54 protein-coding genes (2 of these 54 cut by a window edge) are annotated in these 54,174 nt (G+C 72.6%); 25 read left to right on the top strand and 29 right to left on the bottom strand.

From position 1 onward, the window contains the following. Positions 1 to 1,028, top strand: the 3' end of a protein-coding gene (gene pheT, locus DPQ23_RS04440) for a phenylalanine--tRNA ligase subunit beta (RefSeq protein WP_112873481.1). 1,378 nt of this gene lie to the left of the window's left edge; only the last 1,028 of its 2,406 coding nucleotides appear in the window; its start codon lies off the left edge, out of view; it ends in the stop codon at positions 1,026 to 1,028. A gap of 43 nt (positions 1,029 to 1,071) precedes the next feature. After that, on the top strand, positions 1,072 to 2,667 hold the full coding sequence (locus tag DPQ23_RS04435; RefSeq protein WP_112873480.1) for a GMC family oxidoreductase: 1,596 nt from the start codon (positions 1,072 to 1,074) through the stop codon (positions 2,665 to 2,667). Here DPQ23_RS04435 and DPQ23_RS04430 read toward each other — a convergent pair. Then, positions 2,664 to 3,377 (bottom strand): glutathione S-transferase C-terminal domain-containing protein, encoded by a 714-nt coding sequence (locus DPQ23_RS04430; protein ID WP_112873479.1) that lies wholly within the window; start codon positions 3,375 to 3,377, stop codon positions 2,664 to 2,666. The genes DPQ23_RS04435 and DPQ23_RS04430 overlap by 4 nt on opposite strands. 89 nt (positions 3,378 to 3,466) lie before the next feature. Here DPQ23_RS04430 and DPQ23_RS04425 point away from each other — a divergent pair, with 89 nt between their 5' ends. After that, entirely contained in the window at positions 3,467 to 3,580 is a 114-nt protein-coding gene (locus tag DPQ23_RS04425) for an MscL family protein (RefSeq protein WP_112873478.1), read from the top strand. Between the two features lie 200 nt (positions 3,581 to 3,780). On the opposite strand, the gene ald is transcribed toward DPQ23_RS04425, so the two are convergent. Beyond that, entirely contained in the window at positions 3,781 to 4,893 is a 1,113-nt protein-coding gene (gene ald / locus DPQ23_RS04420; protein WP_112873477.1) for an alanine dehydrogenase, read from the bottom strand. A gap of 135 nt (positions 4,894 to 5,028) precedes the next feature. Between ald and DPQ23_RS04415 the strand changes: the two genes are divergently transcribed. Beyond that, entirely contained in the window at positions 5,029 to 5,490 is a 462-nt protein-coding gene (locus tag DPQ23_RS04415) for an Lrp/AsnC family transcriptional regulator (RefSeq protein WP_112873476.1), read from the top strand. Between the two features lie 122 nt (positions 5,491 to 5,612). On the opposite strand, the gene mog is transcribed toward DPQ23_RS04415, so the two are convergent. Beyond that, entirely contained in the window at positions 5,613 to 6,155 is a 543-nt protein-coding gene (gene mog / locus DPQ23_RS04410) for a molybdopterin adenylyltransferase (RefSeq protein ID WP_112873475.1), read from the bottom strand. A 224-nt stretch (positions 6,156 to 6,379) separates the two neighbouring features. On the opposite strand from mog, the gene DPQ23_RS04405 reads away from it, so the two are divergent. Genes DPQ23_RS04405 through DPQ23_RS04395 form a run of 3 tightly spaced genes read left to right on the top strand, consistent with a single transcriptional unit; the run spans position 6,380 to position 9,564 of the window. Further along, positions 6,380 to 7,033: a protein-L-isoaspartate O-methyltransferase family protein gene (locus DPQ23_RS04405; protein ID WP_112873474.1), complete on the top strand. Its 654-nt coding sequence runs from the start codon at positions 6,380 to 6,382 to the stop codon at positions 7,031 to 7,033. A gap of 35 nt (positions 7,034 to 7,068) precedes the next feature. Continuing rightward, on the top strand, positions 7,069 to 8,430 hold the full coding sequence (locus tag DPQ23_RS04400; protein WP_112873575.1) for a TolC family outer membrane protein: 1,362 nt from the start codon (positions 7,069 to 7,071) through the stop codon (positions 8,428 to 8,430). A gap of 48 nt (positions 8,431 to 8,478) precedes the next feature. Beyond that, positions 8,479 to 9,564 (top strand): hypothetical protein, encoded by a 1,086-nt coding sequence (locus tag DPQ23_RS04395; RefSeq protein ID WP_112873473.1) that lies wholly within the window; start codon positions 8,479 to 8,481, stop codon positions 9,562 to 9,564. Positions 9,565 to 9,998: 434 nt separating this feature from the next. Here DPQ23_RS04395 and DPQ23_RS04390 read toward each other — a convergent pair whose 3' ends face one another. From DPQ23_RS04390 to surE, 3 genes are read right to left on the bottom strand one after another with little or no spacing between them, the layout of a single operon-like run. Beyond that, positions 9,999 to 11,147, bottom strand: a complete 1,149-nt coding sequence (locus tag DPQ23_RS04390; RefSeq protein WP_112873472.1) for a M23 family metallopeptidase — start codon at positions 11,145 to 11,147, stop codon at positions 9,999 to 10,001. 30 nt (positions 11,148 to 11,177) lie between these two features. After that, complete coding sequence (locus DPQ23_RS04385) at positions 11,178 to 11,864, bottom strand: protein-L-isoaspartate(D-aspartate) O-methyltransferase (protein ID WP_112873574.1); 687 nt, start codon at positions 11,862 to 11,864, stop codon at positions 11,178 to 11,180. Beyond that, entirely contained in the window at positions 11,864 to 12,658 is a 795-nt protein-coding gene (surE, locus tag DPQ23_RS04380; RefSeq protein WP_112873471.1) for a 5'/3'-nucleotidase SurE, read from the bottom strand. The genes DPQ23_RS04385 and surE overlap by 1 nt, the downstream gene beginning before the upstream one ends. 314 nt (positions 12,659 to 12,972) lie before the next feature. Here surE and DPQ23_RS04375 point away from each other — a divergent pair, with 314 nt between their 5' ends. From DPQ23_RS04375 to copM, 3 genes are all read left to right on the top strand, one after another. Further along, positions 12,973 to 13,890, top strand: coding sequence for a sulfite exporter TauE/SafE family protein (locus DPQ23_RS04375; RefSeq protein WP_112873470.1), 918 nt, complete (start codon positions 12,973 to 12,975; stop codon positions 13,888 to 13,890). Beyond that, entirely contained in the window at positions 13,887 to 14,789 is a 903-nt protein-coding gene (locus tag DPQ23_RS04370) for a TIGR02186 family protein (protein WP_240602407.1), read from the top strand. The genes DPQ23_RS04375 and DPQ23_RS04370 overlap by 4 nt, the downstream gene beginning before the upstream one ends. Positions 14,790 to 14,916: 127 nt before the next feature. Further along, on the top strand, positions 14,917 to 15,600 hold the full coding sequence (gene copM, locus DPQ23_RS16100; RefSeq protein ID WP_112873469.1) for a CopM family metallochaperone: 684 nt from the start codon (positions 14,917 to 14,919) through the stop codon (positions 15,598 to 15,600). Between the two features lie 133 nt (positions 15,601 to 15,733). Here copM and DPQ23_RS04360 read toward each other — a convergent pair whose 3' ends face one another. Beyond that, the gene (locus DPQ23_RS04360; RefSeq protein WP_112873468.1) at positions 15,734 to 16,915 is read right to left on the bottom strand and encodes a pyridoxal-phosphate-dependent aminotransferase family protein; all 1,182 of its coding nucleotides are present in this window, start codon (positions 16,913 to 16,915) and stop codon (positions 15,734 to 15,736) included. 267 nt (positions 16,916 to 17,182) lie between these two features. Here DPQ23_RS04360 and DPQ23_RS04355 point away from each other — a divergent pair, with 267 nt between their 5' ends. The 3 genes from DPQ23_RS04355 (at position 17,183) to dinB (ending at position 20,963) form a co-directional block, all read left to right on the top strand. Beyond that, complete coding sequence (locus DPQ23_RS04355; protein ID WP_112873467.1) at positions 17,183 to 18,922, top strand: ABC transporter ATP-binding protein; 1,740 nt, start codon at positions 17,183 to 17,185, stop codon at positions 18,920 to 18,922. Then, positions 18,922 to 19,644, top strand: a complete 723-nt coding sequence (gene ygfZ / locus DPQ23_RS04350; protein WP_112873466.1) for a CAF17-like 4Fe-4S cluster assembly/insertion protein YgfZ — start codon at positions 18,922 to 18,924, stop codon at positions 19,642 to 19,644. Before DPQ23_RS04355 ends, ygfZ begins: the two co-directional genes overlap by 1 nt. Before the next feature lie 227 nt (positions 19,645 to 19,871). Continuing rightward, on the top strand, positions 19,872 to 20,963 hold the full coding sequence (gene dinB / locus DPQ23_RS04345) for a DNA polymerase IV (protein ID WP_112873465.1): 1,092 nt from the start codon (positions 19,872 to 19,874) through the stop codon (positions 20,961 to 20,963). On the opposite strand, the gene DPQ23_RS04340 is transcribed toward dinB, so the two are convergent. Beyond that, positions 20,960 to 22,249 carry an Nramp family divalent metal transporter gene (locus DPQ23_RS04340; RefSeq protein ID WP_112873464.1) on the bottom strand — a complete coding sequence of 430 codons (1,290 nt, stop codon included), beginning with the start codon at positions 22,247 to 22,249 and terminating at the stop codon, positions 20,960 to 20,962. The two genes, dinB and DPQ23_RS04340, sit on opposite strands and share 4 nt — an antisense overlap. Before the next feature lie 163 nt (positions 22,250 to 22,412). Here DPQ23_RS04340 and mntR point away from each other — a divergent pair, with 163 nt between their 5' ends. Then, positions 22,413 to 22,889, top strand: a complete 477-nt coding sequence (gene mntR / locus DPQ23_RS04335; protein ID WP_112873463.1) for a manganese-binding transcriptional regulator MntR — start codon at positions 22,413 to 22,415, stop codon at positions 22,887 to 22,889. A 23-nt stretch (positions 22,890 to 22,912) separates the two neighbouring features. Here mntR and efp read toward each other — a convergent pair whose 3' ends face one another. After that, positions 22,913 to 23,476, bottom strand: coding sequence for an elongation factor P (gene efp / locus DPQ23_RS04330; protein ID WP_112873462.1), 564 nt, complete (start codon positions 23,474 to 23,476; stop codon positions 22,913 to 22,915). Positions 23,477 to 23,787: 311 nt separating this feature from the next. Here efp and DPQ23_RS04325 point away from each other — a divergent pair, with 311 nt between their 5' ends. Continuing rightward, on the top strand, positions 23,788 to 24,108 hold the full coding sequence (locus tag DPQ23_RS04325) for a DUF6280 family protein (protein WP_112873572.1): 321 nt from the start codon (positions 23,788 to 23,790) through the stop codon (positions 24,106 to 24,108). Between the two features lie 149 nt (positions 24,109 to 24,257). Here the strand turns inward: DPQ23_RS04325 and DPQ23_RS04320 are convergent, their stop codons facing one another. Together DPQ23_RS04320 and DPQ23_RS04315 are read right to left on the bottom strand one after the other, a co-directional pair. Continuing rightward, positions 24,258 to 24,977, bottom strand: a complete 720-nt coding sequence (locus DPQ23_RS04320) for an LrgB family protein (RefSeq protein ID WP_112873461.1) — start codon at positions 24,975 to 24,977, stop codon at positions 24,258 to 24,260. Further along, complete coding sequence (locus tag DPQ23_RS04315; protein WP_112873460.1) at positions 24,974 to 25,327, bottom strand: CidA/LrgA family protein; 354 nt, start codon at positions 25,325 to 25,327, stop codon at positions 24,974 to 24,976. The genes DPQ23_RS04320 and DPQ23_RS04315 overlap by 4 nt, the downstream gene beginning before the upstream one ends. A gap of 151 nt (positions 25,328 to 25,478) precedes the next feature. On the opposite strand from DPQ23_RS04315, the gene DPQ23_RS04310 reads away from it, so the two are divergent. The 3 genes from DPQ23_RS04310 (at position 25,479) to DPQ23_RS04300 (ending at position 30,343) form a co-directional block, all read left to right on the top strand. Continuing rightward, on the top strand, positions 25,479 to 28,931 hold the full coding sequence (locus DPQ23_RS04310; RefSeq protein WP_112873459.1) for a chromosome segregation SMC family protein: 3,453 nt from the start codon (positions 25,479 to 25,481) through the stop codon (positions 28,929 to 28,931). 118 nt (positions 28,932 to 29,049) lie between these two features. Further along, complete coding sequence (locus DPQ23_RS04305) at positions 29,050 to 29,511, top strand: RidA family protein (protein ID WP_112873458.1); 462 nt, start codon at positions 29,050 to 29,052, stop codon at positions 29,509 to 29,511. Positions 29,512 to 29,599: 88 nt separating this feature from the next. Then, entirely contained in the window at positions 29,600 to 30,343 is a 744-nt protein-coding gene (locus tag DPQ23_RS04300) for a glycerophosphodiester phosphodiesterase family protein (protein ID WP_112873457.1), read from the top strand. Between the two features lie 37 nt (positions 30,344 to 30,380). On the opposite strand, the gene DPQ23_RS04295 is transcribed toward DPQ23_RS04300, so the two are convergent. From DPQ23_RS04295 to ruvC, 7 genes are all read right to left on the bottom strand, one after another. Further along, the gene (locus DPQ23_RS04295) at positions 30,381 to 32,576 is read right to left on the bottom strand and encodes a primosomal protein N' (RefSeq protein ID WP_112873456.1); all 2,196 of its coding nucleotides are present in this window, start codon (positions 32,574 to 32,576) and stop codon (positions 30,381 to 30,383) included. A 58-nt stretch (positions 32,577 to 32,634) separates the two neighbouring features. Further along, complete coding sequence (locus DPQ23_RS15325; RefSeq protein WP_162630637.1) at positions 32,635 to 32,784, bottom strand: hypothetical protein; 150 nt, start codon at positions 32,782 to 32,784, stop codon at positions 32,635 to 32,637. Positions 32,785 to 32,937: 153 nt separating this feature from the next. After that, a complete protein-coding gene (locus tag DPQ23_RS04290; protein WP_112873455.1) occupies positions 32,938 to 33,354 on the bottom strand; it encodes a PaaI family thioesterase in 417 nt (138 codons plus the stop codon). After that, complete coding sequence (gene ruvB / locus DPQ23_RS04285; RefSeq protein ID WP_112873454.1) at positions 33,347 to 34,381, bottom strand: Holliday junction branch migration DNA helicase RuvB; 1,035 nt, start codon at positions 34,379 to 34,381, stop codon at positions 33,347 to 33,349. The genes DPQ23_RS04290 and ruvB overlap by 8 nt, the downstream gene beginning before the upstream one ends. Then, on the bottom strand, positions 34,378 to 35,214 hold the full coding sequence (locus tag DPQ23_RS04280; protein WP_112873453.1) for a M48 family metalloprotease: 837 nt from the start codon (positions 35,212 to 35,214) through the stop codon (positions 34,378 to 34,380). The genes ruvB and DPQ23_RS04280 overlap by 4 nt, the downstream gene beginning before the upstream one ends. A 13-nt stretch (positions 35,215 to 35,227) precedes the next feature. Continuing rightward, positions 35,228 to 35,905 (bottom strand): Holliday junction branch migration protein RuvA, encoded by a 678-nt coding sequence (gene ruvA / locus DPQ23_RS04275; protein WP_112873452.1) that lies wholly within the window; start codon positions 35,903 to 35,905, stop codon positions 35,228 to 35,230. Then, positions 35,902 to 36,396: a crossover junction endodeoxyribonuclease RuvC gene (gene ruvC, locus DPQ23_RS04270; RefSeq protein ID WP_112873451.1), complete on the bottom strand. Its 495-nt coding sequence runs from the start codon at positions 36,394 to 36,396 to the stop codon at positions 35,902 to 35,904. Before ruvC ends, ruvA begins: the two co-directional genes overlap by 4 nt. 124 nt (positions 36,397 to 36,520) lie before the next feature. Here ruvC and DPQ23_RS04265 point away from each other — a divergent pair, with 124 nt between their 5' ends. The 6 genes from DPQ23_RS04265 to DPQ23_RS04240 all read left to right on the top strand — a co-directional run bounded on the left by DPQ23_RS04265 (position 36,521) and on the right by DPQ23_RS04240 (position 42,623). Continuing rightward, positions 36,521 to 39,361 carry a monovalent cation/H+ antiporter subunit A gene (locus DPQ23_RS04265; RefSeq protein WP_112873450.1) on the top strand — a complete coding sequence of 947 codons (2,841 nt, stop codon included), beginning with the start codon at positions 36,521 to 36,523 and terminating at the stop codon, positions 39,359 to 39,361. After that, positions 39,361 to 39,768 (top strand): Na+/H+ antiporter subunit C, encoded by a 408-nt coding sequence (locus DPQ23_RS04260; protein ID WP_112873449.1) that lies wholly within the window; start codon positions 39,361 to 39,363, stop codon positions 39,766 to 39,768. The genes DPQ23_RS04265 and DPQ23_RS04260 overlap by 1 nt, the downstream gene beginning before the upstream one ends. Continuing rightward, on the top strand, positions 39,765 to 41,360 hold the full coding sequence (locus DPQ23_RS04255) for a monovalent cation/H+ antiporter subunit D (RefSeq protein WP_112873448.1): 1,596 nt from the start codon (positions 39,765 to 39,767) through the stop codon (positions 41,358 to 41,360). The genes DPQ23_RS04260 and DPQ23_RS04255 overlap by 4 nt, the downstream gene beginning before the upstream one ends. A gap of 92 nt (positions 41,361 to 41,452) precedes the next feature. After that, positions 41,453 to 41,944, top strand: coding sequence for a Na+/H+ antiporter subunit E (locus DPQ23_RS04250; protein ID WP_112873571.1), 492 nt, complete (start codon positions 41,453 to 41,455; stop codon positions 41,942 to 41,944). Next, positions 41,941 to 42,222: a K+/H+ antiporter subunit F gene (locus DPQ23_RS04245; protein WP_112873447.1), complete on the top strand. Its 282-nt coding sequence runs from the start codon at positions 41,941 to 41,943 to the stop codon at positions 42,220 to 42,222. The genes DPQ23_RS04250 and DPQ23_RS04245 overlap by 4 nt, the downstream gene beginning before the upstream one ends. Continuing rightward, on the top strand, positions 42,219 to 42,623 hold the full coding sequence (locus DPQ23_RS04240) for a Na+/H+ antiporter subunit G (protein WP_112873446.1): 405 nt from the start codon (positions 42,219 to 42,221) through the stop codon (positions 42,621 to 42,623). Before DPQ23_RS04245 ends, DPQ23_RS04240 begins: the two co-directional genes overlap by 4 nt. Before the next feature lie 5 nt (positions 42,624 to 42,628). Here the strand turns inward: DPQ23_RS04240 and DPQ23_RS04235 are convergent, their stop codons facing one another. Genes DPQ23_RS04235 through fsa form a run of 3 tightly spaced genes read right to left on the bottom strand, consistent with a single transcriptional unit; the run spans position 42,629 to position 44,921 of the window. Further along, positions 42,629 to 43,564, bottom strand: a complete 936-nt coding sequence (locus DPQ23_RS04235; protein WP_112873445.1) for a tyrosine recombinase XerC — start codon at positions 43,562 to 43,564, stop codon at positions 42,629 to 42,631. Next, the gene (locus tag DPQ23_RS04230; protein ID WP_112873444.1) at positions 43,561 to 44,268 is read right to left on the bottom strand and encodes a DUF484 family protein; all 708 of its coding nucleotides are present in this window, start codon (positions 44,266 to 44,268) and stop codon (positions 43,561 to 43,563) included. The genes DPQ23_RS04235 and DPQ23_RS04230 overlap by 4 nt, the downstream gene beginning before the upstream one ends. Beyond that, complete coding sequence (gene fsa / locus DPQ23_RS04225; protein WP_112873443.1) at positions 44,265 to 44,921, bottom strand: fructose-6-phosphate aldolase; 657 nt, start codon at positions 44,919 to 44,921, stop codon at positions 44,265 to 44,267. Before fsa ends, DPQ23_RS04230 begins: the two co-directional genes overlap by 4 nt. A 132-nt stretch (positions 44,922 to 45,053) precedes the next feature. Here fsa and DPQ23_RS04220 point away from each other — a divergent pair, with 132 nt between their 5' ends. Continuing rightward, complete coding sequence (locus DPQ23_RS04220; RefSeq protein ID WP_112873442.1) at positions 45,054 to 45,581, top strand: TIGR00645 family protein; 528 nt, start codon at positions 45,054 to 45,056, stop codon at positions 45,579 to 45,581. 80 nt (positions 45,582 to 45,661) lie between these two features. On the opposite strand, the gene DPQ23_RS04215 is transcribed toward DPQ23_RS04220, so the two are convergent. From DPQ23_RS04215 to DPQ23_RS04180, 8 genes are all read right to left on the bottom strand, one after another. Then, on the bottom strand, positions 45,662 to 46,540 hold the full coding sequence (locus DPQ23_RS04215) for a bifunctional methylenetetrahydrofolate dehydrogenase/methenyltetrahydrofolate cyclohydrolase (RefSeq protein WP_112873441.1): 879 nt from the start codon (positions 46,538 to 46,540) through the stop codon (positions 45,662 to 45,664). Then, entirely contained in the window at positions 46,530 to 46,853 is a 324-nt protein-coding gene (locus tag DPQ23_RS04210; protein WP_112873440.1) for a chorismate mutase, read from the bottom strand. The genes DPQ23_RS04215 and DPQ23_RS04210 overlap by 11 nt, the downstream gene beginning before the upstream one ends. Before the next feature lie 359 nt (positions 46,854 to 47,212). Beyond that, positions 47,213 to 49,099 (bottom strand): ATP-dependent zinc metalloprotease FtsH, encoded by a 1,887-nt coding sequence (gene ftsH / locus DPQ23_RS04205; protein ID WP_112873439.1) that lies wholly within the window; start codon positions 49,097 to 49,099, stop codon positions 47,213 to 47,215. Between the two features lie 58 nt (positions 49,100 to 49,157). Beyond that, complete coding sequence (tilS, locus tag DPQ23_RS04200; RefSeq protein ID WP_112873570.1) at positions 49,158 to 50,396, bottom strand: tRNA lysidine(34) synthetase TilS; 1,239 nt, start codon at positions 50,394 to 50,396, stop codon at positions 49,158 to 49,160. Beyond that, positions 50,386 to 51,336 (bottom strand): tol-pal system YbgF family protein, encoded by a 951-nt coding sequence (locus DPQ23_RS04195; protein WP_112873438.1) that lies wholly within the window; start codon positions 51,334 to 51,336, stop codon positions 50,386 to 50,388. Before DPQ23_RS04195 ends, tilS begins: the two co-directional genes overlap by 11 nt. Further along, positions 51,333 to 51,845 carry an OmpA family protein gene (locus tag DPQ23_RS04190; protein ID WP_112873569.1) on the bottom strand — a complete coding sequence of 171 codons (513 nt, stop codon included), beginning with the start codon at positions 51,843 to 51,845 and terminating at the stop codon, positions 51,333 to 51,335. Before DPQ23_RS04190 ends, DPQ23_RS04195 begins: the two co-directional genes overlap by 4 nt. Positions 51,846 to 51,859: 14 nt before the next feature. Further along, positions 51,860 to 53,299: a Tol-Pal system beta propeller repeat protein TolB gene (gene tolB / locus DPQ23_RS04185; RefSeq protein WP_112873437.1), complete on the bottom strand. Its 1,440-nt coding sequence runs from the start codon at positions 53,297 to 53,299 to the stop codon at positions 51,860 to 51,862. Positions 53,300 to 53,357: 58 nt separating this feature from the next. Continuing rightward, a protein-coding gene (locus DPQ23_RS04180) for a protein TolA (protein ID WP_112873436.1) crosses the window boundary here: on the bottom strand, positions 53,358 to 54,174 show its 3' portion. The gene runs 764 nt beyond the window's last position; the window shows 817 of its 1,581 coding nt (coding positions 765–1,581); its start codon lies off the right edge, out of view; it ends in the stop codon at positions 53,358 to 53,360.

Below are 54,174 nucleotides of genomic sequence, written 5' to 3'. Positions count from 1 at the left end.
TGGTCGAGGAAATCGCCCGCATCGCCAGCCTGTCGCGCCTGCAGGGCCAGCCCCTGCCGCGCCCGCGCGCGGGCGTGCCGCAGCCGGTCCTGACCCCCCTGCAGCGCCGCGAATCCGCCGCGCGGCGGACGGCGGCCGCCCTGGGCTACAACGAGTGCGTGACCTACAGCTTCATCGACCAGTCCTCGGCCGCGCTGTTCGGCGGCGGCTCGGACGCGGTGCGGATCGAGAACCCGATCTCGTCCGAGATGACCCATCTGCGCCCCGACCTGCTGCCCGGCCTGCTGGCGGCGGCGGCCCGCAACCAGGCGCGCGGCTTTGCCGATCTGGCGCTGTTCGAGGTGGGCCCGGTCTTTGCCGGCGGCGAGCCGGGCGAACAGGCGGTGCAACTGTCCGGCCTGCTGGTCGGGGCCTTTGCCGCGCGCGATCCGCATGGCTCTCGCCGCACCGTGGACATCTTTGACGCCCGCGCGGACGCCGAGGCGATCCTGTCGGCCGCGGGCGCCCCCGCCCGCGCCCAGATCGACCGCAAGCTGGACGGCTGGTGGCATCCGGGGCGCGCAGGCAACATCGCGCTGGGCCCGAACCGGCTGGCCACCTTCGGCGAGGTGCATCCGCGCGTCCTGCGGGCGCTGGACGTCAAGGGGCCGGCGGTGGCCTTCACCGTACATCTGGCCAAGGTGCCGCTGCCCAAGGTCCGGACGCCCACCCGCCCGGCGCTGGCGATCAGCGACCTGCAGGCGGTGGACCGCGACTTTGCCTTCGTGGTGGACGAGCGGGTCGAGGCGCTGGCGATCGTCAACGCGGCGCAGGGGGCCGACAAGGCGTTGATCGAAAGCGTCCGCGTCTTCGACCAGTTCACGGGCGAGAAGGCGCAGGCGCAGATGGGACCGGGCAAGAAATCGGTGGCGATCACCGCGCGCCTGCAACCGCGCGACAAGACCCTGACCGACAAGGACATCGAGGCGGTCGCCGCGAAGATCGTGGACAAGGTCGCCAAGGCCACGGGCGGCACCCTGCGGACCTGACGTCAGGCTGGCGTCGTGACGGCGCGGTGCTAGCCTGCCGGGCATGAGGTTCGATCATGTCATCGTCGGCGGCGGCTCGGCCGGCTGCGTCCTGGCCGCCCGACTGTCCGAGGACGCGGGCACCTCCGTCTGCCTGATCGAGGCGGGCGGCGGCGGCGACGGCCCGCTGGTCCGCATCCCCGGCGGGACGGCGGGGATGGTGTCGGGACTGCCGCGGATCAACAACTGGGCGTTCCACACGACCCCGCAGCCGGGCCTGGGCGGTCGGCGCGGGTTCCAGCCGCGCGGGCGGTGCCTGGGCGGGTCATCGGCGATCAATGCCATGCTGTATGTGCGGGGGGTGCCCCGCGACTATGACGAATGGGCGGATCTGGGGGCCGAGGGCTGGGACTGGCATTCGGTCCTGCCGTATTTCCTGCGGGCCGAATCGAACGGGCGCGGGGCCAGTGCCCTGCATGGCGCGGACGGGCCGTTGCACGTGTCCGACCAGCGCGCGCCCGCCGCGATCTCGCTGGCCTTCGTCGAGGCCTGCGCGGCCGCGGGCCACCCCCGCAACGACGACATCAACGGACCCGTGCAGGAGGGCGCGGGCCTGTATCAGGTCACGCAGTTTCATTCCGGCCCGCGCCGGGGCGAACGTTGCTCGGCCGCGGCGGCCTATCTGTTCCCGGTCCGCCACCGTCCGAACCTGACCGTGCTGACGCGCACCCCGGTGGACCGGATCATCGTGGAAGACGGCCGCGCCGCCGCGGTCGTCACCCGGTGCGGCCGCCGGATCGAGGCCACGCGCGAGGTCATCCTGTCGGCAGGCGCCTTCGGCTCGCCGCATCTGCTGATGCTGTCGGGGATCGGCCCGGCCGATCACCTGCGCGCCCACGGCATCGCGGTCCGGTGCGACCTGCCGGGCGTGGGGGCCAACCTGCAGGACCACCTGGACCATGTGCTGGGCTTCCGGTCGCCGCGCCGCGACGTGATCGGGCTGAACCCGCGGGCGCTGCTGCGGCTGGCGCTGGCCGGGCGCGGCTGGCGGCGGGACCGGGGCGGGCTGTGGTCCACCCCCTATGCCGAGGGCGCGGCCTTCCTGAGGTCCCGCCCGGACCTGACCGTCCCCGACCTGCAAATCCATTTCGTCATCGGCATCGTCGATCGGCACATGCGCCGGATGCATCTGGCGGATGGCTGGTCGGCCCATGTCTGCCTGCTGCGGCCGGACAGCCGGGGGACGGTGCGGCTGGCCTCGGTGGACCCTGCACGCGCGCCGCTGATCGACCCCGGTTTCCTGTCCGATCCGCGCGATGCCGCGGCGATGGTCCGGGCGGTGCGGGTGCTGGCGGACATCCTGGCCCAGCCGCCGCTGGACCCGTGGCGGGGCAGGCCCCTGTGGCCCCATGACGGCAGCGACGCGGCCATCCTGGCCGACATCCGGGCGCGGGCGGACACGATCTATCACCCGGTCGGCACCTGCCGGATGGGACAGGACGATCTGGCCGTCACCGACCCGCAGCTGCGGGTGCGCGGGGTGGGCGGGCTGCGGGTGGTGGACGCCTCGGTGATGCCGCGGCTGATCGGCGGCAACACCAATGCGCCCACGATCATGATCGCCGAACGCGCCGCCGACCTGATCCGCGGCCGGGCCTAGGCGTCGGGCGCGGCCGGGATCGTCAGCCCCCGTGCGACCGCGGGCCGCGCCATGAAGGCATCGAGCCATCGGGCGATGTTGCGGAAATCGTCCAGGCCCACCATGTCGTGGGCCTCGTACCCGGTCCGCAGGTTGCGCACCCAGGGTCCGATGGCGATGTCGGCGATGGAATACTCGCCCGCGATCCAGTCCTGCCCGTCCAGCTGGCGGTCGATCACGCCCAGCAGGCGCCTCGCCTCGTTGACGTAACGGGTCAGCGGGCGCTTGTCCTCGATCTCGCGGCCCTTGTAGCGGTGAAAAAAGCCGATCTGGCCGAACATCGGCCCGACGCCGCCCATCTGGAACATCAGCCACTGGATCGTGCGATAGCGCGCGGCCCCGTCGGGCGGCAGGAAGCGGCCGGTCTTGTCGGCCAGATAGATCAGGATCGCGCCGGATTCCCACAGCCCCATCGGCTGCCCGTCCGGCCCGTTCGGGTCGATGATCGCGGGGATCTTGTGGTTGGGGTTCAGCGACAGGAACTCGGGCGTCATCTGATCCTCGGGGTCGCCGATGCTGATGCGGTGGACGTCATAGTCGAGGCCGCATTCCTCGAGCATGATCGACGCCTTGACCCCGTTCGGCGTGGGCAGGCTGTAAAGCTGGATCACGTCCGGGCGCTGCGGGGGCCAGCGGCGGGTGATCGGGAACGAGGACAGATCGGCGGGCATGGGCTTTCCTTCGGCTGCCGCAAGGGCGGAAAAACTGTCGCCCTCCAACGGGCCGGACCGAACCGGCGCGGCAGAGGAGGGCAGGAGACATGATCGGAGAGTTTCGCGATTTCATCGCCAAGGGCAATGTCATGGACACGGCCGTGGGCCTCATTGTCGGCGCGGCCTCCACGGCGATCGTCACTCGATGGGGAACGACCTGATGCAGCCGGCGCCGGAACCAGCGACCGGCGGCACCGATGTGTCCACCCCTTGCCGGCCGATGAACGGCGACGACCATCCCGCCGTTCAGGCCGCGCGCGATGCCCCGGTCCTTGCCTAGGGCAGCGTTCTGACGGCGGTCATCCCCTTCCTCATCATCGCCTTTGCGGTGGTCCTGCCGGTCAGGGGCGTGAACCGCAGGTCACGCCAGCACGTCCTCGGGCCTGACGGCCGCAATCCCCAGCGCCTCGCCCACCGGGGGCGAGGTCAGCGTGCCCGCGTGGACCGCCAGCCCCGCACGCAGATGCGGGTCCGTGGCCATCGCCTCGCGCCAGCCGCCCGCCAGCGCCAGCACGAAGGGCAGCGTGGCGTTCCCCAGCGCCTGCGTCGCGGTCCGCGCCACCGCGCCGGGCATGTTGGCCACGCAATAGTGCATGACGCCGTCCACCTCGTAGATGGGGTCCTGGTGGGTGGTCGGGCGCGAGGTTTCGAAGCAGCCGCCCTGGTCGATCGCCACATCGACCAGCGCCGCGCCCGGCAGCATCGTCGAAAGCTGCGCGCGCGACACCAGCCGGGGCGCGGCCGCACCCGGGATCAGCACCGCCCCGATCACCATGTCGGCGGTGGGCAGCAGGTCGGCGATGGCGCCCGCGCTGGAATACTGGGTCGTCAGCTTGCCCATGAAGATGTCGTCGAGATAGCTCAGCCGCGCCACGTTGCGGTCCAGCACGGTGACGTTCGCCCCCATGCCGACCGCGACGCGGGCCGCCGCCGTGCCCACCACGCCACCGCCGATGATGACCACGCGCGCGGGCCGCACGCCCGGCACGCCGCCCAGCAGCACGCCGCGCCCGCCGTTGGCCTTTTGCAGGGTCCATGCGCCCACCTGCGGGGCCAGCCGTCCCGCGACCTCGGACATCGGCGCCAGCAGCGGCAGCCCGCCGCGCGCGTCCGTCACCGTCTCATAGGCGATGGCGGTCGCGCCCGAGGCCAGCAACTCGCGCGTCTGGTCGGGATCGGGGGCAAGGTGCAGATAGGTGAACAGCACCTGCCCCTTGCGCAGCATCGCACGCTCGGCTGCCTGGGGTTCCTTGACCTTGACGATCATGTCCGCCTGCGCGAACACCCCGTCCGCATCCGGCACGATCCGCGCCCCTGCCGCGGCATAGGCGTCGTCGGCGAATCCCGACCCCAGCCCCGCCCCGGACTGGACCAGCACGCCATGGCCCCTGCCGACCAGTTCGCGCGCGGCATCGGGGGCAAGGCCCACGCGGAATTCCTGCGGCTTGATCTCTGTGGGACAACCGATCTGCACGGCACGCTCCTGTCGTTGGGGATGGTGGATGCTGTCACGGGGCGGACGCAAGTTTCTGCTTATCTTGCCCGGCTTGTGGGTCTAGCATCGCAGGGTCTCGCGGCGCTGGCCGCGCCCGTCGAAGGATCTGCGAGGATGGAGCATCTGGACGCAACCGACCGCCGCATCCTGTCGGTGCTGCAAAAGGACGGGCGGATCAGCAACGCGGACCTTGCCGCACGGGTGAACCTGTCGGCCAGCGCCTGCCACCGCCGCGTGCAGCGGCTGGAGGAGGCGGGCTTCATCGCCGGCTATGTCGCCCTGCTGAACCCCCGCAGCCTGGGCCGCACGACCACCGTCTTTGTCGAGATCACGCTGTCGGGACAGGCCGACGAGCTGCTGGACGCGTTCGAAAAAGCCGTCCGCGCGATCCCCGACGTGCTGGAATGCCACCTGATGGCGGGGACGGCCGATTACCTGGTCAAGGTCCTGGCCGAGGACACCGACGACTTTGCCCGCATCCACCGCCAGCACCTGTCGCGGCTGCCGGGCGTGGCGCAGATGCATTCGTCGTTCTCGCTGAGGACGGTGATGCAGACGACCGCGGTGCCGGTCTAGGCGTCCCCGGCAGCGCGGCGCTTGCCGCCCGCGCGCAGTCGTGCCGCCCTGATCGCAGGGCAGCCTTGTGCCGGTCCGGGGGGTGGGGGGCGGCGCGACGGCGGCGGATGCGGCCTGCCCGCTCAGCCCTTGGGCCGGAACGCCACGATCCGCGCGGGGTCCGTCTCGATCCGCGCGGCGCCGATCAGGTCCAGGCAATAGGGTACGGCGGCAAACACCGCGTCCAGGCAGGTGGCGATGGCCGCGGGCTTGCCCGGCAGGGTGATCATCAGGCAGGCGTCGCGGATGCCGGCGGTCTGGCGCGACAGGATCGCGGTCGGCACGCCCTCGTCCAGCGAGGCGCGGCGCATCGCCTCGCCAAAGCCGGGCAGCTCCTTTTCGATCACGTCGGCCAGCGCCTCGGGGGTTTCGTCGCGGGGCGCGGGGCCGGTGCCGCCGGTGATCAGGATCAGGTCGGCGCCGTCGCCGTCGGCCAGTTGCCGCAGGGTCGCGGCCACCCCCTCGCGCCCGTCGGGCACGATCCGGCGGGCGATCTCGGCCGGAGAGGTCAGGGTGGCGCGCAGCCACGCCTCGGCGGCGGGGCCGCCCTTGTCCTCGTACTCGCCGCGGCTTGCGCGGTCGGACACGGTGACGATGGCGATGCGGGCGGTGTGGCGTTGGGTCATGCGGACCTTGGGGCTGAGGGAATGGCAGGGACGATGGCGCGGCGCGGCCCGGCCCATCCTGCCCCGCCGTTTCGGCAAAGGGAACCGTCCCGGCAGCCGTGCGGGCCTATCACGGTTGCGCGAACCGCCGCCCCGCCGCGCCCTGCGGCGGTCCAGCGCAACGTTGCCCGCGGCGAAAAACCGTGCGAAGAACGGCCCAGATGCCTCAACCAGGTTCACCCTCGATGATCGATTTCCAGCAGCGCCGCACGATGATGGTGGACACCCAGGTCCGCCCCAACGACGTCACCAAGTATCCCGTGATCGCCGCCATGCTCGAGGTCCCGCGAGAGGAGTTCGTCCCCGATGCCCGCCGCGACATCGCCTATTCGGGCGAGAACGTGGACCTCGGCCATGGCCGGGTCCTGTTGGAGCCGCGGACCCTGGCCAAGATGATCGACGCGCTGGACGTGCAGCCGACCGACCTGGTCCTGGATGTGGGCTGCGGCCTGGGCTATTCGGCCGCGGTGCTGGGGCGGTTGGCGCAGGCGGTGGTCGCCGTCGAGCAGGACGCCGAGATGGCCGCCGCGGCGCAGGCGCGCCTGGCCGCCTGCGGCAGCGACAACGTGGCCGTGGTCCACGGCAAGCTGGTCGCCGGCGCGCCCGAGCAGGCGCCCTATGACGCCATCCTGATCGGCGCGGGGATCGAGCAGCTGCCCGACACCATCGCCGACCAGCTGGCCGACGGCGGCCGCATCATCGCCCTGTGGGTCGAGGGCGCGCTGGGCGTCGTGCGGCTGGGCACCCGCCTGGACGGGCGGCTGATGTGGCGCTTTGCCTTTCACGCCCATGCGCCCGTTCTGCCGGGCTTTGCCCATCCGCGCGGGTTCACGTTGTGAGCGCGCTGCGCCGGGGGCTTCTGGCCTGCGCCGTCATGCTGGCCGCCCTGCCCGCCCATGCCGAGACGCTGGCCGACACGATGGTCGCCGCCTATCGCCATTCCGCCCTGCTCGACCAGAACCGCGCCCTGCTGCGCGCCGCGGACGAGGACGTGGCCGTCTCCATGGCGGCGCTGCGCCCGATCGTGGAATGGGCGGCCTCGCATGAGTTCCAGCGCACCGACGGGACCGAGGCGGTGCAGACGTCGCTGCGGCTGGTGGCGCAGATGACGCTGTTCGACTGGGGCCGCAACCAGCTGGCGATCGACATCGCCAAGGAAAACGTGCTGGCCACCCGCGAATCGCTGATCGCCGTCGAACAGGACGTGCTGCTGACCGCCATCCAGGCCTATCTGGACGTGCGCTCGGCCGAGCAGCAGGTGGCGCTGCAGGAAAACTCGGTCAACCTGCTGGGCGAGGAACGCCAGGCCGCGCAGGACCGCTTTGACGTGGGCGAGATCACCTCGACCGACGTGGCCCTGGCCGAGGCGCAGCTGGCCGCGACCCGCGCCGGGCTGGCCTCGGCGCAGGGCGCGCTCGAGATCGCGCGCGAGAACTATCGCACGGCGGTCGGCCGCGCGCCGCGCGACCTTGCGCCGCCGCCGCCCCTGCCCGCGCGCCCCGCCTCGGTCGAGGCCGCGCAGGCGGCGGCCCGCCAGACGCACCCTGTCGTCCGCCAGGCCCAGCGCACCGCCGCCGCCGCCGAACTGCAGGTGGCCGCCGCCGCGGCCGAACGCAGCCCGACCGTGACCGGCAGCGTCGGCCTGTCGGCGACCCGCCAGCCGCAGACGACCCGCAACGCCTTCGGCCTGCCCGGCGGGACCGAGGCGAACAACTCGGGGACGCTGTCGGCCTCGATCCAGATGCAGCAGACGCTGTATTCCGGCGGCCGCCTGCCCGCCGTGCACCGCCGGGCGATGGCCAACCGCGATGCCGCACGGGCGACGCTGCTGAACTCGGCCCGCCAGGTCAGCCAGTCGGTGGGGATCGCCTGGGCCAACATCGACGTGGCACGCGCGCAGATCGCGGCCATCGACGAGCAGATCTCGGCCGCCCAGCAGGCCTATGAGGGCGTGCGCGAGGAGGCGACGCTGGGCGCGCGCACCACGCTGGACGTGCTGGACGCAGAACAGGACCTGCTGCAGGCGCGGGCCGACGCGATCACCGCGCAGGCCAACCTGCAATTAGCACATTATCAACTGTTGGCTGCTATGGGGGTCTTGACGGCACAAGACCTGAAGCTGGGGATCCCCACCTATGACCCATCGGCCTACTACACCGCAGTGCGCGACGCGCCCTATACCAGCCGCCAGGGCAAGAACCTGGACCGCGTCCTTCGCGCGATCGGCAAGGACTGAACCCGGCCAGGAAACCGGCGGGTGCGCCGCTTGTCAGGGGCGCGCGCGATGACCGAGATGCCCGCCCGCCACCTGCCCGGGACGCTGGCCACCCCGGCGCGGCCGGGAATGTCCCCCGACGACCTGGGCGACGTTCTCGCCTCGATCCGCCGACTGATCGCGCGCGAGGACGGGGACATGGCCCTGGCGGGGCCATCCCCGGAGGCGGCGGCGCCTTGGACCGCGCCGACGATGCTCCGCGACCCGGGCGGCACCGGGTTGCCGGCCGCGGCACAGCCGGGCCCAGCGTCCCGCGCCGTTCCGTTGCAGGCCGACCCCACCAGCGCGCAACCGCCTGCACCCCATGGCGACGCGGCGTCGCTGTTCGGCGCATCCCATCCCACCCCGGACCGCGGGGCGGTGAATGACAGCGCCCCGCTGCGCCTGCACCCCGATGCCCTGATCCCGCCCGCAGGCACGTTCCGGCGCCCCGAGGGGCGGCTGCGGCTGCGGTCCGTCCTGGAGGCGAACGAGGCACCGGCCGCGCCAGGCGGCTGGATCGGCGCGACCTGCGCGGGCGAGCCGTCCCCCTCGCGGGACATAGGCCTCGATGACGGGACCGTCGCGGGTGCGGCGGCTGTCGGGGACGTGCACGCCGACCTGCCCGCAGAGGAGGCCCTACACAATCCCGCCGCGGCGCTGCCTGGCACGCCGCACCCTCATCGCGCATTCACGCATCCCGTTGCCCCCGAGCACGCGGCCCTTGCAGCGCCTGTCCCGTCCCAGGCCCCATCGCTTGTTGTCGCCGGTGCGCCTGCCCTGTGGACGGCCGAGCCGTCAGGCGGCTGGGCTGCGGCGCTGCCGCACGGCGAAGCCGACACCTTTCACAGTGCCGAGCCGCGTGCGCCCACAATCGCTGTCGAGCCCGCGGCCCTGCCCGAACCCCCTGCGCCGGCGTCCACGCTGCTGGCCGACGCGCCGCCGGCACCCGCCAGCCTGCGCGGCCTGGTCCGCGCGGCGATCCGCCAGGAAATCGAGGGCGAGATCGACCGGCTGGTCCACGGGCCGCTGCACCGCCTGATCCGCGCCGAGGTGGCGCGCGCCGTGGCCGAGGTCTTTGACAGCACCGAGATTGTCAGGCCCGGCCAGGGCTGACCGCTGCGGGGGAACGCCTGCAATCGTGGCGCGCGTGGGTCCTTGCCGGCCCTGCGCGACTGGATCAGGCCGGTCCATCCCCTTGCGGGGCGGCTGCGGGCAAGCCTGCCCCGGGTCGTTGCCCACGCCCTGCGGCACCCGGACCTCGGCGCGCGGGATTGCCCCGGGCCGCCAGGAGCGCCCTGCGGAGAGGGGCCAAGGCGCGGCGGTCCTTCTCAGAAGGGCAGGCCGCAGCAGGCGGGTTTCGGTCGCGTACAGAGAACTGGGGGCCTGCTGTAGAACGCTTGCGAACCCTGAACGGAAGCGAACCGACCGTCGCGGCCGTGCGGGAAGGCACGCCACGGCAGGCGATGGCCGTGCCTTGCAGATACTCCTCGGAGTCCACGCTGTCGAAATACCAGCGCCCAACCCTGGGGCGCCCCGATGACCGTGCCTTACAGATACCCCTCGGGGTCCACGCTGTCGAAGCCCTTGCGAACCTCGAAATGCACGACGCCTTCGCTGCGGGCGGTGCCGATGGACTGTCCGGCCTTGACGCTGTCGCCCTTGGCGACCGTCAGGCCCTCGATGCCCGCATAGACCGTCATCAGCCCGCCGTCGTGGCGCACGACGACGATGGGCACGCCGTCGGTGTCGCGGGTCACGGCGGCCACGGTGCCGGACGACGCCGCCTTGACCGGCGTGCCGGGTGCGGCGGAAATGTCGATCCCCTCGTTCGTGCCCTTCTTGTAGGGGCGCACGATCGCGCCGTTCACCGGCATGCCGAACCGGCCGCTGCCCGACGCGGCGGTGCGGCTTTTCCCCAGGTCGGGGGCGGCCGCCTTGGGGGGCGGGGCCGAGGCCGGGGCCGTGCGCTCGGCCGGCAGCGGCTTGGCTGCGGACGGCGGCTGCGGCGTGGGCGAGCCGCTGCCCGGTGCCGTCACGACGGCCACGGTCGTGGCTCCCGCGGCGGGGGGGATCGTCAGGCGCTGCCCCAGCCGCACGGCCATGCTGGCGGGCAGCGCGTTGGCCTTGGCCAGCGCATCGACCGACAGCCCGTACTTGCGAGAGATCGACCACGCCGTCTCGCCCGCGGCGACCGTGTGGGACCGCGCGGCGACCTGCACCGGCGCCTGGGCGGCGCCCTGCGCGGGGGCCTGCGAGGCGGGCGCGGCGGCGACGCGCGTTCCGGCGGGGGGAATTGTCGGCTGTCGCACACCCTGCCCGGCAAACGGGTCGTTGACCTGCGCCGCCGTGCCTGCCGCGGGCGCGGGTCGTCCCCACGGCAGGGTGAACCGCGGCATCGTCATCCGAGAGCCGGGCCCCTGCGCCGCGCCCGTCTGCGGGGTTCCCGCGGGAACCGCGGCCGCCTGGGGCGACCCGACCTGCGGCATGGCGACCTGGGGCATGGCCACTTGCGGCATCGCGACCTGCGGCATCCGCATGCGCGACATGGCCAGCGGCGTCGAGGCCGCAGGCCCCTGCACCACGCCGCCCGGCGGCGCGGGGGCCGATCCCGGCGCGCCGGCGATGGGCTGCACGCAGCCCGACAGCGCCAGGATCAGCGCGCAGGACCCTGCGCGCGGCGAAAATCGTGTGACCATCTGCCCGTCCTCATCGTTCGTCTTCGGGGGTCATGTCTGTCCCAACCCCTCGATCAGCGGCACGAACCGCACCTGCCGCAGCTCGTCGTAGGCATAGCCCGTCCCCGTCCGCGTCACGCGGATCAGGGTCTGCACCGCGTCCGACTGCCCGACCGGCACCACCATGATACCCCCGATCTTCAGTTGCGACAACAGCGGCCCCGGCGGGTCCTCGGCCGCGGCGGTCACCATGATGCGATCAAAGGGCGCCTGCTCGGGCAGCCCGCGCGAGCCGTCGGCCACCCGCGCGGTGATGTTGGTCAGGCCCAGCTCGCGAAAGATCGCCTCGGCCTCGGCGACCAGGCGGCGGTGGCGGTCCACCGTCAGCACCCGCCGGCACAGCACCGACAGGACCGCCGCCTGGTATCCGCTGCCGGTCCCGATCTCCAGCACGGTGTCGCGGGGGCCGGGGTTCAGCGCCTGGGTCATCAGCCCCACGACGCTGGGCTGGCTGATGGTCTGGCCGCAGGCGATGGGCAGCGGCGTGTCGTCATAGGCCCGGTCCTCGAAATGGCCGCGCACAAAGGCGCCGCGGTCGATCCGCTCCATCGCGGCCAGGACCCGGGGGTCCGTCACCCCGCGCGAGCGCAGCGCCAGCAGCAGGCGCATCTGCCGTTCGGCCGGTGCGGGGCGCGGGCCGTCGCCTGCCGCGGGGTCGGGGCTGTCCTCGGCGGCCATCATCCCTCGTCCAGAACGGCGGCCAGACGGCCGGTCTCGACCCGGCAGGTGATGTCGGGCCGCATCGGCGTGACCGAGATGTAATGCGCGCCCAGCGCCTCGACATCGCTGCCGGGCGTCGCCGGGGCATGCTGCGGGCCGCCGGTGATCCACAGGAACCGCCGGCCGTTCGGGGCGACATGGGGCTGCACCCCGAACCGCACGCCGCGCCGGCGGCCCTGGGGCGCGACGCGCGTGCCGCGCACGCCGGCGGCCCCGCAGGGGGGAAAGTTGACGTTGTAGAACAGGCGGAAATCGTCCTCGGCCGTCCAGTCGGCGCGGTCCAGCAGGGCGCGGACCACCCGCGCGCCATGGCTGCGCGCGCATTGGAACGGGTCGTCCAGCCGCGCCGTCTCGGGCCCCAGGTACTGCGACAGCGCGATCGCCGGCAGGCCCTGCAGCGCCGCCTCCATCGCGCCGCCGATGGTGCCGGAATACATCACGTTCTCGCCGGCGTTGTTGCCGCGGTTCACCCCCGACAGCACCAGATCGGGGGGCGATCCCACCATGATGTCGGCCAGGGCCGCCAGCACGCAGTCGGCTGGGCTGCCCTCGGCCGCCCAGCGGCGGGGCGCCATCTCGGCGATCATGGTGGGGTGGGTATAGCTGATGCAATGCGCCACGCCCGACTGCTCGAACGCGGGGGCGACGGTCCAGACCTCGCCCCCGGGCCCGGCCAGTTCGCCCGCGATATCCTCCAGCGCCGCCAGTCCCGGCGCGTTGATGCCGTCGTCGTTGGTGATCAGTATCCGCATGCTGCCCCTTTTCGCGCCCGCGCGCCGCCTGTGTCGTCCGCGCCTGTGCGCCCCCCGGCCCGCGCCGGCGGGCCTCTCTTGCGCCAGCCATCTTGTGGGCACACGGCGCAGGCGCAAGGGGCGCCGCCCCCGGCCCCCCGCGGGTCCCCGGACCGCGTGCGGACGCCGCCCTTGCCAGCGACCAGAATCCGCACCGGCCCGCCGCCCGTCCGCACCCTGATTAGCCGGGCCGGACGCACTGTGGCAAGCTGCACGCGAATCGCCGTTTGACCTGCATTGCGGCCCCGGTCAGGATGAGAAAAACGCAGGCGGCCATGCAGATCTATCTTCCCATCGCCGAAGTGTCGGTGGACGCTTTCATGCTGGTCGCCCTGGGCGGCGTCGTCGGGCTGATGAGCGGGCTGTTCGGCGTCGGCGGCGGGTTCCTGATCACGCCGCTGCTGTTCTTCATCGGCATCCCCCCCGCGATCGCGGTGGCGACCGGCGCCAACCAGGTCGTCGCCTCGTCCTTTTCCGGGGTTCTGGCGCATCTGAAACGCAAGACGGTCGATGTCCGCATGGGGGTCGTGCTGCTGATCGGCGGCATTGCCGGGTCGGCGCTGGGGGTGGGCGTGTTCGTCCTGCTGCGGCGATGGGGCCAGGTCGAACTGGTGGTCCAGCTCAGCTATGTCGTGTTCCTGGGCTTCATCGGGCTGACGATGCTGCGCGAAAGCCTGGGCGCGCTGCGCGCCTCGCGTGCGGCCGCGCCGCCGCGGCGGCGGCTGCACGCGCACAGCTGGGTCCACCGCCTGCCCTGGAAGATGAAGTTCCGCGCCTCGGGGCTGTACATCAGCGTGATCCCGCCCCTGCTGGTCGGGCTGGCGGTGGGGGTGCTGGCCGCGATCATGGGGGTGGGCGGCGGCTTCATCATGGTGCCCGCGATGATCTATCTGCTGGGGATGCCGACCAAGGTCGTGATCGGCACCTCGCTGTTCCAGATCGCGGCGGTCAGCGCCTTCACCACGCTGATGCACGCGGTCAGCTCCAACACCGTGGACATCATGCTGGCGGTGCTGCTGATCGTGGGGGGCGTGATCGGCGCGCAGGTGGGCACGCAATGGGGCGCCAAACTGCGCGCCGAGCAGTTGCGCGTGCTGCTGGCGCTGCTGGTGCTGGCTGTCTGCGGCAAGCTGGCCTTCGACCTGGTGGCGCGGCCCGACGACCTGTATTCGCTGGCGCGGGGCCAGGGATGACCGGCCCGGACGCCCCCGCCCGCGGGCCCTGGCGCGGGGCCGCGCGGCTGGCGCTTGTGGCGGCGCTGGCCGGGGCCGCGCCCGCGATGGCGCAGGACGGCGCGTCCCCTGCCGCGGGGGCGCAGGCGGCGGACACGCCCGTTCCGCCCGGTCCCACGCGCACGACGATCCCCGCCCCCCGCCCCCCGGCCGAGGAGGTCGTGGCGGGCCTGTCGCAGGACGACGTGGCGATCACCACCAGCTTCGACGGCTCGCAGATCCTGATCTATGGCGCGGTCAAGCGGCAGACGCCGATCCCGGCCGGCCCCGGACTGGGCGTGATCGTGACCGTCGAGGGGCCGTCCCAGCCCGTCACCGTCCGCCGCAAGGAGCGCCGCGCCGGCATCTGGATCAATGCCGAACAGCTCGAGATCGGGGCCGCGCCCGATTTCTATGTCGTCGCCACCAGCGCACCGCTGGACACGCTGCTGACGCCCGAAAGCGACACGCAGTACCGCATCTCGCCGGCCTTGGCGGTGCGGTCGTTCGCGGGCCCCGTCGAGATCGAGGACGCCACCGCCTTTACCGAGGCGCTGCTGCGCCTGCGCACCGAACAGGGGCGATACCGCGTGGACGAGGGCACCGTCCGCGTCGTCGAGGAGACGCTGTTTCGCGCCGATGTCACGCTGCCGTCGAACCTGATCGAGGGCACCTACAAGGCGCGCATCCTTCTGGTGCGGGGCGGCCGGGTGGTGGACGTCCACCGCGCGCCCATCGAGGTGCGCAAGGTCGGGCTGGAGCTGTGGCTCTATCGTCTCTCGCTGGAACAGCCGTTCTGGTACGGGCTGATGTCGCTGGCCATCGCCATGGTGGCGGGCTGGGCGGCCTCGACCGCGTTCCGGGCGCTGCGGCGGACCTGACCCGCATCCGGGGCGGGCGACGCGCAAAGGCGATGCGGCAGGGCGATCCCTGCGCCGCGGGCCGCCGGCCGGACCCGCAGGGCGGGGTGCGGCGTTGGGGCGTCACACCACAAGGGAGATCACCGCCATGACAGCCGTCCTTACTGGTCCGACCACACGCCGCGCGCCCCCGCGCGCCCTGATCGGCGCGGCCCTGCTGACGCCCCTGCTGGCGCTGTCGGCCGTCGCCCAGACGACGCCGGCCGCCGACACCGCCGCCCCTGCCGCGACCGCACCCGCCCCCGCCGCAGCCCCTGCGGCATCGGGCGCGCAGGACCACGGCACAGGCCACGCCATGCCCGCGGCCCAGTCGCCCGCGCCGGGCACGCCCGCCTCGACCGCCGCCTATCAGGCGGCGATGGACAAGATGCACATGGGCATGGCGATCGCCTATACCGGCAACGCCGACGTCGATTTCGTACGCGGCATGATCCCGCACCATCAGGGCGCGATCGACATGGCCCGGATCCAGCTGGAACACGGCACCGACCCTGAACTGCGCAAAATGGCCGAGGAGATCATCGCCGCCCAGGAAGACGAGATCGCGACGATGCAGGCGTGGCTTGAAAAGAACGCGCCCGATGCCGCCCGCGCCGATGCTGCCAAGACGGAATCGATGGCCGCCAGCAGCCCCGTGACCGGCCAGCCGCCCGAGGCAAAGCCTGCCGGGGCCGAAACCCCCGCCGCCGCGCCCGAGGCAAAGCCCGCCGAAGGCGGCGCGACCGCCCCGCAGGCCAAGCCGGCCCACCCCACCGCCCCGGCCTCGAACTGACGCCCCTGCCCCGCCGGTCGCCCGGCGGGGCTTTCCCGCCCGCCCTGCCGCCACGCAGGGCGGGACGCACGCCGGGACAACCAGGCGCTCGATGGCGCCCCGGCCTTTCACCCGGCAGGACGCACCGGCGCGCTCAGGGGGCGTGGCCGGCCAGCCGCCCGATCTCGGCCGCCGCGGCGGCCACGCCGCCCGCTCCGTGCGAGATGCCCAGCGCCATCATCCCGGCTTCGACCACCGCCAGCGTGCCCAGCAGCCCGTGGGCGCTGACATGGCCCATGTGCGCGATCCGCAGCGCGTCGGCGGGCGTCTCGGCGCCCAAGCCGATCCCCAGCGTCAGGCCCGCGTTGCGCTCGGTCCAGGCCCGCAGGCGGTCCGCGCCGGGCAGCCGCACGGCCGTCACCGACCAAGCCCGCGCGTTCGGGTCGGGCACACTGGCGGCGATGCCGCTGCCGTTCGCGCCCCAGGCGTCCAGCGCGGCCCAGGTCGCGCGGGCCAGCCCCTCGTGGCGCTGCCAGGCGGCCGCGAGCCCCTCCTCGTCCAGCAGCATCGCCAGCGCCTCGGCCAGGCCGTACAGATGCTGCACCGGCGGCGTGCCGCCCCAGAACCGCCACAGTTCCTCGGCGCGGGCGCGGGGGGTCCAGTCCCAATAGGGGGTGGCCGCGCCCCGGCCCGCCGCCACCCGATCGGAAAACCACACGAACGCCAGGCCCGCAGGCACCATCAGCCCCTTCTGGCTGGCCGAGACCAGCACATCGACACCCCAGTCGTCCATCATCATCGGCTCGCACCCCAGCGAGGCGATGGCGTCCACCGCCAGCGCCGCAGGGTGACCGCCCATTGCGGCGCGCAGCGCGGGGATGTCGGCGCGCACGGAACTGGCGGTGTCCACCTGGCAGACCAGCACGGCGCGGATCGCGCCCGCGCGGTCGGCCGCCAGCCGGTCGGCCAGACGCTGCGGGTCGGGGGCGGCGGCGTTGCCGAAGTCGATCTCCTCGACCTCGACCCCGATGGCGCGGGCGGTGGCGGCCCACGAGCGGCCGAAATGCCCGCTGGTCAGCACCAGCGCCCGGTCGCCGGGCGCAAACAGGTTGATGTTGGCGGCCTCCCACCCGGCGTGGCCGTTTCCGATATAGGCGGCAAGGTTCTGGCGCGTGCCCGCCAGCCGCCCGAGGTCGGCCATCAGCCGCAGGTTCATCTGCGTCAGCGCCTCGCCATAGATGTCGGGCGAGGCCCGGTGCATCGCCCGCAGCACCCGGTCGGGAACGGGCGAGGGGCCCGGAATGGCAAGCACGGGACGGCCGGCGGCGAAACTCATGAACGACCTCGACAGGATGGGACGGCAAATGCCTAGGGCGGCATCGCGCGGCCGTCCAGTGGGCGTCCGGGTGGGCCAACGGGCGGCCGTCGTGGGGCGAGCCAGCGGCAGGGCAGCGCCGCCGCGCCGCCCGCCGGGTCGCAGCCGCCCCGACAACGGTCGCACGCCCAACGCCTTCACGGCAGTCCGCACGGCCGGCAACCGTCCGCCACCTTTCCAACCCTCCTGCGCCGCGCTATCCGTGGCCCCTGATCTGGGAAGGAGCCCATGCCCACACGCGCCGACCGACCGCGCGGCCTGGCGGCCCGCCTGTGGCGCGATTACCTGCGCCCCTTCTGGCCGCGCATGGCCGTGGCCAGCGTGCTGATGGTGATCGAGGGCTCGACCCTGGCGATCCTTTCCTGGATGCTCAAGCCGCTGTTCGACCGGGTGTTCGTCGGCCGCGACGCCAGCGCGATCTGGTGGGTGGGGGCGGCGATCCTGGCGCTGTTCGTGATCCGCGCGCTGACCTACATCAGCACGCGCGCGATCCTGACCTCGGTGCAGCAGGGCGTCGCGGTGGCGATGCAGTCGGACCTGCTGCGCCACATGCTGACGCTGGACGGCGCGTTCTTTCAGGTGAACCCGCCCGGCGCGCTGATCGAGCGCGTGCAGGGCGACACGCAGGCGGTGCAGGGGATCTGGACGACCTTCATCACCGGCGCCGGACGCGATGCGGTGTCGCTGGTGGCACTGTTCGGGGTGGCCATCGCCATTGATCCGTGGTGGACGCTGGCCGCGGTCGTCGGCGCGCCGCTGCTGATCCTGCCCACGGTGTTCGTCCAGCGGTACGTGCGACGCAAGACGCGGCAGACCCGCGCCGACGCCAGCCTGCGCGCGACGCGGCTGGACGAGGTGCTGCACGGCATCGCGGCCGTCCGGCTGAACCGGATGGAGGCGTATCAGTCCGGCCGGTTCGACCGGATCATCACCGCCATCCGCCGCCGCCAGACCAAGGTCAGCGCGATCTCGGCGGTGATCCCGGCGCTGATCGACGTGGTGACGGGCCTGGGCTTTGTCGGCGTGCTGGCGCTGGGGGGCGCGCAGGTCATGCGCGGGGAACGCACGGTCGGCGACTTCATGTCGTTCTTCACCGCGCTGGCGCTGGCCTTCCAGCCGCTGCGCCGCCTGGGGGGGCTGGCGGGGGGCTGGCAGACCGCCGCCACGTCGCTGGAACGCATCTATGCGATCTTCGACACGCATCCCACGATCCGGTCCGGGCGGCGCAGCGCCCCGCCCGAGGATACCACGATCCGGCTGGAGGACGTGCATCTGGCCTATGGCGCGCATCCGGTGCTGCGCGGGCTGACCTTCACGGCCGAGGCGGGACGGACCACCGCGCTGGTCGGCCCCTCGGGGGCGGGCAAGTCCACCGTGTTCAACCTGCTGACGCGCATGGCGGATCCCACGGCGGGCACGGTGACGCTGGGGGGCATCCCGGTCGCGGACTTCGACCTGGGGACGCTGCGCGACCAGTTCTCGACCGTCAGCCAGGACAGCGCGCTGTTCGACGAGACGCTGCGCGAGAACATCGTGCTGGGCCAGGACGTGCCCGAGGACCGGCTGCGCCGCGCCGTGACCGCGGCCCGCGTCGCGGATTTCGCCGACGCCCTGCCCGCGGGGCTGGAGACACCGGCAGGGCCGCGGGGATCGGCGCTGTCGGGGGGCCAGCGCCAGCGCGTCGCCATCGCCCGCGCGCTGCTGCGCGACGCGCCCGTCCTGCTGCTGGACGAAGCGACCTCGGCGCTGGACGCCGCGTCCGAACGGCTGGTCCAGCAGGCGCTGGAAGAGCTGAGCGCCGGGCGCACCACGCTGGTCATCGCGCACCGCCTGTCCACGATCCGGGCGGCCGACAAGATCGTGGTGATCGAGGCGGGGCGGGTTGTCGAACAGGGGACGCATGACCAGTTGATGGCGGCGAACGGCACCTATGCGGCGCTGGTTCGCCTGCAATTCGGAGGCGACTGATGCGGACCATCCTGCGCGTGACCGGCGCCGACCGCGTGACCTTCCTGCAGGGGCTGGTCACCAACGACGTGACCCGCGCGCCCTGCTGGGCCGCGCTGCTGACCCCCCAGGGCAAGTATCTGGCCGATTTCCTGATCGTGCCCGACGCCGAGGCGCTGCTGATCGACGTGGACGCGCGGCTGGCCGACGACCTGGCGCGGCGGCTGTCGATGTATCGGCTGCGGTCCGACGTGCAGATCGAGCGGTCGCCGATGACGGTCGCCCGCGGCACGGGGCCTGCGCCCGCGGGCGCCATTCCCGATCCGCGCCACCCGGCGCTGGGCTGGCGCCACTATGGCGCGGCGGCCGAGGACGCGACCGACTGGGATGCGATCCGCGTCGCCCATGTCATTCCCGAAACGCTGGTCGAGCTGATCCCGAACGAGACCTTCGTGCTCGAGGCCGGGTTCGAACGGCTGCACGGCGTCGATTTCCGCAAGGGCTGCTATGTGGGCCAGGAGGTGACGGCGCGCATGAAGCACAAGACCGACCTGCGCAAGGGCCTGGTCGGGGTCACGGTCGAGGGCGCGCCCCCGGTCGGCACCCCCATCCTGATGGACGACGGGCGCGAGGCGGGAACGCTGTTCACGCAGTCCGGCGATCGCGCCATCGCCCATCTGCGGTTCGACCGCATGGCGGGGCCGCTGACCGCGGGCGAGGCGCGGATCAGCGCGGCGGGGTGATGCCGGGCGCCGCATCCCGCCGCATCCCGCCGCACCGGGCCAGCACAGGACGGCGGGCGCGGGACTGCATGGTGCGGGCGCACCGATGACGACAGGGCGCGCCACGCGGCGCACCGGCCGGACCTTTCGGCCACAGGGGACACACGGGCGGCCCGTCGTCCCTGCCCGACCGGCCCGCTGCGGGACCGCGCCCCTGGCCGCCCGCGCGCCGTGACCCGCCGCGCGCCATGACTTCGCCTGATCCTGCCGCGGTCCGCCGGATCGTCCACATCGACATGGACGCCTTTTTCGCCAGCGTCGAGCAGCGCGACGATCCCGCGCTGCGCGGCAGGCCGGTCGCGGTCGGCGGGTCCAGCCTGCGCGGGGTCGTCGCCGCCGCCAGCTACGAGGCGCGGCCCTTCGGCGTGCGCTCGGCGATGCCCTCGGTGCGCGCGGCGCGGCTGTGCCCGGGGCTGGTCTTCGTCAAGCCGCGGTTCGAGGTCTACAAGGCCGTCAGCCAGCAGATCCGCGCCATCTTCGCCCGCTTTACCCCGGTGATCGAGCCGCTGTCGCTGGACGAGGCCTATCTGGACCTGACCGACCATCTGGACGGCCGCACGGCGACCCGAATCGCGCAGGAGATCCGGGCGCTGATCCGGGCCGAGACCGGGCTGACCGCCTCGGCCGGGGTCAGTTACAACAAGTTCCTGGCCAAGCTCGCCTCGGACCAGAGGAAACCCGACGGGCTGTTCGTCATCCCGCCCGAGGCAGGGCCGGAGTTCGTGCTGTCGCTGCCCATCGGGCGGTTCCACGGGATCGGCCCGGCGACCGCGGCCAAGATGGAACGCCACGGCATCCGCACCGGCGCCGACCTGCGCCGCCAGACGCAGGCATTCCTGATCGCGCGCTTTGGCAAGTCGGGGCAGTACTACTTCGACGTGGCCCGCGGCATCGACCATCGCCCCGTGCGCCCCGACCGCATCCGCAAGTCCATCGGCGCCGAGACGACGTTTCTCGACGACATCCACGACCCCGCCGCCGCCGCCGCCGCGCTGGCGCCCTTGGCGGACAAGGTCTGGCGGCACGCCGAGGCGCACGGCCTGGGCGGGCGCACCGTGACGCTGAAGGCCAAGTACAGCGATTTCCAGATCGTCACCCGCGCCCACAGCCTGCCGCGCCCGGTGGCGTCCCGGGCCATGCTGCTGGCGCAGGCGGTGGCGCTGTTGGCGCAGGTGCTGCCCGATCCCCGCGGCGTGCGGCTGCTGGGGGTGACGCTGTCGGGGCTGGGGACCGCGCCCGAAGGCCCTGCGCCTCCCGACCAGCTGAGCCTGTTCGACTAGCCCAGGAACCAGATCGGCAGGCCGAAGGCCCCGGCCAGCAGGACGAAGTTCAGCGTCAGCACCACGGCCGCGCCGATCGCCGCCAGCACCCGCACCGGCCACGAGGCGACGAACTCGCCCATCACCCGGCGCTGCGCGGTGAACCAGACCAGCGCCAGCATCGGCACCGGCAGCGCGATCGACAGCACGACCTGGCTCATCACCAGGGCGTCGGTCGCGTTGACCCCCGCCGCGACGACGGCGAAGGCCGGCACCATCGTCACCAGCCGGCGCACCCAGATCGGGACATAAAAGCGCAGGAACCCCTGCATGATGACCTGCCCGGCCATGGTCCCCACGACCGACGACGAGATGCCGGACGCGATCAGCGACACCAGGAACACAGTCGCGGCCATGCCCCCCAGGAGCGGGGTCAGCATCAGATAGGCGGTCTCGATCTCGGCGACCTCGACCTTCCCCTCGAAAAAGGCGGCGGCAGCCATGATGATCATGGCGGCGTTGATCATCCCGGCAATGGCCAGCGCGACCACCACCTCGACGTTGGAAAACCGCACGAGCTTGCGGCGCTGGGCCAGGGTGGCGCCGGGCATGCGTTCCGCCGTCAGCCCGGAATGCAGGAAGATCGCGTGCGGCATGACGGTCGCCCCGATGATCCCCACCGCGATGGTCAGCGCGCCCATGTCGGGCAGCGCGGGGGTGACGAACCCCGAACCCGCCGCGGCCCAGTCCACCGGGGCGATGAACAGCTCGACCAGATAGCACAGGCCGATGATGCCGACGAAGGCCGCGATCACCAGTTCCATCGGGCGAAAGCCGCGCCCGCCCAGCATCAGGATCGCATAGGTGATGACGGCGGTGACGGCCATGCCCCAGATCAGCGGCAGCCCGAACAGCAGCGACAGCCCGATGGCGCCGCCCAGGAACTCGGCCAGGTCGGTGGCCATCGCGGCGATTTCCGAGATCACCCACATCACCCAGACCAGCGGCCGGGGCAGGTTGTCGCGGCTGACCTCGGCCAGGTTCTGGCCCGTGGCGATCCCCAGCCGCGCCGACAGCGACTGGAACAGCATGGCGATCAGGTTCGCCATCAGCACGACCCACAGCAGCGCAAAGCCGTATTTCGCCCCCGCCTGAATGTTGGTCGCATAGTTGCCGGGGTCCATATAGGCGATGGACGCGATCACCGCCGGACCGGCGAACAGCAGGAACGACATCCGCCCCCCGCGCCCGGCCAGCGCCTCGACCATGCCGTGGCGGGTGCGGTCGGTCAGCGTGTCGGAGCCCATCAGGCCGGGGCCGTGGGCGGGTTGCGTCGGGGCAGTGATGAGGGTCGGGCGCACGGGGGGCCTTTGGACGGGGCTGAGTCGCCGTGAAATGTAGCCTTGGCTACACTCGTGTCAACCAGGCAACCAAGTTGCGCTTCACCAACCGCGGCTTTAGTCTGAGGCCATGATCGGTCAGGACCCCGCCCCCGAACTGCCTGTGGCCGCGCACGCGGATCGCGGCCGGCCCGCTCTGCCCGCCCCCCGGCCCGACCGGCACGAACGCGCCCGCCATGCCCAGGCGCAGGCGCTGCTTGAGGATTATACCGAGCTGATCGACGACCTGATCGCCGCCACAGGCGAGGCGCGGATCACCGACATCGCGGCCCATCTGGGCGTGACGCATCCGACCGCGACCAAGGCCGTGGCCCGGCTGCGGCGCGAGGGGCTGGCCCAGTCGCGCCCCTATCGGGGGGTGTTCCTGACCGACAGCGGCCAGCGCATGGCGGCCCGCGCCCGCGCCCGCCACCGCACCGTCGTCGATGTGCTGGTGGCGCTTGGCGTGCCGGTCGAGGCCGCGGAAAGCGACGCCGAAGGGATCGAGCACCACGTGTCCGACAGCACGCTGGCCGCGTTCGCCCGGTTCCTTGACCGGCGCGGCTGAGCCCCGCGCCGGCCGGGCCGGCCTCAGGCGCGTTCGGAATACTCGAACAGCTCGGTGTTGACGACGATCGCCTCGCCCGCGCCGACGAAGGGGGGCACCATCACCCGCAGCCCGTTGTCCAGGATCGCGGGCTTGTAGCTTTTCGAGGCCGTCTGGCCGTTCAGCACCGGCTCGGTCTCGGCCACGCGGCAGACGACCTTCTGGGGGATCGACACGGCCAGCGCCTCGTCGCCGTAATACTGCACCGCGGCGGTCATGCCGTCGGTCAGGAACGGCCGGCGGTCGCCCAGAAGGTCGGCGTCCAGTTCGGTCTGCTCGAACGTGGCGCTGTCCATGAACACCAGCTTGCCGTCGGTCTCGTACAGGAACTGCTGGTCCTTCATGTCCAGCTGCACCTGGTCCACCCGGTCCTCGGACCGGAAGCGTTCGTTCAGCTTGCGCCCGTCGCGCAGGTTCTTCAGCTCGACCTGCGCGAAGGCGCCGCCCTTCCCGGGCTTGACGTGGCCGACCTTGACCGCCGCCCACAGGCCGCCGTCGTGTTCCAGCACGAAGCCGGGCTTGATCTCGTTGCCGTTGATCTTGGGCATGGGATGACCTTGCGTGGGATTGGGGGGGCGCGTGCAGGCGCGCAGGCGGCGCTGGTACAATGCGGCGCCACGACGTGCAACCAAAACGGTACGCAAAGGTTGTCAAGCGGTGCCGACATGCTTACCTGCTGCCGGAACGTCATGAAACACGGGTAAACCCCGCATTGCGCCGGTTGCATGGCGGCAATGCGGCGGCAGGGATAACGAATCGGACGTCTCGCAGGCTAATCCTGCCAGACGCCCGAACACGGAACAACCGCGGGTCCGGCACCCGCAGCCGCCTTGCGATGGGCGAAGACAGGATGATCATCATGCGCGATTTCGTCGACGGTTCGGCCTTCAATTTCGAACAGGGGCAGCGGGCCCGCAAGCTGTTTGCGGCCGTGGTTCTGGCCGCCCTCGACGATGCCATCGCGGATGACAAGAAATACGGCAACGGCGCCGAGCAGATCGCCCGCTGGGCCCGCTCGCGCGACGGGCGCGAGGTGCTGAGCTGCGCGGGCATCGACCCGAACGAACGGGTGGTCAAGGGGCTGGTCGAGTTCGTGGCCAAGGGCGTGCGCACCTCGGTCGCGCTGTCGCGCGAGGAAAGCGAACGCCGCATGGCCGCCGAGGAAGCCGAGGCCGCCTGAGGCCGCGTCCGCCCCGCCCGGACGGCGGACAGCCACGCACCATCGCCGCGGGTCGCCAAGGGGCGGCTTCTGTCCGAATGGCCAGGGGTGCCCTTCAGCCCCCTGCGCCCCGGTCCCTGGACCCGCCCGTGGGCGGCCCGTTCCCCCGTTCAGCCGAACAGCCGCAGCGCCAAGGGCGCGATGAAGGCGGTCAGGATCGCGTTCAGCCCCATGCCGATGCCGGCGAATGCGCCAGCGGTGGGGTTCACCTGGAATGCTCGCGCGGTGCCGATGCCATGCGCCGCGGTCCCCACGGCCAGCCCGCGCGCGCGCCAGTCCCGCAGGCCCAGCGCGTCGAACAGGGGCGTGACGATGATGGCCCCCAGGATGCCCGTGGTCAGCACCAGCACCGCCGTCAGCGTGGGCTGCCCGCCCAGCCGTTCCGCGATGCCGATGGCGACGGGGGCGGTCGTGGACTTGGGGGCCAGCGCCGCCAGCACCGGCCCCTCGATCCCCAGGCCCCGCGCGATCGCCAGCGCCGAGACGACCGCCACGGCCGAGCCCGCGACCAGACCGGCCAGGATCGGCAGCGCCGCCGCCCGCATCCGCGGCAGGTTGTCGTACATCGGCAGCGCCAGGCACACCGTCGCCGGGCCCAGCATGAAATGGACGAACTGCGCGCCCTCGAAATAGGTGGCATAGGGCGTGCCCGTCCCCAGCAGCAGCAGCCCCAGCAACAGCACCGCGATCAGCACCGGGTTGGCCCAGCCTTGCCGCCGCGCGGCGCGCGATATCCAGTCGCCTGCCGCATAGGCCGCCAGCGTCGCCGCCAGCCACAAAAGCGGCCCCTCGGACAGATAGGCCCAGATCAGCGCGGGATCGGCACTCATCGCTCCTCCTGCCCGGTCAAGCGGGCGACAAGGGTAAAGGCCAGCGCGCCCGCAACCAGCGCCAGCACCGTCGAGCCGAGGATCGCCGCCAGCAGCGCCACGCCATGCTCGCGCAGCAGCGGCAGATGGCCGATGATGCCGACCCCCGCGGGCACGAAGAACAGCGACAGATGCCCCAGCACCCCCTGTGCCACCGGGCGCAGCCATTCGGCCAGCGCAGGGCGCAGCCGCATCGCGCCGACAAGCAGCACCAGCCCCACGACCGGGCCGGGCACCGGCAGGCCCAGCCCGCGCGACAGCACCTCGCCGGCAAGCTGGAACGTCAGGATGGTGACAAGCGCGTGAACCATGGCGGATGGTTAGCACGGCCGCGCGGCTTTGAAAGCCGCCGCAGGCCAGGGTTTGCGCGATGTGGAAAGCGGTGGGCCGGCCGTGGCGCGTTGACTTGGCGGCGCGGGCAGGGTGGAACAGGGGCCCGTTGACCTGCGAAAGTCGCGTTCCTTGCGTTTCGACCGCCTGCGCCTGACCGGCTTCAAGAGCTTTGTCGATCCGACCGAGCTGGTGATCCGCGACGGGCTGACCGGCGTGGTCGGCCCCAACGGCTGCGGCAAGTCCAACCTGCTGGAAGCCCTGCGCTGGGTCATGGGCGAACACCGCCCCACCGCCATGCGCGGCGACGGGATGGAGGACGTGATCTTCGCCGGCACCACCCGCCGCCCCGCGCGCGGCCAGGCCGAGGTGACGCTGGTCCTCGACAACCGCGCCCGCCGGGCGCCGGTCGGGTTCAACGACGCCGATGTGCTGGACGTCACGCGGCGGATCACCCGCGACGCGGGCAGCGCCTATCGCATCAACGGGCGCGAGGTGCGGGCGCGCGACGTGCAGATGCTGTTCGCCGACGCCTCGACCGGGGCGCAATCGCCCGCGCTGGTCCGGCAGGGGCAGGTCAGCGAGCTGATCAACGCCCGGCCCCGCGCCCGCCGCCGCATTCTTGAGGACGCGGCCGGCATCGGCGGGCTGTATCAGCGCCGGCACGAGGCCGAGCTGAGGCTGAACGGGGCCGAGGCGAACCTGTCGCGCGTGGACGACACGCTGGACCAGCTGGCCGCCCGGGCAGCGGCGCTGGCCCGCCAGGCAGGGGTCGCCGCCCGCTATCGCGAGATCGGCGCGGCCCTGCGCGCGGCCGAGGGCGCGGCCCTGTGGCGCCGCTGGTCAGAGGCCGCCACCGCCCTGGCCGCCGCCACCGCAGCCCTGGGCGCGGCGCGCGCCGCCGCCGCCCAGGCCGAATCCGCCGCCCTGCGGGCGAGCGCGGCGCGCGAAGGGGCCGAGGCCGCCCTGCCCGCCCTGCGGTCCGAGGAGGCGGTCGCCACGGCTGTTCAGGCCCGCGCAGCCGCCGACACGGGCGCGCTGGACGAGGCCGAAGCCCGCACCCGCGCCACGATCGACGCGCTGAGCGCGCGCCTCGTGCAGCTTGACGGCGACATCCGGCGCGAACAGGCGCTGAACCGTGACGCCGAGGAGGTGATCGCCCGGCTTGCGTCGGAACAGGCCGCGCTTGAGGACGCCCACGCGGGGCACGACGACCGCCTGTGCGCCGCCAGCGCCGCCGCCCAGACGGCCGCAGCCGCCCTGCGCGCCGCCGAGCAGGCGCTGGGCGAGCGGACCGCCGAGGCGGCGCGGCTGACGGCGCAGCATCAGTCCGCCGAACGGCAGGCCGCCGACCTGCGCGCACTGCACCAGCGCGCATCGCGCGGCGCGGCCGAGGCGCAGGACGCCGCCGCGCGCGCCGAGGAGGCGGGTCGTGCCGCGCAGACGGCCGTGACCGCCGCCGAAGCGGCGCACGCACAGGCCCGCCACGCCACGGATGCGGCCGAACAGGGGCTGGTCCAGGCCGAGGCCGCGCGTGCCCGCGCAGAGACGGCCGAGACCGCCGCCCGCGCGGTCCGCGCCGCGGCCGAGGGCGAGGCCGCCGCGCTGGACAGCGAACGCGCCGCCCTGACCCGGCTGGTTCAGCGGGGGCGGGGTGACGGCGGCACGATGCTGGATGCCGTCACCGTCGCGCCGGGGGCCGAGCTTGCCCTGGGCGCGGCGCTGGGCGACGACCTGCGGCTGCCCGCCCGTGCCGACGGCGCGGGCTGGCGCGCGCTTCCCCCCTGCCCCGACGCGCCCGCGCTGCCTGATGGCGCGGCCCCGCTGGCGGCGCGGGTCACGGGGCCGCCCGAATTGGCGCGCAGGCTGGCGCAGACCGGGATCGTGGCGGACGCAGCCAGCGCCGCCGCCTTGCAGGCCCGGCTTGCCCCCGGCCAGCGGCTGGTGACGGCGGCGGGCGACCTGGTGCGCTGGGACGGGCTGACGCTGCCTGCGGGGCAGGCGGCATCGGCCGCCGCGCTGCATCTGCAACAGGTCAACCGGCTGGCGGACCTGGGGGCGCAGGCCGACACCGCCCGCGCCGCCGCCGCCGTTGCCACCGCGGCGCACGAGGGCGCGCGCGCCGCGCTGACGCAGGCCGCGGCGGCGGAATCCGCCGCGCGAGAGGCCGTCCGCGCGGCCCACCGGGCGCTGACCGACGCGACCCGCGCCGCCAGCCGCGCCGAAGCCGACCTGTCGCTGGCCAAGGGCCGCGCGCGGGCGGCGCTTGCCGACCTGGACCGCCACCGCGAGGACGCGGCCAAGGCGGCGCGCCTGCGGACCGAGGCGGATCGCGCGCTGGCGCAACTGCCCGACCGGGGCGCCGCCGCCGCGGCGGTCGAGCAGGCGAAGACCGCGGCCGAGGCCGCCCGGACGGCGACGCTGGCCCGTCGCGGCGCGCTGGACGCGTTGACGCGCGACGGCGCGGCGCGCCTCAGGCGGCTGGAGGAGATCGCGCGCGAGACCCAGGGCTGGCGCCTGCGGCTGGACCAGGCCGGCACCCGCAGCGCCGAACTGGCCGGGCGCCGGGCCGGCTTTGCCGCCGAACTGGCCGCGGCTGCGGCGCGCCCTGCGGACCTCGCCGCCCGGCGCGCCGCGGTGTCCGCCCGCGCCTGCGAGGCCGCGGCCCGGCTGGACCGCGCCCGTGCGGCGCTGACCGCGGCCGAAGCGGCGCTGATCGCCGCCGCCGCGGCCGAGCGCGAGGCCGAGCGCGCCGCATCCCAGGCGCGCGAAAGCCGCGCCCGCTGCGAGGCAGGCGCCGAGGCGGCCCAAGGGCTGGAGGCCGCCGCCCGCGCCCGCATCACGGACGCGACCGGCGATTCCCCTCAGGCGCTGGCCGCGGCCCTGGCGGTGGACGCGGACGCCCTGCCCGCCGCCGCTGCGCTGGACGCGCAGATCACGCGGCTGCGCGCCGCGCGCGATGCGCTGGGTCCGGTCAACCTGCGCGCCGAGGAGGACCGGCGCGCCCTCGAGGCCGAGCGCGAGACGCTGGCCGCCCAGCGCGCCGACCTGACCGCCGCGATCCACACGCTGCGCGGCGGCATCGCCAGCCTGAACCGCGAGGGGCGCGAGCGCCTGCTGGCCGCGTTCCAGGCCGTGAACGAAAGCTTCGGCGCCCTTTTCGCGCATCTGTTCGGGGGCGGCGAGGCGCGGCTGGTGCTGGTCGAATCCGACGATCCGCTGGAGGCGGGGCTGGAGATCCTGGCCCAGCCGCCGGGCAAGAAGCTTTCGACGCTGAGCCTGCTGTCGGGGGGCGAGCAGACGCTGACGGCGCTGGCGCTGATCTTTGCGGTGTTTCTGGCCACGCCCGCGCCGATCTGCGTGCTGGACGAGGTGGACGCGCCCCTGGACGATGCCAACGTCACCCGCTTCTGCGACCTGCTGGACGAGATGGCGCGCCGGACCGACACCCGGTTCCTGGTCATCACCCACCACGCCGTGACCATGGCGCGGATGGACAGGCTGTTCGGCGTCACGATGGTCGAACCGGGCGTCAGCCAGCTGGTCAGCGTGGACCTGACGCACGCCGAGGCGCTGGTCGCGTGATCCTGCCGGGCGTGCGCGGTCGTGCGGTGCCCCGGGCGGCGGCCCTGCGGGCACGGACGGCTTTGCCAAACCGCCCGCGAACGGTCTAGGATCGCGCCGACCCTTGCAGGAGCATGCCATGTCGATCGAAGCCCGCCTCTCCACGCTGAACATCACCCTGCCGGACGCGCCCGCACCGGCCGCGAACTATGTTCCCTTCGTCCGCACGGACAACCTGCTGTTCGTGTCCGGCCAGATCTCGGCCGGCCCCGAGGGGCTGATCCGCGGCCGGCTGGGCGATGATCTGGACGTGGCCGCGGGCGCTGCGGCGGCGCGGGCCTGCGGGCTGTCGCTGCTGGCGCAGGCGCGGGCCGCGCTGGGGTCGCTGGACCAGGTGGCGCGGGTGGTCAAGCTGACCGGCTTTGTCAACTCGACGCCCGATTTCACCGACCAGCCCGAGGTGATCAACGGCTGCTCGGACCTGATGGTCGAGGTCTTCGGGGACAAGGGCCGCCACGCCCGTGCCGCCGTCAGCGCCGCCGCCCTGCCCCGCGGCGTGGCGGTCGAGGTCGAGGCGGTGTTCGAGATCGCGGCCGGCTGAGCGCCGCGGCGGTCGCATCGTTCGCCGCATCTGATGCCGTCGCGCCGCGATCGCGCGACTGCACCCACGCCAACCCGACAGGCGCGCCATGCTGCATCCCGACTTTCTGTCCCATCCGATTGCCCATCGCGGGCTGCACGGGCCGGGCGTGCCCGAAAACACCATGGCCGCGTTCCGTGCGGCCATCGATGCGGGCCATGGCATCGAACTGGACCTGCAACCGGCCGAGGACGGCACGCCGCTGGTGTTCCACGACTATGACCTGCAACGCCTGACCGGCAGTGGCGGCGTCGTGTCGGCCCTGTCGGTGGCCGAGGCCGGCGCGCTGCAACTGGCGGGATCGGACGAGGGGATTCCGACGCTGGCCGCCGTGCTGGACGAGGTGGCGGGCCGGGTGCCGGTCCTGATCGAGATCAAGGACCAGGACGGTGCGCTTGGCCCGGACATGGGCGAGCTGCCCGGCCGCGTGGCCGAGATCGTCGCCCCTTACCATGGCCCGGTAGCGGTGATGTCGTTCAACCCGCACGCCGTGGCCGCGGTCCACGCCGCGGCGCCGCATGTCCCCGTGGGGCTGACCAGCTGCGCGTTCCCGGCCGACGACTGGCCGGGGGTTCCCGCCGCGCGCCGTGCGGGGCTGGCGCGGCTTGAGGATTTCGACCGTGTCGGGGCCTGTTTCATCTCTCACGACCACCGTGACCTGGACAACCCGGCCGTGGCCGCGCTGGCCGCGCGCGGCGTGCCGGTGCTGTGCTGGACGATCCGGACGCCCGAGCAGGCCGCCGCGGCGCGCCGGGTCGCGGCCAACATCACCTTCGAGGGGTTTGCGCCCTGAGCCTGCGCGCCGCCCCCAGGCGTGCGCCCGCACGGCGTCACAGAAACCCTTGCGGGTCGATGTCCACCGACAGGCGCAGGTTCGCGGGCGCGCGGGGCGCCGCCGCCAGCCACTCGGCGATCGCCGCCTGCACCGGCGCCTGCCGTGGCGCGCGGACCAGCATCCGCACCCGGTAGCGCCCGCGCACCCGCGCGATCGGGGCAGGCGCGGGCCCGAACAGATCCGCCCCGATCGCGCGCAGGGGCGCGGCCCGGCGCGCAAGGTCGGCGGCATAGGCCTCGACCACCGGCTGGTCGGGGTGGGACAGGATGATCCCCGCCAGCCGGGCAAAGGGGGGCATCCCGGCGGCGCGCCGCGCCTCGGCCTCGGCGTCCCAGAACTCTTCGTCCCGGCCTGACAGGATGGCGCGGATCACCGGGTGGTCGGGCTGGTGGGTCTGCAGCAGCGCAAGGCCCGGCCGGTCGCCCGCCTGCCGCCCGGCCCGGCCCGCGACCTGCCGCATCAGCTGGAACGAGCGTTCCGCCGCGCGCAGGTCGGCCCCTTGCAGCCCCAGGTCCGCGTCGATCACGCCCACCAGCGTCAGGGCGGGAAAGTTGTGGCCCTTGGCCACGATCTGCGTGCCGATGATGATGTCGGCGCCGCCGCCGGCGATGGTGGCGATGCTGTCCTTCAGCGCGCGGGCCGAATGGAACAGGTCGGACGACAGCACCACCGCCCGCGCCGCGGGAAACCGGGCCGCGACCTCTTCGCCCAGCCGTTCCACGCCGGGGCCGATGGCCGCCATCCGCCCCTCGACGCCGCAGGCGGGGCAGGTCGTGGGCACGGGCTTTGTCGCGCCGCACTGATGGCAGATCAGCCGGTTCTGGAAGCGATGCTCGACCATGCGCGCATCACAGTCGTCGCAGCCGACCTGATGGCCGCAGGCCCGGCAGGTGGTGATCGGCGCATAGCCGCGCCGGTTCAGAAACAACAGCGCCTGTTCCCCCCGCGCCAGCCGGTCGTCCACCGCGCGCGCCAGCGTGGGCGAGATCCAGCGCCCGTGCGGCATGTCCTCGGCGCGCAGGTCGATGGCGGCCATGTCGGGCAGCTCCGCCTCGCCGTAGCGCGCGCGCAGGTCCAGCCGCGCGTATCGGCCCTGCGCCGCGTTCACCCAGCTTTCGACGGACGGCGTGGCCGACGCCAGCACCACCTGCGCCCCGCTGACCGCGGCCCGCAGCACCGCCATGTCGCGGGCGTTGTAATAGACCGTCTCGTCCTGCTTGTAGGACCCGTCGTGTTCCTCGTCCACGACGATCAGGCCCAGGTCGCGGAACGGCAGGAACAGCGCCGAGCGGGCGCCCACGACCAGCCCGACCTGGCCCTGCCCCGCCATGTGCCACAGCCGGCGCCGTTCGGTGCGGGTGATGCCGGAATGCCATTCGCCGGGCCGGGCGCCGAACCGCGCCTCGACCCGGTCCAGGAACTCGGCCGACAGGGCGATCTCGGGCAGCAGCACCAGTGCCTGCCGGCCCATGGCGAGCGTCTCGGCCACCGCCTCGAGGTAGACCTCGGTCTTGCCCGACCCGGTGACGCCGCGCAACAGCGTGGTGGCATAGCCCCCCGCCCGCAGCCGGGCGCGCAGGGTGTCGGCGGCGGCGGCCTGGTCGGCCGCCAGCGGCTTGCCCGGCCGCGCGGGGTCCAGGGCCGGATAGGGCGCATCGCGGGGCGCCTGAGTCTCGACCAGCGTGCCAGCGGCGACCAGTCCCTTGACGACACTGGTGCCGACGCCGGCCAGCGCCGCCAGCTCGGCCGGGGCAAAGCCCGCGCCGCCGTGATCGTCGGTGACGCGCAGAACCGCCGCGCGCGCGGGCGTCATGCGGTCAGGCGGCGGTCCCGCGCGGTGGACCACGCGCCGCGCCGCGGGCGGCTGGTCCAGGTCGGGCGCGCGCAGCGCCATGCGCAGCATCACCGGCAAGGGCGTCAGCGTATAGTCGGCGGCGCGCGCCAGGAACTCGCGCATCGCGTCGCCCAGCGGCGCGGCCTCGATCACCTGCGCCACGGGGCGCAGCCGGGCCGCGTCGATGTCGCCCGTGCCCGGTCCCCAGACGACGCCCATCACCCGGCGCGGCCCCAGCGGCACCAGCACGACCTGGCCCGGCGCAATCCCGTCCGGCGGCGCCAGATAATCCAGCAGCCCGACGGGTTCGGTGGTCAGCACGCCGATGCGGGCGCCGGGGGGGAAGGAAGGGGTCATGTCGGCGGGTGTCGCCCGGCAGGGGGAATGCGTCAACCGGGCGCGCGCCCGGCCGGGATCACGGCATGAACAGCCGGTTGAACACCCAGTAGCAGGCGGCGACGCCCAGGACCGCCAGCAGCATCTGCCCGGTGGAGAACGCCCAGATCGTCGGCGCGAACACGACCGCGGTCAGCAGCAACTTGGGAATCAGGGGCCATTCTCTCATGGCGCCGTGATCGCCCGGCGGCCGCGGGGCGTCAATGCGGCAAGCTGGCAGACTGGGCGGCCGACCGGCGCACAGGCTCAGAGGCTCACAGGCTCACAGGCTCACAAGCTCACAAGCCGAGGGCCAGCGGCAAGGCAGGCGCAGCGGCTGGCGCTATCCCTCGACCGGGACCATCGTGCCCAGCAGAGTGGCGACGTGCTTGCGGACCTCGCCGGATTCCGCCCAGACCTCGGCGCCCACGACGACGATGCGGCGGCCGGGGCGGACCACGCGGCCCTCGGCCACCAGCCGGTCGCCCACGGCGGGGGCCAGCAGGTTGATCTTCATCTCGACGGTGACGACCTCGGACCCCTGGGGCAAAACCGACAGCGCTGCATAGCCGGCCGCGCTGTCGCCCAGCCCGAAGGCCAGCGCCGCATGGGCCGCCCCCTGCTGCTGCAGCACGTGGGACGCGACGGGCGCGGCGATGACCACCCGGCCCAGCCCGGCCGTGACCATGGTGGCCCCCAGCGTCTGCATCATCGTCTGGCGCGCAAAGCTGTCGCGCAGCCGCCGTTCCAGGTCATCCATCGAACAATCCCGCCTGTGCCGTCTTCGGCTGGTCCAGCCCCAGGTGGCGCCAGCCCAGTTGCCCCAGCATCCTTCCGCGCGGGGTGCGCTGGATCAAGCCCTGCTGCAGCAGATAGGGCTCGATCACCTCCTCGATGGCGTCGCGGCTTTCCGACAGCGCCGCGGCCAGCGTTTCCACCCCCACCGGCCCGCCGCCATAGTGATCGGCCATCAGCGTCAGATAGCGCCGGTCGGCCCCGTCCAGCCCCAGGTCGTCCACGCCCAGCCGGGTCAGGGCGATGTCGGCGATGGCGCGGTCCAGCCGCCCGTTGCCCTCGACCAGCGCGAAATCCACCACCCGCCGCAGCAGCCGGCCCGCGATGCGCGGCGTTCCGCGCGACCGCCGGGCGATTTCCAGCGTGCCGTCGGGGTCGGCGCTGATCCCCATCAGCCGCGCGCCGCGGGCGACGATCAGGTCCAGCTCCTCGATCGTGTAGAACTGCAGCCGCGTGGGGATGCCGAAGCGGTCGCGCAGGGGCGTCGTCAGCAGGCCCAGCCGCGTCGTAGCCCCGACCAGGGTAAAGGGCTGCAGCTCGATCCTGACCGTGCGCGCCGCCGGCCCCTCGCCGATCACCAGGTCCAGCTCGAAATCCTCCATCGCGGGATACAGGATCTCCTCGACCGCGGGGTTCATGCGGTGGATCTCGTCGATGAACAGCACGTCGCGGGCGTCCAGGTTGGTCAGGATCGCGGCCAGGTCGCCCGCGCGGGCCAGCACCGGCCCGCTGGTCATCTTGAAGTTCACGCCCAGCTCGCGCGCCATGATCTGCGCCAGCGTCGTCTTGCCCAGGCCCGGCGGGCCGTGGAACAGCGTGTGGTCCATCGCCTGCCCGCGCATCCGCGCGCTTTCGATGAAGACGCGCAGGTTGGCCCGCGCGTCGGCCTGACCGACGAAATCCTCAAGCCGCTGGGGGCGCAGGGCCCGGTCCTCGGCGTCGCCGTCCAGGGGCGCGCCGCGCAGGGTCGGGTCGGGGGCAAAGTCGGTCATGCGCGCGCCAGGGCCGCCAGCCGGTCGATGCGGTCCTGCGTCGGCGGATGGGTCGAGAACATCCGGTCCATCCGCAGTGCGCCCAGAGGGTTGATGATGAACATCGCGGCGCTGGCCGGGTTGCGTTCGGCCGGGACGTTGACGGTCCGCCCGGCGGCGGCGGCGATCTTGGCCAGGGCGCGCGCCAGCGCCAGAGGCTGCCCGCAGATGGCCGCGCCGGCGCGGTCGGCCTCGTACTCTCGCGTGCGCGAGATCGCCATCTGCACCAGCGAGGCCGCCAGCGGCGCGAGGATCACCGCCAGGATGCCGCCCAGCGCGCCGCCCCGATCGCGGGCACCGCCGCTGAACAGCGCCATGTTGCCCAGCATGGCGATCGCGCCGGCCATCGTGGCGGTCACCGTCATCGTCAGCGTGTCGCGGTTGCGGATATGCGCCAGCTCATGCGCGATGACGCCGGCCAGCTCGTCCCGCGTCAGGATGCGCAGCAGCCCCTGGGTGACGGCGACGGCCGCGTTCTGCGGGTTGCGCCCGGTGGCAAAGGCGTTGGGCTGTTCGGTCGGCAGCAGATAGACGCGCGGCATCGGCAGGTTCGCGTTGCGCGCCAGCTCTGCCACCAGCGCGACCAGCTCGCCCCCCTGCGCGCCGGTCAGCTCGACCGCGCCCTGCTGGCGCAGCACCGCCTTGTCGCTGTTCCACCAGGCCCACAGGTTGCCCGCCCCCGCCACGACCAGCGCCACGATCGCGCCGCCCTGCCCGCCCAGAAGCCAGCCCAGGCCCATCAGCAGCGCCGTCATGGCCGCCATCAGGATGAATGTGCGCGCGTGTCCCGCCATCGTCAGATCCCCATTATCCCTTGGGCGCCAGCAGCTTCAGTGCCGCGCGAATCAAACCGGCCGTGGCGGCCGCGGGTTCCAGGGCCGAGGCCTCGGCCACGGCCGCCGCGGCCTCGGACGGGCCATAGCCGAGATTGGTCAGCGCCGACATCGCCTCGGCCGAGGCGGCGGGGCCGCCGCCGGCGCGGGCGGCGGTCGCCGCGGGCGCGGCCCCGGTCGCCTCGACCAGCGCCTCGTCGGGGGCGGGGGTGCCCGCGTCCACGGTCAGCGCGCCGCCCAGGGCGATGATGCCGGGGGCCTTGTCCTTCAGCTCCAGCACCACCCGCTGCGCGAGCTTGGGGCCGATCCCCGGCGCGCGGCGGACCGCGGACCAGTCGCCCAGCGCGATGGCGCGGCCCACGCCGTCGGCTCCCAGCGCGCCCAGGATCGCCAGCGACGCCTTGGCCCCGATCCCCTGCACGCTGGTCAGCAGCCGGTGCCATTCCTTTTCCAGCAGGGTCGGAAAGCCGAACATCTGCAGCAGGTCCTCGCGCACCAGCAGATCGGTATAAAGCGCGGCGGCCTGCCCCACGGGCGGCAGGCTGGCCGCGGTGCGTTCGCTGACATGCACGATATAGCCCACGCCGCGCACGTCGATCAGCACATGATCGGCCGCGCGGTGCAGGATGATCCCGGCGACCCGCCCGATCATGCGACCACCTTGATCCGCAGCACCCGCGATTGCAGGTGGCGCGCGTGGCAAAGCGCGATGGCCAGCGCATCGGCCGCGTCCGGCCCCGCCAGGTCCACCCCCGGCAGTTGCAGGCGGACCATATGCTCGACCTGCTGCTTTTGCGCATGGCCCACGCCGACGATGGCCTTCTTCACCGCGTTCGGGGCGTATTCGCCCACGGCCAGCCCCGCCTGCGCCGGCGCCAGCAACGCGATGCCGCGCGCCTGCCCCAGTTTCAGCGTGCCGACCGCGTCCTTGTTGACAAAGGTCTGCTCCACCGCCGCGGCGTCCGGCGCATGCGCCGCGATCACCGCGACCAGCCCGTGATACAGATCCACCAGCCGCGCGGGCAGCCCGTCCCTGTCCGACCGGATGATGCCGTTGGCGATGTGGCGCACTCGCGCGCCGTCAACCGCGATGACGCCCCAGCCCATGTTCACCAGACCCGGGTCGATCCCCAGAACGCGCATGTTGACTGCCCCATGTTTTTCCATGGGTTAGCACGAAACACGAACATCGCCTAGCGGGTATTCGCGGGTCGCTTGACAAGACCCGCCCCGGCTTGGGACACCCATGCGTGAACCGCGAGGAACGATGTCCCCTGCCCTGATCGCCCTGCTGCCGTTTCTGGGCGCGCTGCTGCCCGGCCTGATGGTCCGCGCCGGGCGCGACGCCGCGGCGGCCGCCTGCGCCACCGCCACCGGGCTGGCGCTGCTGGGCCTGTGCCTGCACATCCCCGCGGTGCTGGCGGGCGAGGTGATCGCCACCCGCCTGCCGTGGATGCCGCAGATCGGGCTGAACGCCGATTTCCGCATCGACGGCCTGGGGCTGCTGTTCGGCATCCTCATCCTGGGAATCGGGCTGCTGATCATCCTGTATGCACGCCACTATCTGTCGCGCGAGGACGCGGCGGGGCCGTTCTTCACCTATCTGATGCTGTTCCAAGGCGCGATGACGGGGATCGTGCTGTCGGACAACGTCCTGTTGCTGCTGATCTTCTGGGAACTGACGTCGCTGTCGTCCTTCCTGCTGATCGGGTTCTGGAAGCACCTGCCCGAAGGCCGGCAGGGCGCGCGCATGGCGCTGACCGTGACGGGCCTGGGGGGCCTTGCGATGGTCGCGGGGATGCTGATCCTGGGCCAGATCGCCGGGTCCTATCGGATCGGCGACATCCTTGCGGCGCGCGACGCGATCCAGGCCTCGCCGTTCTATCTGCCCGCACTGGCGCTGATCCTGATCGGGGCGTTCACCAAGTCGGCGCAGTTCCCGTTCCATTTCTGGCTGCCGCGCGCCATGGCCGCGCCCACGCCGGTCAGCGCCTATCTGCATTCCGCGACCATGGTAAAGGCCGGGATCTTTCTGATGGCGCGGCTGTGGCCGGTGCTGGCGGGCACGCCGGAATGGTTCGCCGTCGTGGCTACCGTGGGGCTGGTCACGATGATCGTGGGCGCGGTCATCGCGCTGTTCCAGGACGACCTGAAAGGACTGCTGGCCTATTCCACGGTCAGCCACCTGGGGCTGGTCACGATGCTGCTGGGCTTTGGCACCGAACAGGCGGCGGTGGCGGCGATGTTTCACATCGTGGCGCACGCCACCTTCAAGGCGGCGCTGTTCATGGCGGCGGGGATCGTCGATCACGCGGCGCACACGCGGTCCATCGGCCGGCTGGGGGGGCTGCGCAGGCTGATGCCGCTGACCTTCGCCATCGTGGCGATCGCGGCGCTGTCGATGGCGGGCCTTCCGCCGCTGAACGGCTTCATCTCGAAAGAGCTGATGCTGGAACAGGCGACCCACGCCGTCTGGGGCGGACACACGGGGCTGGTCGCGGGGCTGGCCACGCTGGGGGCGCTGGTGTCGGTCGCCTATTCGCTGCGGCTGGTCGCGCATGTGTTCCTGGGGCCGCCGCGCGACGACTATCCCGCGCCGCCGCACGATCCCGGCATGGGCCTGTGGCTGGGCCCCGCCATCCTGGCCGCGCTGGTCGTCGTAATCGGGCTTGCGCCCGACACCATGGTCGGCTGGCTGGTCGGCGCGGCGGCAGGCGCGGTCACGGGACAGGCGCAGCACGTGCATTTCGCGCTGTGGCACGGGGTCACGCCGGCGCTGATGCTGTCGGTGGCGGCCATCGCGGGCGGCGCGCTGCTGCTGGCCGCGTGGAGGCCCGCGGACCGGCTGCGCCGCGCCTTGCCGCGCCCCGACGCCAAGGCGCTGTTCGACGCGATGACGCTGACGGCGGAACGCTGGGCGCGCCGCTTTGGCAACGGGCTGACCAACGGGTCGATGTCGCGGGCGCTGGCGGTCTTCGTGCTGACGGCGGTGATCTGCGGCATCGCGGCATGGGAGACGGGCCGCGTGGGCCCCGCCGTGCGCCCGATGCTGCCGGTCCAGCCGATTGCGGCGATCGGCTGGGTCATGGCCATGGTCGCCATCGGCTGCACCGTGGCCTTTCACCGCCGCCGCATCCTGGCCCTGGTGCTGGTCAGCATCGTCGGGCTGATCGTGTCGATGGGCTTTGTCTATCTGTCGGCGCCCGACCTGGCGCTGACCCAGATCAGCGTCGAGATCGTGACCGTCATGCTGCTGCTGCTGGCGCTGAACTTCCTGCCCAAGCGAACGGTGCTGGACACGGGCAACCTGAAACGCGGGACCGACGCGTTCGTCGCCGCGCTTGCGGGGCTGGGCTTCGGCGGCCTTGCCTATGCCATCATGCGGCGGGACTTCGCGTTTCCCAGCATCTCGGGCTACATGCTGGACACCAGCCACACGCTGGGGGGTGGCGACAACGTCGTCAACGTGATCCTGGTCGATTTCCGCGGCTATGACACCTACGGCGAGATCACGGTGCTGGGGATCGGCGCCCTGGCGATCTTTGCGCTGACCGAGACGCTGCTGGCCGGGCGGTCGGGGCGGCGGCTGCGCAACTGGGTCCACGACATGCGCCGGGCAGGCGACCGCCACCCGCTGATGCTGGTGGTGGCGACGCGGGTGATCCTGCCCATCTCGCTGGTGGTGGGGCTGTACATCTTCCTGCGCGGGCACAACGCGCCGGGCGGCGGGTTCGTCGCGGGGCTGGTGGTGTCCATCGCGCTGGTGATGCAGTACATGGCGTCGGGCCTTGCCTGGGCGCAGGCCCGCCAGAACATCCCCTATCACGCGCTGATCGGCCTGGGGGTGCTGGCCGCGGGCGTCACCGGCGCGGGCGCGTGGTTCGCGGGCAAGCCGTTCCTGACCTCGGCCTATGGCTATTTCAAGCTGTACGGGATCGAGCCGTTCGAGCTGGCGACCGCGATGGGGTTCGACACCGGGGTGTTCCTGTGCGTGGTCGGCGCGGTGATGCTGGCGCTGAACTCTCTGTCGCGGATCGCGCGGGCGGCGGGCCAGCAGGTCAACCTGCGCCCGATGGACATCGACCTGCCCCAGGAGGAGCCGCGCTGATGGAGCTGCTGATCGCCATCGCCATCGGCGCGCTGACCACGGCGGGGGTCTATCTGATCCTGCGCAAGCGCAGCTTCGCCGTCGTGCTGGGCATGACGATGCTGAGCTATGCGATCAACCTGTTCCTGGTCGTCTCGGGGCGGCTGGTCGTCGATCAGCCGCCCATCCTGCAGACGGGCGTGGACCGTTATACCGACCCGCTGCCGCAGGCGCTGGTGCTGACCGCGATCGTGATCTCGTTCGGGATGACGGCGCTGGTGGTGATGATGGCGCTGGGCGCGTTCCTCGAGGGGGGCGACGACCGCATCGACATGCCCGGGCGCGACCTGACCGGCGCGCCGCGGCCCGGTCCGCCCGCCCAAGGGACCGCGCACGGGACACCGCGGCAACCGGGGGATGCGGCATGAACCACTGGCTGATCGCGCCGGTGGTGGTGCCCGCCTTTGTCGCGCCGCTGATCGTGCTGTCCATGCGCCACGACCTGGTGCTGCAGCGCGTCGTGTCGGTGGCCGCGACCGCGGCGCAGCTGGCGATCGCGCTGGCGCTGATGGGCCTGGCCGCGGACGGAGAGATCCACGTCTATCGCCTGGGCAACTGGGCCGCGCCCTTCGGCATCGTGCTGATGCTGGACCGGCTGGCGGCGCTGATGCTGGTGCTGGCGGCGGGGCTGGCGCTGATCGTGCAGCTTTACGCGCTGGGGTCGGGCTGGGACCGCAAGGGCTGGCATTTCCACGCCCTGTGGCAGTTCCAGCTGATGGGCCTGAACGGGGCGTTCCTGACCGGCGACGCCTTCAACCTGTTCGTCTTCTTCGAGGTGCTGCTGATCGCCAGCTATGGCCTGATGATCCACGGGGGCGGCGAGATGCGGCTGCGCGCGGGGGTGCAGTATGTCGTCTACAACCTGGCCGGATCGACCCTGTTCCTGGCGGCGCTGGGGACGATCTATGCCGTGACCGGGACGCTGAACATGGCCGACCTGGCGGTCAAGGTGGCGCAGATGCCGCCCGGCGACACCGCGCTGCTGCGGGTGGGCGCGGTGCTGCTGATGCTGGTCTTTGCGGTCAAGACGGCGCTGGTGCCGCTGCATTTCTGGCTGCCCGCGACCTATGCCCGCGCGCCGGGGCCGGTGGCGGCGCTGTTTGCGATCATGACCAAGGTCGGGGTCTATGCGATCATCCGGTTCTTCACCCTGGTGTTTCCGTCCGACAGCGTGATGGAGCGGCTGGCCGCCGACATCCTGCTGCCGGCCGCGCTGGCGACGCTGGTGATCGGGCAGATCGGGGTGCTGGGCAGCCGCCACCTGGGCCGGGTCGCGGCATTCGCCGCGCTGGCGTCGGTCGGCACGCTGATGATCGGCGTGGCGCAGTTCCGCCAGCCGGGGCTGGTCGCGGCGATCTGGTACATGATCCATTCGACGCTGGCCGCGGGGGCGCTGTTTCTGGTCGTGGACCTGATCGGCGCGCGCCGGGCGGGCGGCAGCCTGTGGCTGCGACCGCTGCCCCCCATCGCGCAGGGCGGCATCGTGGCGGCGCTGTTCTTTGCGGCGGCGATCGGCGTGGCGGGCCTGCCGCCGCTGTCGGGGTTCCCGGGCAAGCTGGCGATCCTGCAGGCGACGCGACAGGCGGACTGGGCGCTGGCGATCTGGGCGGTGATCCTGCTCAGCTCACTGATTGCGATCTATGGCCTGTCGCGGGCCGGATCGACGGTGTTCTGGAAGGCGCACGAGCTTGGTCCCGACCCCGCACCGCAGGCCGCCCCGCATGAAAGCCAGCGCCCCCTGCCCGCCAAGGTCGAACCCGACGAGGACGTGCAGGACCTGGCCGACAGCGCATCCCCGGCGCTGGCGCTGACCGCGACGGGCGCGCTGGTCGCGGGCATGGTCGCGCTGGCGGTGTTCGGCGGGCCGGTGATGGATTACGCGCGCGAGACGGCCCGGCAGCTTGTCGATCCGGCGCCCTATGTGGACGCCGTCCTGCTGCGGCAGGAGGGGACGCGATGACCCGGGCCCCTGCCCCCCGTCCGGCCGGCGCACCCGGCGCGGGCACCGCCCCCCCCGCGGCGCGCGCGCGGCGGCGGTCGCGGCCGGGATCGCTGGTCCGCCGCCTGCTGCCGCATCCCGGCCTGTCGCTGATCGTGGCGCTGGTCTGGATGATGCTGGTCAACCGCTTTGCCTGGGGCTCGCTGGTCTTTGCCGCCGTGCTGGGCCTTATCGTCCCCGTGATGACCGCGCCCTATTGGCCCGACCGCCCCCGCGTGGGCAGCCCGCGACGGATCGCGGCCTATGTCGGCATCGTCCTGATCGACATCGCCAAGGCCAACATCGCGGTCGCCCGGATCGTGCTGTTCCTGCCCAAGCGCGACCTGCGCCCCTGCTGGCTGACGGTGCCGCTGGACCTGACCACGCCCGAGGCGATCACCGTGCTGGCCGCGACGATCACCCTGACCCCCGGCACCGTCAGCTGCGATCTGTCCGAGGACGGGCACGCGCTGCTGGTCCACTGCCTGCACGCCCCCGATCCCGCCGCCGTGCTGGACGAGATCAAGACCCGCTACGAAGCCAGGCTGAAGGAGATCTTCCGATGACCGCATGGGTCCTGTCGGCCGCCTTGTGGTTCGCCTTCGGCTGCTTCGGGCTGGGGCAGCTGTTCTGCCTGTACCGCGTCGTCTTTGCCCCCGGCCTCAGCGACCGGGTGCTGGCGCTGGACACCATGACGATCAACATGATCGCGCTGCTGACGCTGTTCGGCATCCTGCACGGCACGCCGATGTATTTCGAGGCGTCGCTGCTGTTTGCCATGGTCGGCTTCGTCTCGACCGTGGCCTTCGCCAAGTTCGTGCTGCGCGGGGACATCATCGAATGACCGGGATCGCCGAGATTGTCGTGGCGCTGCTGCTGATCGTGGGCGGCGCCTTCGGAGTGGTGGGGTCCTGGGGGCTGGTGCGGCTGCCCGACCCGATGACGCGGCTGCACGCGCCGACCAAGGCGGCGACTCTGGGGGTCGGCTCGGTGCTGATGGCGTCGATGGCGCATTCATGGTTCCTGCTGGGCCGCGTCACCTGGCACGAACTGCTGATTGCGATATTTCTGTTCCTGACCGCGCCGGTCACGGGCCTGTTCATCGCCAAGGCCCACATGCACCTGTCCTGGGACAAGCGAGAGCTTCCGCGCCCGCACCGCGACGACGACTGGGCCACCTTTGGCGACAGCGCCGCCGAAAGCCCGATGGTGCGCGCACCCGACCCGCCCCCGCGCAGCGAGTGACGCCGTCAGCCGCGGGGATGGGCCGCGCGGTGGGCGGCCAGCAACTGCGCGTCGTTCACGCCGGTATAGACCTGCGTCGTGGACAGCCGCGCGTGGCCCAGCAACTGCTGGATCGTCCGCAGATCGCCCCCCGCCGCCAGCAGATGCGTGGCAAAGCTGTGGCGCAGTGCGTGCGGGGTGGCGGTTTCCGGCAGGCCCAGCGCCACGCGCAGCCGCGCCATCGCCGCGGCCACCGCCTGCGGATACAGCGCACCACCCCGCAGGCCCCGGAACAGCGGCCGGCCGGGCGCCACGGGCCAGGGCGACAGGCGCAGATAGTCCGCGACCGCCGCCCGCGCGACGGGCAGAACCGGGACCACGCGCTCGCGCCCGCCCTTGCCGCGCACGACCAGCGCATCGCCCAGCGGCCAGTCGCCGCCGTCCAGCGCCAGCGCCTCGCCGATCCGCAGGCCCAGGGCATACAGCAGCGTCAGCACCGCCGCATCGCGCGCGGCGATCCAGGGCGTGTCGTGGCCCTGCCCGGCCAGATCCAGCACCGCGCGGGCCTGGTCCACGGCCAGCGGGCGCGGCAGGCTGGGGCGGTGCCTTGGCCCGCGGGTCGACAGGGCGCGGCTCGCGTCGAACCCCTCGCGGTCCGACAGCCAGCGCAGGAACGACCGCACCGCCGACAGCCGCCGGGCAAGGCTGCGCGCCGACAGGCCGCGCGCCCGTTCCGCCGCGGCGAAGGCGCGCATGTCGGTCTGCACCACCTCGCCCAGCCGGCCGGGCAGCGCGGGTTGGCCGTGATAGCCGCCCAGAAACATCAGGAACGCCAGCACGTCCCCCTGATAGGCGCGGATCGAATGGTCCGACCGTCCCCGCGTCGCGCGTTCTGCGTCCAGCCACCGGGCCAGCGCCTCCGCCATGGCGGGGGCCAGCGCCAGCGGCTGCGGGGCGGTCATGCCGACAGCCAGCCCAGCAGCACCAGCCGGAACGCCTGGCCGAAGAACCGCAGCAGGTCGGTGCCCTGAGCGGGCGTGAAGCGGCCGGGTTCCATCGAGCCGATCAGCAGCAGCGCCGGACGCCGACCGGGGCCCAAGTCCAGCGGCAACAGCGCCTCGGACGCGACCTCGGTGCCGTGCAGGGCGCGGGTGTCGGCCACCGCCCGGCGCAGCACGATGTCGTCGCCGCGCGGCGCGCGCCGGCCTGCCGCGACCATGCGGGCGACGGCGCCGGGCGGCACCATCACCAGCGTCCCGCCGGCCTGCGGGGGCGGGCCGCCGTCGCCTGCGGTTTCCATCACCAGGCGCAGCGTCTCGACCCGCAGGATGGGGGCGACGTGGCTGTCCAGATTGTCCAGAAAGCCCGCGAAATCCAGCGGCTCGAGCAGCGACAGGACGGCGCGGTGGATGGTGTTCATCCCCGACTGGTTTTCATACGCCGCCGAGATCACGCTTTCATGCGCGGCCTCCAGCCGGTCCAGCCGATGCTCCAGCGCCTCCATCGCGCGGCCGCGGATATCGACGACATTCGCGCCCAGTTCGGCCTCGCGCGCGGCGACCAGCGCGCGCATCAGGTCGCGGTCGGCCAGGATCAGGGCCGGCTCGGCGATCAGTTGCGCGCGGGTGGCATCGTCCAGCGCGGCGGGCGCGGCGGTCTCGGTCATGCGCCGATCTTCTGGCCCGTCTTGGCCCAGTCCGCGGTGAACTGCTCCAGCCCCTTGTCGGTCAGCACGTGGCTGGCCATGGCCTTGATGACCGCGGGCGGCGCGGTGATGACGTCGGCGCCGACGCGGGCGCAGGCGATGACGTGGTTGACCGACCGGATCGAGGCCGCCAGCAGGTTCGTCTCGTAGCCGTAGTTGTCATAGATCTGGCGGATGTCGGCGATCAGCTCCATCCCGTCCAGGCCGATGTCGTCCAGCCGGCCGATGAACGGGCTGATGAAGGTCGCGCCCGCCTTGGCCGCCAGGATCGCCTGCGCAGCGGTAAAGCACAGCGTGACATTGACCATGTGGCCGTCGTCGGTCAGGGCCTTGCAGGCCTTCAGCCCGTCCCAGGTCAGCGGCACCTTGACGGTGACGTTGGGCGCGATGGCGGCCAGCTTGCGCCCCTCGGCGATCATGTCGGCGGCCTGTTCGGCCACCACCTCGGCGCTGACCGGGCCGGGCACCAGTTCGCAGATCTCGCGCGTGACCTCGAGGATGTCGCGGCCGGACTTCAGGATCAGCGAGGGGTTGGTGGTGACGCCGTCCACCATCCCCAGCTCGTGCAGTTCGCGGATCGCGGCAATGTCGGCGGTATCGACGAAAAATCTCATGGCCGGTGGCCTCCTGGGAATGGCTGCTGCGGGTTTAGCCCAGTTCCCCCAGCACGAAAAGCCCGACGCGGCGGCTTGCCCGCGAACCCGGTCCCGCCTATCTGCGGCGGCAGGAAACCAGGGGGCCAGGGCATGGAAAAGGCGTTCGAGCGGCTGCTGTTTGCGTCGCGCTGGCTGATGGCGCCCATGTACCTGGGGCTGGTCGCGGTGCTGGCGATGATGCTGGTCGTGTTCCTGCGGCAGACCGCCTATTATCTGGCGCAGGCGATGACCATGACGGCGGAAACCGCGATCCTTGCGGCGCTGTCGCTGATCGACCTGACGCTGGCGGCGAACCTGCTGCTGATCGTGATCTTCTCGGGCTACGAGAACTTCGTCTCCAAGCTGGACATCGGCAACGACAGCGAACGTCCGGCCTGGATGGGCACGGTCGATTTCTCGGGGCTGAAGATGAAGCTGATCGCCTCGATCGTGGCGATTTCCGCCATCGACCTGCTCAAGCGGTTCATGGAGCTGGGGCGGCCCAACATCGTGCCGCTGGGCGACCGCGAGCTGCGCTGGCTGGTCATCATCCATGTGGTCTTCGTCGTGTCCGGCCTGCTGATGGCAGCCATGGACTGGCTGGTCGCCCGCAGCGGCAAGAAATACGGCGGATCGTAAGGGCCAAAGGCGCCGCCACGGGAAATGGGGGCGCGGTGGCGCGCCCGGTGGCGGAGCCGCGGGCCGTGGATCGCCCGGCCCTAGGGCGTCAGCCCCTGCGGATCGGGCAGGCCGTTCACCCGCGCCGTGGCGGTCAGCGTGTTGGCCAGCAGGCAGGCGATGGTCATCGGCCCCACCCCGCCCGGAACCGGCGTGATCGCGCCGGCCACGGCCCGCGCCGCGTCGAAGTCCACGTCGCCCGTCAGCCCGTCGTCGGTGCGGTTGATCCCCACGTCGATGATGGTAGCGCCCGGCCTGATCCAGTCGCCCCGCACAAAGCGCGCCCGACCCACCGCGGCCACCAGGATGTCGGCGCGGCGGCACAGGTCGGGCAGGTCGCGGCTGCGCGAATGGGCGACCGTGACCGTGGCGCTGTCGGCCAGCAGCAGCTGCGCCATGGGCTTGCCCACGATGTTGGATCGCCCGATCACCAGCGCGTTCAGCCCCGACAGATTGCCCAGCCGGTCGCGCAGCATCATCAGGCAGCCCAGCGGCGTGCAGGGCACCATCGCCCTTTGCCCGGTGGCCAGCCGCCCAGCGTTCAGGACCGTGAAGCCGTCCACGTCCTTTTCCGGCGCGATGGCGTTGATCACCGCCCCCTCGTCCATGTGGCGGGGCAGCGGCAGCTGCACCAGGATGCCGTTCACCGCCGGGTCCCGGTTCAGCCGCGCGATCAGCGCCAGCAGGTCGTCCTGCGGCGTTCCGGCCGGCAGGCGGTGCTGAAAGCTTTCCATTCCGACCTCGACCGTCGCCTTGCCCTTGGACCGGACATAGACGGACGAGGCGGGGTCCTCGCCCACCAGCACGACGGCAAGGCCCGGGGTGATGCCGTGATCGGCCCGCAGCGCGGCGACCTGTTCGGCGATGCGCCCTCGCAGCGCCGCGGCAAAGCCCTTGCCGTCGATCAGTTCAGCCGTCATCGCGTTCCCCCAGCGCCCGCGCCTCTTGCGCGATGAAATGCTCCATCATTCGCCTCCACAGGGCCTCGGCCAGGTCCGGGTCCAGCCCGGCACGGACGGCGTTCGCGCGGGCGTTCGCGGCGACCTCCTCGACGCGCCAGCCGATGCGGGCGGGCAGGCCGGCCTGCGCCTTGATCTGAGCGGCGCGGTCGATCAGGCGCGAGCGGTCGGCCAGCAGGTCAACCAGCCGCCGGTCCAGCGCGTCGATGGCAGCGCGCAGGGCGGTCATGTCGGTCAGGGCGGCGATATCGTCGGGCGTCAGGGGCGAAGTCATGCCGCCTCATGCCCGCCCCCGCGCAGCGGCGCAAGCCGTCGCGGCCGCACGCCGCGCGCCGCGGCCCGCCGCGCCACCGGGCGGTCGTGGCAGGAATGTCGCAGAGCCTCGGCGGTTTTCCGCGCAAACGGAACAGGCGCGGCACCCTGCGGTTGAACCATCATCATGGGCACGCACGCCCGCATCGGAAAGGACGCAGCCATGGACGCCGTCTCGTTCGTCATCAACCTCGGGTTCGCCCTCGGGCTGACGCTGGGCGCCGCGCTGCTGCTGGTCGTCTGACCCTGTCCGGCCGCCCCGCCGCGCATGAAAAAGCCCCGGCCGTGCGGCCGGGGCCCGATCCTGTCACCGCCAGCAGATCACGCCTGGGGCAGCGGCTCTCCGGCCGGGCGCACCGGGCGCGGCACCGCCGGAATCGACGGGATGGCCGATCCGGGCAGGTCGTCGTCGCCGCCCAGAGGCTCGCCCCGGATGACCTTGCCGATTTCCTCGCCGGTCAGCGTCTCGTACTCCAGCAGGCCCCGGGCCAGGCGCTCGAACTCCTCGGACTTTTCCAGCAGGATGCGGTGCGCTTCCCGATAGCCGTTCTCGATCAGCTCGCGGACCTCCTGCTCGATCAGCTCCTTGGTCGAGGCGCTGACCGAGAACCCGCCGGTATTGCCGGAATAGCCCTCGTGCGCCTCGGCGTAATCCACCGCGCCGACCTTTTCGGACATGCCCCAGCGCATCACCATCGCGCGGGCCAGCGCGCTGGCCTGCTGAATGTCGCCGGCGGGACCGTTCGAGACGCCTTCCTCGCCATACTTGATGATCTCGGCGGCCTTGCCGGCCATCGTCATGGTGATCTTCTGCTTGGCCTCGTCCTTGTGGAAGTTCAGCCGGTCCACCTCGGGCAGGCTGACCACCATCCCCAGCGCGCTGCCGCGCGGGATGATCGTCGCCTTGTAGACCGGGTCGCACTTGGGCAGCGACAGCCCGACGATGGCGTGGCCGGCCTCGTGATAGGCGGTCTTTTCCTTCTGCTCGGGCGTCAGGACCATGCTGCGGCGTTCCACCCCCAGCATCACCTTGTCCTTGGCGCTCTCGAAATCCTCCATCGTGACAAAGCGGCGGCCGATGCGCGCGGCCATCAGCGCGGCCTCGTTCACCAGGTTCATCAGGTCGGCGCCGCTGAATCCGGGCGTGCCGCGGGCGATGATCCGCAGGTCCACGTCAGGGCCTTGCGGCACCTTGCGGGCGTGGACGTTCAGGATCTTCTCGCGGCCCTTGATGTCGGGGTTCGGCACGTGGATCTGGCGGTCGAAGCGGCCGGGGCGCAGCAGCGCCGGGTCCAGCACGTCCTTGCGGTTCGTGGCGGCGATGATGATGATCCCCTCGTTCGCCTCGAACCCGTCCATTTCGACCAGCAGCTGGTTCAGCGTTTGCTCGCGCTCGTCGTTGCCGCCGCCGATGCCGACGCCGCGGGCGCGGCCCACCGCGTCGATCTCGTCGATGAAGACGATGCAGGGGGCGGATTTCTTGGCCTGCTCGAACATGTCGCGCACGCGGCTGGCGCCGACGCCCACGAACATTTCCACGAAGTCCGAGCCCGAGATGGTGAAGAAGGGCACCCCCGCCTCGCCGGCGATGGCGCGGGCCAGCAGGGTCTTACCCGTGCCGGGGGGGCCGACCAGCAGCGCGCCCTTGGGGATCTTGCCGCCGAGGCGGCTGAACTTCTGCGGGTTGCGCAGGAACTCGACGATCTCCTCAAGCTCCTCCTTGGCCTCGTCGATGCCTGCCACGTCGTCGAATGTGACGCGGCCGTGCTTTTCGGTCAGCAGCTTGGCCTTGGACTTGCCAAAGCCCATGGCGCCGCCTTTTCCGCCCCCCTGCATCCGGTTCATCATGAAGATCCAGACGCCGATCAGCAGGATGAAGGGCAGCCAGACGCCCAGCAGCGACATGAAGCCCGACTGCTGCTGGCGCTCGACCTTGACCTCGACGTTCTTGTCCAGCAGGCGGCTGGCCAGCTCGTCCCCGGCGGGGCGGACGGTGACATACTGCTTGCCGTCGGTGGCGGTGATCAGCACGTTCTCACCGTCGATGGTGACGCCGGTGACCTGGTCGTCGTTCACCCGCTGGATGAAATCGGAATAGCTGATCTGGCGGCTGTTCATCTGGGACTGCCCACCGCCAAAGGCGTTGAACAAGGCCAGGATCATCAGGAACAGAACCACCCAGAAGGCGATGTTGCGCGCGTTGCCCAAGGGCAGGTCCTCCGCGGGAATGTCATTGGGCCTAAAATAGGTCGTCGCGTCCCCGGTATCAATGCGCCGACAGGCTTGCCGTGAAATCAGCCGCATCGCGCAGCGGTCGCGCACGGATCGGCCCCGCGTCCAGCAGCGGCACCACCGATCCCTGCGCCGCCTGGACCAGCGGCGCAGCCAGCAGTGCGGCGCGCGACAGGCCGCCGGCGCGCCACTCGCGCACCGCCAGGTCGGCGGCGAGGGTCGCCCGAACCCGGCATCCGTCGGGCAGGCCGGTCAGGTGCCAGCGGCCGTCCCAGACCGCCGTGCCGCCCCGCGGGGCGGCGGTCGCACGGGCGGCGGCGGCGGGCTCGCGGGCGAACGCGATCCACTCGGCTCGCGGCCGGGCGATGACGCCCCCCAGCGTCGCTTGCCGGCCCGCTGCCAGCGCCGCCACCAGGCGGTCCACGGGTTCGCGCCGGGGCGGGTAATCCGCCCCCGTGACCCAGCGCAGCGCGGCCACGGCCAGGCGGCGGCGCAGCTCGTCGGGCGCGTCGTGCCAGGGGCCGCGCGGCAGGCTCAGCACGCCGCAGTCCGCGCGCACGCCCTGCGCGGCCGCCCGGGCGGCGTGCCCCAGCGCCGCGCGCGCCTGCGCCAGGTTCGCCGCCGATCGGGCCAGCGCCCCCACGGGCAGGTCCAGCCCGGCCAATGCGCGGCGGATGCGCACGCGGTCGAAGTCCGCGTTCTCGTTGGTCGGGTCGTCGATCCAGGCCAGCCCCTGCCCCTGCAGCCAGCCGCGCAGATCGGCCCCGCGCGTGCCCAGCAGCGGCCGCAGCCACAGCACGCCCGCCGCCGGCCGCGCCTCGGCCATGCCCGACAGCCCGTCCACGCCCGCGCCGCGCGCAAGCCGCATCAGCAGGGTCTCGGCCTGGTCGTCCATCGTGTGGCCCAGCGCCAGCGCCGGCACGCCCCGACCCTGCGCCCAGTCCGACAGCAGCGCCATGCGCGCGCGGCGGGCCGCCGCCATCAGGTTGCCGGCCGGCGCCCCGGCGCGGTCCCAGCGCAGCACGTCATGCGCCACCCCGGCGTCCGCCGCCATGCGGCCCGCACAGGCGGCCTCGGCGGCGGAACCGGGGCGCAGGGCGTGATCGACCGTCGCCGCGACGATGGGCACGCCCCGGGCCCGGCCCCAGTCGGCTGCGATCCGCAGCAGCGCCAGGGAATCGCCCCCGCCAGACAAGGCCACGCCCAGCGCGGGCAAGGACCCGGCCAGCCTGTCGAGTGCGGCGATGACAAGGGGCTGCGGGTCAGTCCCCATCGGCCAGGTCGGCCGCGGCCTCGGCATCCGCGCCGGCCGTTGCCGGGATTGCATCCGCGTCCTCGGGCGGGGCGCCCGTGTCGCAGCCGGCCGAGGCCATGCGCTTGGCCGCCTGATCCGCCTGCGACGTGCCGGCAAAGCGCGTCGTCAGTTCCAGCAGATAGACGCAGCCCTCGGACGCGGGGCGGCCGGTGGCGCTGACCCGCGACAGGCCCAGCAGCGCGTCGGGCGCGCGCGGCCCGGTCGGGTCGGCGGAAAACGCCGACAGCCAGGCTGCGGTCGCCCCCTTTGGATCGGACGCGGCATCAAGCGCTGCGCCCTTGAGAAACAGGGCCTCGGCCGCCGCCGGGCTTCCGGCGTGAACGATCGCGAACGTGCCGTAAAGCTGCGCCGCCCCTGTGAAATCACCCGCCTGCATCGCCTGAGCGGCCCGGTCCAGATCGGCGCGCTCCTGCGCGGTCAGCGCGCCGGGCAGCGGCGCGTCCCCCGCGGACCCGCGCATGACGGGGGGGGACACGCGCACTCCGGCACCGTCGGGATCGCCCAGCGTGGGGGTGGTCAGCGCGCCCAGGTCGCAGCCCTCCTCCATCTCGCACAGGCGGAACTCGATGTCGCCCACCCGGTTGGTGCCGTCCTTGACCACGCGATCGATGCGGTTCTTCAACCGCTCGGTCTCGCCGGTCAGGCGCGAGAGTTCGGATTCCATTGCGTTCATGCGGTCGATGGCGCTGTCGCCGCCGGCGGCCTTGAACCCGGCCGCGCCCGAGGCGTTCAGCTCGGCCCGCAGCGATTGCAGCTCGGCCGTCAGCGCGCGCAGGTCGGCCCGCACATCCGCCAGCGTGGCCGCGGGGCGCTGGTCCTGCGCGGCCGCCGGAAGGGTGAGCGGCAGCGCCAGCAGACCGGCCGCCAGCACCGCGCCGCGGATGCCGCGCAGCCTCATACCCCCGCCCCCGGCTGGACGATCGTCACCGCGCGGCGGTTCTTGTCATAGCATTCCGGCGTCGAGCACACCTCGAGCGGACGTTCCTTGCCCATCGACCGCGTGGTGATCCGCCCCGCCTCCACGCCCTGCGCGATCAGGTATTCCTGCACCGCGCCGGCGCGGCGGGCGCCCAGCGCAAGGTTGTATTCGCGCGTGCCCTGTTCGTCGGAATGGCCCTCGACCACCGAGGAGAAGCTGCCGTTCCGCTTGAGCCATTCGGCCTGCCGGACCAGCGTCGCCCGCGCCTCGGCGCCCAGCGTGGCCTGGTCCTGCGAAAACAGCACGGTGTCGCCGGCGGTGGTGCGAAAATCCTCGGCCGTGGCCCCCAGCCCGGCCAGGTTGCCCGTATAGCCCGCGCTGGGCCGTCCGGCATAGGGATCGACCACCAGCGGGGCGGGCGCGGGCTGCGCGCAGGCCCCCAGCAGACCCAGCAGGGCCGCAGCGCCCGAAATGCGGAACCGAACCATCGTCACCCTCATCGTCATGGCAAAAGCGGGCCCCAGTCGGGATCGGAGGCCGCGCCCTGCACGTCGACGGGGCGCATGTTGCGTCCGGTGACATCGACGGAATGCAGTCGCGGCGTGCCATCCCCGCCCGGAGTCTGGCGCGTGAACATCACCACGCGGCCATTGGGGGCCCAGGTCGGGCCCTCGTCAAGGAACGATTCCGTCAGCATTTTCTCGTCCCCGCCGTCCGGGCGCATGACCCCGATGTGAAAGCGGTCGTCCTGCTGGTTGGTAAAGGCGATCAGGTCGCCCGTGGGGGACCAGACCGGCGTGCCATAGCGGCCGGGGCCGAAGCTGATGCGCGTGGGCTCGCCCGATCCGTCGGCGGGCATGACATAGATCTGCGGGCTGCCCGACTGGTCGCTTTCGAACACGACCTGCGTGCCGTCAGGGCTGTAGCCGGGCGAGGTCTCGATCCCCGGCGTGCTGGTCAGCGGCCGTTCCGCGCCGGTCGCCACGTCCATCTGCCAGATGTCGGTGTTGCCGGATTTCTCGCGCGAATAGACGATCCAGCGGCCATCGGGCGAAAAGCGCGGCGCAAAGCTCATGGTGCCCGCCTCCTGCTTCAGCGCGCGGGTGTCCAGCGTGGTGATGTCCATCAGCATGACCTGCGGCGCGCCGCGCGCAAAGCTGGTGAACAGCAGCTGCTGTCCGTCGGGCGAGAACCGCGGCGCCAGCACCAGCGCGCTGTCGTCGGTCAGCCAGATCGGGTTGGCGCCGTCGTAGTCCATGATCCCGATGCGTTTGAGGCGCGCGTCCTTGGGACCGCTTTCGGCGACAAAGGCGACGCGGCTGTCGAAATACGGCGTCTCGCCGGTGATCCGCGCATAGACCTGATCGGCCGCCTTGTGCGCCGCGCGGCGCCAGCTTGTCTCCTCGACATCGAACTGGATGCCGTCGCCCAGCGGCTGGCCCGAGAAGATGTCGAACAGCCGGAACTTGACCGTGACCCGGCCATCGGCCACGGCGACGGCCCCCGTCACCAGCGCCTCGGCGTTGACGGCCCGCCAGTCGGCATAGGCGACCGGCTCGTCGAAGCCTTGCGGGCGCGCGACATGGGCCTCGGGCGGGATGGTGCGGAACAGGTCGGTGCCGGTCAGGTCGGCGGTCATCACCTGCTGGACCTGGCGGGCCATCTCGGCGGCCCCGCCCTCGTCGAAGAAGGGGGCGACGGCGATCGGCATCGCCTCGACCTGCCCGCCGGTGATCTCGATCCGCAGGGGGCCGCTGTCCTCGTCCCCCGCCACGGCATCCGCCGAGGGAGCGGCCTCGGCGACCGCACCGGCGGCCGGGGCCTCCTGCGCCAGCACGGGGCCGGCCAGCGGCAGCCACGCCGCCGCCACCGCCGCAAGCAGGGTGGGCAGGGCAGCCTTGGGACGATGGGCGCAGGTCGGTGTGCGGGTCAAACGGATCATGGGCGCAGCCTTATCGGAAAAGCGGGTCGGAAGCCATGGCGGCCAGGGCGCCGGTCTGTCATCGCAGCGTGGGCCCCCCGGTCGGACGGAAATCGACGATGACCTCGCGCCAGCGGGCGTATTTCTCGGGCGGCAGGCGATAGCCGTCCTGTTGCAGGGCGCAGCGCCGGATCGCGCGGCGCGCGGCCTCGAACGCCTGTCGCGCGGCCGCGTCCGAGCCACCCTCATGCGCGATCAGGCGAATCGATTCGGCCTCGGGCATCCCGTCGCGGCCCATCGAGAACCCGACGCTGACCGTGGTGCGCTGGGCCTCGCGCGACAGCGCGCCGATGTTCCAGCATTCCGCGATGGTCAGGCGAAAGCTGTCCTTTTCCCCCGCCGACAGGGGCGGGGCGTCGGGCGCGCGGCCGCCGCCGCCCTCGGCCCCCGCGCCCTCGGGCAGGTCCATCGCCTCGTTCAGCGCAGCGGTCAGGGGGTCTGCGTCCGGGGCGGGGCGCGGGGCCTCGGCCTGTTCGCGGGCTAGGGCCTCGGCCTCGATCCGCGCGGCTTCCTCGGCGGCGCGGGCCAGGGCCTCGGCCGCGGCCTGCGCGGCGGCCTGCTCCTCGGCCCGGCGCAGTTCGTCCTGGGCCTCGCGGCGCGCGTCCTCCTCGGCGCGGCGGGCCGCGGCGCGGCGCTCGGCCTCCTCCTGCGCCTGCCGCTCGGCCTCCTGCCGCTCGGCCTCGGCTTGCGCGGCCTGCATCGCCGCCTGCCGCTCGGCCTCCTCGCGGGCCTGCGCCTCAGCCTCGGCGCGCTCGGCCTCTGCGGCGGCGGCCAGGGCGGTCTCACGCTCGGCCTGCGCGCGGGCTGCGGCCTCGGCCGCAAGGCGCTGGCGTTCG

It is taken from the genome of Paracoccus endophyticus, from assembly GCF_003286075.1.
Classification (GTDB): Bacteria; Pseudomonadota; Alphaproteobacteria; order Rhodobacterales; family Rhodobacteraceae; genus Paracoccus; species Paracoccus endophyticus.
Note: the sequence above shows the minus strand (reverse complement) of the source record. Positions and strands in the feature narration are given on the sequence as shown.

What these genes read in the sequence shown, in the direction of transcription:
- DPQ23_RS04435 (WP_112873480.1), top strand. Translation starts at nt 1,072, where the DNA reads ATGAGGTTCGATCATGTCATCGTCGGCGGCGGCTCGGCCGGCTGCGTC.
- DPQ23_RS04430 (WP_112873479.1), bottom strand. Translation starts at nt 3,377, where the DNA reads ATGCCCGCCGATCTGTCCTCGTTCCCGATCACCCGCCGCTGGCCCCCG.
- DPQ23_RS04425 (WP_112873478.1), top strand. Translation starts at nt 3,467, where the DNA reads ATGATCGGAGAGTTTCGCGATTTCATCGCCAAGGGCAATGTCATGGAC.
- DPQ23_RS04415 (WP_112873476.1), top strand. Translation starts at nt 5,029, where the DNA reads ATGGAGCATCTGGACGCAACCGACCGCCGCATCCTGTCGGTGCTGCAA.
- mog (WP_112873475.1), bottom strand. Translation starts at nt 6,155, where the DNA reads ATGACCCAACGCCACACCGCCCGCATCGCCATCGTCACCGTGTCCGAC.
- DPQ23_RS04405 (WP_112873474.1), top strand. Translation starts at nt 6,380, where the DNA reads ATGATCGATTTCCAGCAGCGCCGCACGATGATGGTGGACACCCAGGTC.
- DPQ23_RS04400 (WP_112873575.1), top strand. Translation starts at nt 7,069, where the DNA reads ATGCTGGCCGCCCTGCCCGCCCATGCCGAGACGCTGGCCGACACGATG.
- DPQ23_RS04395 (WP_112873473.1), top strand. Translation starts at nt 8,479, where the DNA reads ATGACCGAGATGCCCGCCCGCCACCTGCCCGGGACGCTGGCCACCCCG.
- DPQ23_RS04390 (WP_112873472.1), bottom strand. Translation starts at nt 11,147, where the DNA reads ATGGTCACACGATTTTCGCCGCGCGCAGGGTCCTGCGCGCTGATCCTG.
- DPQ23_RS04385 (WP_112873574.1), bottom strand. Translation starts at nt 11,864, where the DNA reads ATGGCCGCCGAGGACAGCCCCGACCCCGCGGCAGGCGACGGCCCGCGC.
- surE (WP_112873471.1), bottom strand. Translation starts at nt 12,658, where the DNA reads ATGCGGATACTGATCACCAACGACGACGGCATCAACGCGCCGGGACTG.
- DPQ23_RS04375 (WP_112873470.1), top strand. Translation starts at nt 12,973, where the DNA reads ATGCAGATCTATCTTCCCATCGCCGAAGTGTCGGTGGACGCTTTCATG.
- DPQ23_RS04370 (WP_240602407.1), top strand. Translation starts at nt 13,887, where the DNA reads ATGACCGGCCCGGACGCCCCCGCCCGCGGGCCCTGGCGCGGGGCCGCG.
- copM (WP_112873469.1), top strand. Translation starts at nt 14,917, where the DNA reads ATGACAGCCGTCCTTACTGGTCCGACCACACGCCGCGCGCCCCCGCGC.
- DPQ23_RS04360 (WP_112873468.1), bottom strand. Translation starts at nt 16,915, where the DNA reads ATGAGTTTCGCCGCCGGCCGTCCCGTGCTTGCCATTCCGGGCCCCTCG.
- DPQ23_RS04355 (WP_112873467.1), top strand. Translation starts at nt 17,183, where the DNA reads ATGCCCACACGCGCCGACCGACCGCGCGGCCTGGCGGCCCGCCTGTGG.
- ygfZ (WP_112873466.1), top strand. Translation starts at nt 18,922, where the DNA reads ATGCGGACCATCCTGCGCGTGACCGGCGCCGACCGCGTGACCTTCCTG.
- dinB (WP_112873465.1), top strand. Translation starts at nt 19,872, where the DNA reads ATGACTTCGCCTGATCCTGCCGCGGTCCGCCGGATCGTCCACATCGAC.
- DPQ23_RS04340 (WP_112873464.1), bottom strand. Translation starts at nt 22,249, where the DNA reads ATGGGCTCCGACACGCTGACCGACCGCACCCGCCACGGCATGGTCGAG.
- mntR (WP_112873463.1), top strand. Translation starts at nt 22,413, where the DNA reads ATGATCGGTCAGGACCCCGCCCCCGAACTGCCTGTGGCCGCGCACGCG.
- efp (WP_112873462.1), bottom strand. Translation starts at nt 23,476, where the DNA reads ATGCCCAAGATCAACGGCAACGAGATCAAGCCCGGCTTCGTGCTGGAA.
- DPQ23_RS04325 (WP_112873572.1), top strand. Translation starts at nt 23,788, where the DNA reads ATGCGCGATTTCGTCGACGGTTCGGCCTTCAATTTCGAACAGGGGCAG.
- DPQ23_RS04320 (WP_112873461.1), bottom strand. Translation starts at nt 24,977, where the DNA reads ATGAGTGCCGATCCCGCGCTGATCTGGGCCTATCTGTCCGAGGGGCCG.
- DPQ23_RS04315 (WP_112873460.1), bottom strand. Translation starts at nt 25,327, where the DNA reads ATGGTTCACGCGCTTGTCACCATCCTGACGTTCCAGCTTGCCGGCGAG.
- DPQ23_RS04305 (WP_112873458.1), top strand. Translation starts at nt 29,050, where the DNA reads ATGTCGATCGAAGCCCGCCTCTCCACGCTGAACATCACCCTGCCGGAC.
- DPQ23_RS04300 (WP_112873457.1), top strand. Translation starts at nt 29,600, where the DNA reads ATGCTGCATCCCGACTTTCTGTCCCATCCGATTGCCCATCGCGGGCTG.
- DPQ23_RS04295 (WP_112873456.1), bottom strand. Translation starts at nt 32,576, where the DNA reads ATGACCCCTTCCTTCCCCCCCGGCGCCCGCATCGGCGTGCTGACCACC.
- DPQ23_RS15325 (WP_162630637.1), bottom strand. Translation starts at nt 32,784, where the DNA reads ATGAGAGAATGGCCCCTGATTCCCAAGTTGCTGCTGACCGCGGTCGTG.
- DPQ23_RS04290 (WP_112873455.1), bottom strand. Translation starts at nt 33,354, where the DNA reads ATGGATGACCTGGAACGGCGGCTGCGCGACAGCTTTGCGCGCCAGACG.
- ruvB (WP_112873454.1), bottom strand. Translation starts at nt 34,381, where the DNA reads ATGACCGACTTTGCCCCCGACCCGACCCTGCGCGGCGCGCCCCTGGAC.
- DPQ23_RS04280 (WP_112873453.1), bottom strand. Translation starts at nt 35,214, where the DNA reads ATGGCGGGACACGCGCGCACATTCATCCTGATGGCGGCCATGACGGCG.
- ruvA (WP_112873452.1), bottom strand. Translation starts at nt 35,905, where the DNA reads ATGATCGGGCGGGTCGCCGGGATCATCCTGCACCGCGCGGCCGATCAT.
- ruvC (WP_112873451.1), bottom strand. Translation starts at nt 36,396, where the DNA reads ATGCGCGTTCTGGGGATCGACCCGGGTCTGGTGAACATGGGCTGGGGC.
- DPQ23_RS04265 (WP_112873450.1), top strand. Translation starts at nt 36,521, where the DNA reads ATGTCCCCTGCCCTGATCGCCCTGCTGCCGTTTCTGGGCGCGCTGCTG.
- DPQ23_RS04260 (WP_112873449.1), top strand. Translation starts at nt 39,361, where the DNA reads ATGGAGCTGCTGATCGCCATCGCCATCGGCGCGCTGACCACGGCGGGG.
- DPQ23_RS04255 (WP_112873448.1), top strand. Translation starts at nt 39,765, where the DNA reads ATGAACCACTGGCTGATCGCGCCGGTGGTGGTGCCCGCCTTTGTCGCG.
- DPQ23_RS04245 (WP_112873447.1), top strand. Translation starts at nt 41,941, where the DNA reads ATGACCGCATGGGTCCTGTCGGCCGCCTTGTGGTTCGCCTTCGGCTGC.
- DPQ23_RS04240 (WP_112873446.1), top strand. Translation starts at nt 42,219, where the DNA reads ATGACCGGGATCGCCGAGATTGTCGTGGCGCTGCTGCTGATCGTGGGC.
- DPQ23_RS04235 (WP_112873445.1), bottom strand. Translation starts at nt 43,564, where the DNA reads ATGACCGCCCCGCAGCCGCTGGCGCTGGCCCCCGCCATGGCGGAGGCG.
- DPQ23_RS04230 (WP_112873444.1), bottom strand. Translation starts at nt 44,268, where the DNA reads ATGACCGAGACCGCCGCGCCCGCCGCGCTGGACGATGCCACCCGCGCG.
- fsa (WP_112873443.1), bottom strand. Translation starts at nt 44,921, where the DNA reads ATGAGATTTTTCGTCGATACCGCCGACATTGCCGCGATCCGCGAACTG.
- DPQ23_RS04220 (WP_112873442.1), top strand. Translation starts at nt 45,054, where the DNA reads ATGGAAAAGGCGTTCGAGCGGCTGCTGTTTGCGTCGCGCTGGCTGATG.
- DPQ23_RS04215 (WP_112873441.1), bottom strand. Translation starts at nt 46,540, where the DNA reads ATGACGGCTGAACTGATCGACGGCAAGGGCTTTGCCGCGGCGCTGCGA.
- DPQ23_RS04210 (WP_112873440.1), bottom strand. Translation starts at nt 46,853, where the DNA reads ATGACTTCGCCCCTGACGCCCGACGATATCGCCGCCCTGACCGACATG.
- tilS (WP_112873570.1), bottom strand. Translation starts at nt 50,396, where the DNA reads ATGGGGACTGACCCGCAGCCCCTTGTCATCGCCGCACTCGACAGGCTG.
- DPQ23_RS04195 (WP_112873438.1), bottom strand. Translation starts at nt 51,336, where the DNA reads ATGAGGCTGCGCGGCATCCGCGGCGCGGTGCTGGCGGCCGGTCTGCTG.
- DPQ23_RS04190 (WP_112873569.1), bottom strand. Translation starts at nt 51,845, where the DNA reads ATGGTTCGGTTCCGCATTTCGGGCGCTGCGGCCCTGCTGGGTCTGCTG.
- tolB (WP_112873437.1), bottom strand. Translation starts at nt 53,299, where the DNA reads ATGATCCGTTTGACCCGCACACCGACCTGCGCCCATCGTCCCAAGGCT.